The sequence below is a fragment of the Micromonospora sp. H33 genome (assembly GCF_052068455.1).
Classification (GTDB): domain Bacteria; phylum Actinomycetota; class Actinomycetes; order Mycobacteriales; family Micromonosporaceae; genus Micromonospora.
Map to the genome: position 1 here is coordinate 1 of NZ_JBQHDE010000015.1, position 56,687 is coordinate 56,687.

General features: G+C 73.7%; 49 protein-coding genes, 1 tRNA gene and 1 pseudogene (1 of these 51 running past the window's edge). 23 read left to right on the plus strand and 28 right to left on the minus strand.

The features are described from left to right. The first annotated feature begins 276 nt into the window (after positions 1 to 276). Both ACTMS0_RS24960 and ACTMS0_RS24965 read left to right on the plus strand, forming a co-directional pair. A complete protein-coding gene (locus ACTMS0_RS24960; RefSeq protein ID WP_441157819.1) occupies positions 277 to 969 on the plus strand; it encodes a winged helix-turn-helix domain-containing protein in 693 nt (230 codons plus the stop codon). Positions 970 to 1,254: 285 nt separating this feature from the next. Then, positions 1,255 to 1,329: transfer RNA gene (locus ACTMS0_RS24965), tRNA-Arg, on the plus strand. Between the two features lie 83 nt (positions 1,330 to 1,412). On the opposite strand, the gene ACTMS0_RS24970 is transcribed toward ACTMS0_RS24965, so the two are convergent. Next, the gene (locus ACTMS0_RS24970) at positions 1,413 to 2,372 is read right to left on the minus strand and encodes a DNA polymerase domain-containing protein (protein WP_441157694.1); all 960 of its coding nucleotides are present in this window, start codon (positions 2,370 to 2,372) and stop codon (positions 1,413 to 1,415) included. A 195-nt stretch (positions 2,373 to 2,567) separates the two neighbouring features. Next, positions 2,568 to 4,031 carry an MFS transporter gene (locus ACTMS0_RS24975; protein ID WP_441157695.1) on the minus strand — a complete coding sequence of 488 codons (1,464 nt, stop codon included), beginning with the start codon at positions 4,029 to 4,031 and terminating at the stop codon, positions 2,568 to 2,570. 81 nt (positions 4,032 to 4,112) lie between these two features. Here ACTMS0_RS24975 and ACTMS0_RS24980 point away from each other — a divergent pair, with 81 nt between their 5' ends. Genes ACTMS0_RS24980 through ACTMS0_RS24990 form a run of 3 tightly spaced genes read left to right on the plus strand, consistent with a single transcriptional unit; the run spans position 4,113 to position 7,401 of the window. Further along, positions 4,113 to 4,553 carry a winged helix-turn-helix transcriptional regulator gene (locus ACTMS0_RS24980; RefSeq protein ID WP_441157696.1) on the plus strand — a complete coding sequence of 147 codons (441 nt, stop codon included), beginning with the start codon at positions 4,113 to 4,115 and terminating at the stop codon, positions 4,551 to 4,553. Between the two features lie 59 nt (positions 4,554 to 4,612). Continuing rightward, positions 4,613 to 5,161 carry a TetR/AcrR family transcriptional regulator gene (locus ACTMS0_RS24985; protein ID WP_441157697.1) on the plus strand — a complete coding sequence of 183 codons (549 nt, stop codon included), beginning with the start codon at positions 4,613 to 4,615 and terminating at the stop codon, positions 5,159 to 5,161. Between the two features lie 32 nt (positions 5,162 to 5,193). Next, a complete protein-coding gene (locus ACTMS0_RS24990) occupies positions 5,194 to 7,401 on the plus strand; it encodes an MMPL family transporter (RefSeq protein WP_441157698.1) in 2,208 nt (735 codons plus the stop codon). A 47-nt stretch (positions 7,402 to 7,448) separates the two neighbouring features. On the opposite strand, the gene ACTMS0_RS24995 is transcribed toward ACTMS0_RS24990, so the two are convergent. Beyond that, positions 7,449 to 8,705 (minus strand): erythromycin esterase family protein, encoded by a 1,257-nt coding sequence (locus ACTMS0_RS24995; protein ID WP_441157699.1) that lies wholly within the window; start codon positions 8,703 to 8,705, stop codon positions 7,449 to 7,451. A gap of 70 nt (positions 8,706 to 8,775) precedes the next feature. Between ACTMS0_RS24995 and ACTMS0_RS25000 the strand changes: the two genes are divergently transcribed. After that, on the plus strand, positions 8,776 to 8,967 hold the full coding sequence (locus tag ACTMS0_RS25000) for a DUF2795 domain-containing protein (protein WP_441157700.1): 192 nt from the start codon (positions 8,776 to 8,778) through the stop codon (positions 8,965 to 8,967). A gap of 9 nt (positions 8,968 to 8,976) precedes the next feature. On the opposite strand, the pseudogene ACTMS0_RS25005 reads toward ACTMS0_RS25000, so the two are convergent. Both ACTMS0_RS25005 and ACTMS0_RS25010 read right to left on the minus strand, forming a co-directional pair. Continuing rightward, a pseudogene (locus ACTMS0_RS25005) lies at positions 8,977 to 9,396 on the minus strand (rRNA adenine N-6-methyltransferase family protein); the annotation flags it as partial. A 97-nt stretch (positions 9,397 to 9,493) separates the two neighbouring features. Then, a complete protein-coding gene (locus tag ACTMS0_RS25010) occupies positions 9,494 to 10,399 on the minus strand; it encodes a Gfo/Idh/MocA family protein (RefSeq protein ID WP_441157701.1) in 906 nt (301 codons plus the stop codon). A 147-nt stretch (positions 10,400 to 10,546) separates the two neighbouring features. Between ACTMS0_RS25010 and ACTMS0_RS25015 the strand changes: the two genes are divergently transcribed. Both ACTMS0_RS25015 and ACTMS0_RS25020 read left to right on the plus strand, forming a co-directional pair. Next, positions 10,547 to 10,942 (plus strand): hypothetical protein, encoded by a 396-nt coding sequence (locus ACTMS0_RS25015; RefSeq protein ID WP_441157702.1) that lies wholly within the window; start codon positions 10,547 to 10,549, stop codon positions 10,940 to 10,942. Continuing rightward, positions 10,935 to 11,354, plus strand: a complete 420-nt coding sequence (locus ACTMS0_RS25020; protein ID WP_441157703.1) for a hypothetical protein — start codon at positions 10,935 to 10,937, stop codon at positions 11,352 to 11,354. Before ACTMS0_RS25015 ends, ACTMS0_RS25020 begins: the two co-directional genes overlap by 8 nt. A gap of 128 nt (positions 11,355 to 11,482) precedes the next feature. Here the strand turns inward: ACTMS0_RS25020 and fabG are convergent, their stop codons facing one another. Further along, positions 11,483 to 12,241, minus strand: a complete 759-nt coding sequence (gene fabG / locus ACTMS0_RS25025; RefSeq protein WP_441157704.1) for a 3-oxoacyl-ACP reductase FabG — start codon at positions 12,239 to 12,241, stop codon at positions 11,483 to 11,485. A gap of 82 nt (positions 12,242 to 12,323) precedes the next feature. Then, a complete protein-coding gene (locus tag ACTMS0_RS25030; protein ID WP_441157705.1) occupies positions 12,324 to 13,976 on the minus strand; it encodes an alpha-amylase family protein in 1,653 nt (550 codons plus the stop codon). A 62-nt stretch (positions 13,977 to 14,038) separates the two neighbouring features. Between ACTMS0_RS25030 and ACTMS0_RS25035 the strand changes: the two genes are divergently transcribed. Next, complete coding sequence (locus ACTMS0_RS25035; protein ID WP_441157706.1) at positions 14,039 to 14,626, plus strand: DUF1349 domain-containing protein; 588 nt, start codon at positions 14,039 to 14,041, stop codon at positions 14,624 to 14,626. Positions 14,627 to 14,708: 82 nt separating this feature from the next. Next, entirely contained in the window at positions 14,709 to 15,380 is a 672-nt protein-coding gene (locus tag ACTMS0_RS25040) for a DedA family protein (protein WP_441157707.1), read from the plus strand. A gap of 47 nt (positions 15,381 to 15,427) precedes the next feature. Here the strand turns inward: ACTMS0_RS25040 and ACTMS0_RS25045 are convergent, their stop codons facing one another. From ACTMS0_RS25045 to ACTMS0_RS25060, 4 genes are all read right to left on the minus strand, one after another. Next, positions 15,428 to 16,831 carry a chitinase gene (locus tag ACTMS0_RS25045; RefSeq protein ID WP_441157708.1) on the minus strand — a complete coding sequence of 468 codons (1,404 nt, stop codon included), beginning with the start codon at positions 16,829 to 16,831 and terminating at the stop codon, positions 15,428 to 15,430. A 150-nt stretch (positions 16,832 to 16,981) separates the two neighbouring features. Next, entirely contained in the window at positions 16,982 to 18,409 is a 1,428-nt protein-coding gene (locus ACTMS0_RS25050; RefSeq protein ID WP_441157709.1) for a carbohydrate-binding protein, read from the minus strand. 82 nt (positions 18,410 to 18,491) lie between these two features. Next, positions 18,492 to 19,205, minus strand: a complete 714-nt coding sequence (gene yidC, locus ACTMS0_RS25055) for a membrane protein insertase YidC (protein ID WP_441157710.1) — start codon at positions 19,203 to 19,205, stop codon at positions 18,492 to 18,494. A gap of 85 nt (positions 19,206 to 19,290) precedes the next feature. After that, positions 19,291 to 19,557 carry a DUF6412 domain-containing protein gene (locus ACTMS0_RS25060; RefSeq protein WP_441157820.1) on the minus strand — a complete coding sequence of 89 codons (267 nt, stop codon included), beginning with the start codon at positions 19,555 to 19,557 and terminating at the stop codon, positions 19,291 to 19,293. Between the two features lie 155 nt (positions 19,558 to 19,712). Here ACTMS0_RS25060 and ACTMS0_RS25065 point away from each other — a divergent pair, with 155 nt between their 5' ends. Beyond that, positions 19,713 to 20,849, plus strand: a complete 1,137-nt coding sequence (locus tag ACTMS0_RS25065; protein ID WP_441157711.1) for a carboxylate-amine ligase — start codon at positions 19,713 to 19,715, stop codon at positions 20,847 to 20,849. 26 nt (positions 20,850 to 20,875) lie between these two features. Next, entirely contained in the window at positions 20,876 to 22,255 is a 1,380-nt protein-coding gene (locus tag ACTMS0_RS25070) for an FAD-dependent oxidoreductase (protein ID WP_441157712.1), read from the plus strand. A 139-nt stretch (positions 22,256 to 22,394) separates the two neighbouring features. Here the strand turns inward: ACTMS0_RS25070 and ACTMS0_RS25075 are convergent, their stop codons facing one another. Together ACTMS0_RS25075 and ACTMS0_RS25080 are read right to left on the minus strand one after the other, a co-directional pair. Next, a complete protein-coding gene (locus tag ACTMS0_RS25075; RefSeq protein ID WP_441157713.1) occupies positions 22,395 to 24,095 on the minus strand; it encodes a SigE family RNA polymerase sigma factor in 1,701 nt (566 codons plus the stop codon). A 144-nt stretch (positions 24,096 to 24,239) separates the two neighbouring features. Further along, a complete protein-coding gene (locus tag ACTMS0_RS25080) occupies positions 24,240 to 25,103 on the minus strand; it encodes an Fpg/Nei family DNA glycosylase (RefSeq protein WP_441157714.1) in 864 nt (287 codons plus the stop codon). A 139-nt stretch (positions 25,104 to 25,242) separates the two neighbouring features. Here ACTMS0_RS25080 and ACTMS0_RS25085 point away from each other — a divergent pair, with 139 nt between their 5' ends. The 3 genes from ACTMS0_RS25085 to rocD all read left to right on the plus strand — a co-directional run bounded on the left by ACTMS0_RS25085 (position 25,243) and on the right by rocD (position 28,291). Then, on the plus strand, positions 25,243 to 25,944 hold the full coding sequence (locus tag ACTMS0_RS25085) for a thrombospondin (protein ID WP_441157715.1): 702 nt from the start codon (positions 25,243 to 25,245) through the stop codon (positions 25,942 to 25,944). A gap of 320 nt (positions 25,945 to 26,264) precedes the next feature. Then, positions 26,265 to 27,080, plus strand: a complete 816-nt coding sequence (gene ddaH, locus ACTMS0_RS25090) for a dimethylargininase (RefSeq protein WP_441157821.1) — start codon at positions 26,265 to 26,267, stop codon at positions 27,078 to 27,080. Beyond that, positions 27,077 to 28,291: an ornithine--oxo-acid transaminase gene (gene rocD / locus ACTMS0_RS25095; RefSeq protein WP_441157716.1), complete on the plus strand. Its 1,215-nt coding sequence runs from the start codon at positions 27,077 to 27,079 to the stop codon at positions 28,289 to 28,291. The genes ddaH and rocD overlap by 4 nt, the downstream gene beginning before the upstream one ends. Positions 28,292 to 28,351: 60 nt before the next feature. On the opposite strand, the gene ACTMS0_RS25100 is transcribed toward rocD, so the two are convergent. The 7 genes from ACTMS0_RS25100 to ACTMS0_RS25130 form a co-directional block, all read right to left on the minus strand. Continuing rightward, entirely contained in the window at positions 28,352 to 29,503 is a 1,152-nt protein-coding gene (locus ACTMS0_RS25100; protein WP_441157717.1) for an FHA domain-containing protein, read from the minus strand. Next, complete coding sequence (locus ACTMS0_RS25105; RefSeq protein ID WP_441157718.1) at positions 29,500 to 29,793, minus strand: 4a-hydroxytetrahydrobiopterin dehydratase; 294 nt, start codon at positions 29,791 to 29,793, stop codon at positions 29,500 to 29,502. The genes ACTMS0_RS25100 and ACTMS0_RS25105 overlap by 4 nt, the downstream gene beginning before the upstream one ends. 168 nt (positions 29,794 to 29,961) lie before the next feature. After that, positions 29,962 to 31,011, minus strand: coding sequence for a fatty acid desaturase family protein (locus tag ACTMS0_RS25110; protein ID WP_441157719.1), 1,050 nt, complete (start codon positions 31,009 to 31,011; stop codon positions 29,962 to 29,964). Between the two features lie 133 nt (positions 31,012 to 31,144). Next, complete coding sequence (locus ACTMS0_RS25115; protein ID WP_441157720.1) at positions 31,145 to 34,738, minus strand: SCO7613 C-terminal domain-containing membrane protein; 3,594 nt, start codon at positions 34,736 to 34,738, stop codon at positions 31,145 to 31,147. 47 nt (positions 34,739 to 34,785) lie between these two features. Then, positions 34,786 to 35,115, minus strand: coding sequence for a divalent-cation tolerance protein CutA (gene cutA, locus ACTMS0_RS25120; RefSeq protein WP_441157721.1), 330 nt, complete (start codon positions 35,113 to 35,115; stop codon positions 34,786 to 34,788). A gap of 9 nt (positions 35,116 to 35,124) precedes the next feature. After that, the gene (locus tag ACTMS0_RS25125) at positions 35,125 to 36,141 is read right to left on the minus strand and encodes a 1-acyl-sn-glycerol-3-phosphate acyltransferase (protein WP_441157722.1); all 1,017 of its coding nucleotides are present in this window, start codon (positions 36,139 to 36,141) and stop codon (positions 35,125 to 35,127) included. Further along, positions 36,141 to 36,974, minus strand: coding sequence for a patatin-like phospholipase family protein (locus ACTMS0_RS25130; protein ID WP_441157723.1), 834 nt, complete (start codon positions 36,972 to 36,974; stop codon positions 36,141 to 36,143). Before ACTMS0_RS25130 ends, ACTMS0_RS25125 begins: the two co-directional genes overlap by 1 nt. A gap of 119 nt (positions 36,975 to 37,093) precedes the next feature. Between ACTMS0_RS25130 and ACTMS0_RS25135 the strand changes: the two genes are divergently transcribed. Next, positions 37,094 to 38,473, plus strand: a complete 1,380-nt coding sequence (locus ACTMS0_RS25135; RefSeq protein WP_441157724.1) for a serine/threonine-protein kinase — start codon at positions 37,094 to 37,096, stop codon at positions 38,471 to 38,473. A 62-nt stretch (positions 38,474 to 38,535) separates the two neighbouring features. Here the strand turns inward: ACTMS0_RS25135 and ACTMS0_RS25140 are convergent, their stop codons facing one another. The 7 genes from ACTMS0_RS25140 to ACTMS0_RS25170 form a co-directional block, all read right to left on the minus strand. Further along, the gene (locus ACTMS0_RS25140) at positions 38,536 to 39,594 is read right to left on the minus strand and encodes a glycosyltransferase family 4 protein (RefSeq protein ID WP_441157822.1); all 1,059 of its coding nucleotides are present in this window, start codon (positions 39,592 to 39,594) and stop codon (positions 38,536 to 38,538) included. A gap of 171 nt (positions 39,595 to 39,765) precedes the next feature. Further along, positions 39,766 to 40,434 carry a BON domain-containing protein gene (locus ACTMS0_RS25145; protein ID WP_441157725.1) on the minus strand — a complete coding sequence of 223 codons (669 nt, stop codon included), beginning with the start codon at positions 40,432 to 40,434 and terminating at the stop codon, positions 39,766 to 39,768. A gap of 171 nt (positions 40,435 to 40,605) precedes the next feature. Continuing rightward, positions 40,606 to 42,201 carry a trypsin-like peptidase domain-containing protein gene (locus ACTMS0_RS25150; protein WP_441157726.1) on the minus strand — a complete coding sequence of 532 codons (1,596 nt, stop codon included), beginning with the start codon at positions 42,199 to 42,201 and terminating at the stop codon, positions 40,606 to 40,608. Positions 42,202 to 42,263: 62 nt separating this feature from the next. Next, positions 42,264 to 43,820, minus strand: a complete 1,557-nt coding sequence (locus ACTMS0_RS25155; RefSeq protein ID WP_441157727.1) for an ATP-binding protein — start codon at positions 43,818 to 43,820, stop codon at positions 42,264 to 42,266. After that, the gene (locus tag ACTMS0_RS25160) at positions 43,817 to 44,518 is read right to left on the minus strand and encodes a response regulator transcription factor (protein ID WP_441157728.1); all 702 of its coding nucleotides are present in this window, start codon (positions 44,516 to 44,518) and stop codon (positions 43,817 to 43,819) included. The genes ACTMS0_RS25155 and ACTMS0_RS25160 overlap by 4 nt, the downstream gene beginning before the upstream one ends. Before the next feature lie 65 nt (positions 44,519 to 44,583). Further along, positions 44,584 to 45,492, minus strand: coding sequence for a lysophospholipid acyltransferase family protein (locus ACTMS0_RS25165; protein WP_441157729.1), 909 nt, complete (start codon positions 45,490 to 45,492; stop codon positions 44,584 to 44,586). Beyond that, entirely contained in the window at positions 45,489 to 46,262 is a 774-nt protein-coding gene (locus tag ACTMS0_RS25170; RefSeq protein WP_441157730.1) for a GNAT family N-acetyltransferase, read from the minus strand. Before ACTMS0_RS25170 ends, ACTMS0_RS25165 begins: the two co-directional genes overlap by 4 nt. 174 nt (positions 46,263 to 46,436) lie before the next feature. Between ACTMS0_RS25170 and ACTMS0_RS25175 the strand changes: the two genes are divergently transcribed. From ACTMS0_RS25175 to ACTMS0_RS25205, 7 genes are all read left to right on the plus strand, one after another. After that, on the plus strand, positions 46,437 to 47,132 hold the full coding sequence (locus tag ACTMS0_RS25175; RefSeq protein ID WP_441157731.1) for a hypothetical protein: 696 nt from the start codon (positions 46,437 to 46,439) through the stop codon (positions 47,130 to 47,132). A gap of 198 nt (positions 47,133 to 47,330) precedes the next feature. After that, on the plus strand, positions 47,331 to 48,266 hold the full coding sequence (locus ACTMS0_RS25180) for an ABC transporter ATP-binding protein (protein WP_441157732.1): 936 nt from the start codon (positions 47,331 to 47,333) through the stop codon (positions 48,264 to 48,266). Beyond that, the gene (locus tag ACTMS0_RS25185) at positions 48,263 to 49,084 is read left to right on the plus strand and encodes an ABC transporter permease subunit (RefSeq protein WP_441157733.1); all 822 of its coding nucleotides are present in this window, start codon (positions 48,263 to 48,265) and stop codon (positions 49,082 to 49,084) included. Before ACTMS0_RS25180 ends, ACTMS0_RS25185 begins: the two co-directional genes overlap by 4 nt. A gap of 283 nt (positions 49,085 to 49,367) precedes the next feature. Next, the gene (locus ACTMS0_RS25190) at positions 49,368 to 53,087 is read left to right on the plus strand and encodes a multifunctional oxoglutarate decarboxylase/oxoglutarate dehydrogenase thiamine pyrophosphate-binding subunit/dihydrolipoyllysine-residue succinyltransferase subunit (RefSeq protein ID WP_441157734.1); all 3,720 of its coding nucleotides are present in this window, start codon (positions 49,368 to 49,370) and stop codon (positions 53,085 to 53,087) included. Between the two features lie 80 nt (positions 53,088 to 53,167). Then, complete coding sequence (locus tag ACTMS0_RS25195) at positions 53,168 to 53,347, plus strand: DUF6104 family protein (RefSeq protein WP_441157735.1); 180 nt, start codon at positions 53,168 to 53,170, stop codon at positions 53,345 to 53,347. 51 nt (positions 53,348 to 53,398) lie between these two features. Further along, positions 53,399 to 55,471, plus strand: coding sequence for a phosphate acetyltransferase (gene pta, locus ACTMS0_RS25200; protein ID WP_441157736.1), 2,073 nt, complete (start codon positions 53,399 to 53,401; stop codon positions 55,469 to 55,471). Beyond that, positions 55,468 to 56,619 (plus strand): acetate/propionate family kinase, encoded by a 1,152-nt coding sequence (locus ACTMS0_RS25205; protein ID WP_441157737.1) that lies wholly within the window; start codon positions 55,468 to 55,470, stop codon positions 56,617 to 56,619. The genes pta and ACTMS0_RS25205 overlap by 4 nt, the downstream gene beginning before the upstream one ends. Positions 56,620 to 56,632: 13 nt before the next feature. Here ACTMS0_RS25205 and ACTMS0_RS25210 read toward each other — a convergent pair whose 3' ends face one another. Continuing rightward, positions 56,633 to 56,687 carry the end of a hypothetical protein gene (locus ACTMS0_RS25210; protein ID WP_441157738.1) on the minus strand. Its footprint extends 116 nt past the window's final position, so 55 of the gene's 171 nt are visible here — the last part of the coding sequence; its start codon lies off the right edge, out of view; its stop codon occupies positions 56,633 to 56,635.

Genomic DNA, 56,687 nt, shown 5'->3' on the forward strand with positions numbered 1-56,687 from the left:
TGACCGGCGCAGGGATCAAGCCTGACCGCCCGGAGCCGGGCACGGCGGGCCACACCCCCAACCGCAACCACACGACAAGCCGCCACCACGCCAACCCGCCGCACCGCCGCTCCCCAAGCTCCAGCGAAGCGTGAGCCGCCCCCAGCCGCCCGGCCTGCGCTTTCCGAGCAACTTGTCCGCTTCGGGTGCTGTGCGCAGTCCGACCGAATCCGTCACTAAGAGAAGTTTCTCCACACATATCGTGACCAGTTGCGATTCGGGCTCGTTGCGCAGGACGTGGGGGTTGCACTGAGAGACGCGCGGCGTTCCGTCACCAGTTGGTGCCGGCGCCACACCATCGGCGGTGACGGGGCGGTGGCGGCCGTCCGTCGCGGACAGCGGCAGGGCGAGCCGGGAACGCTCAGCCGCGAACAGGAACTCGAACTGATCGACACGCTGCGGGGCAGCTACCCCGACGCGTTCGGCCTGGACGAGGAGCTCTGGACGCGACAGAGCCTGCACACCCTCATCCAGCGCCGGTTCGAGCTGCCGCTGGACGCGGGGGCGGTCGGGGCGTACCTGCGGGCCTGGGGGTTGGGTCCGCGGGAGCCTCGCGAGCGTGCCTGCGGGCTCTGCGTGGGCGCGGTCGAGCGGTGGGTACGCACCGAGTACCCGGCCATCACCCGCGCCGCCCAGGAGCACCTCGCCGAGGTGTACTGGATCGGGCGGATCCGGCTGCGCGGCACCATGCCGGCCGCGGACGTGATCTCCGCCGTCTCGTCCCGTGGCCGCGTCCGCTTCATGATCACCACGCCGTCGGTGGACCCGCCGCTGCCCCGGGACTTCGTGCTCCGGCTGAGCGGCGAGGAGCAGCGCACCGTGCACCTGATCGTGGACGGGTCCTGGCCCCGCAACGAGTGGCCCCGCCGCCTGCCCCGCCGGATCGTGCTGCACCCGCTGCCGAGCTGCGGCCGGGCCGTCGCCGCCTGAGCCCACCCCGCGAGTGCGCGGCGGTCGTCCTTGCTCTGCTTCAACCGGCGCACCGATATCCGCCTGGCACCGTTGCGTGGATTGCAGCAGAGCAAAGCGGACGTGTGATGTGACCGCCCGCACTCCCGAGACGGTTGATCAAGAGGTTCTGGCACCGGAAAGCGCTTCCCCCGGACCGGAACCTCTTGATCAACGCGAGGGGAGGGAGGGACGCGACGACACGGAGTCCCCGGATACCGATTCGGCGATCGTGGGAGGTGTTTGCTAGTCTTCTCCAGTCGCTGAGCCCCCGTAGCTCAGGGGATAGAGCACCGCCCTCCGGAGGCGGGGGCGCAGGTTCGAATCCTGCCGGGGGCACCAGAGAGACCGAGAAGCCCGGGCCACCGCCCGGGTTTTTCCATGTCCGGGGACCGTGGGGTGACCGGGGAGGCTGTCCGCGTACCTCAGCCGGCGGCGCGGCGGGCACGGGCCCGGCGCTTCCCCTCGTGCATGGCCTGGACGCGGGCGACGGGGATCGTGTGGCCCTCGGCGACCAGGTCGTCCGGGAGCTTCTGCGGCGCGGGCATCGCGTCCGCCCACGGGTCACGGGCGGCGAGCAGCGCGGGCGCGGTCCGGATGGTGAAGTCGGCCGGCGTGACCGACGGCAGGTCGTCCCAGGAGACCGGGAACGAGACCGGCACCCCGGGTCGCAGCCGGGGGCTGTACGCGGCGACGACCGTCGCGCCGCCTGCCCGGGTGGAGTCGATGAAGACCTTCCCGCCCCGGTCCTCCCGGATGAAGGCGGTCGTCGCGAGGTCCGGGTCGAGGCGGGCGGCGCGGGCGGCGAGCGCCCGGGTGGCGGCGGCCATGTCCTCCGCCGTGGCGTCGCCGGCGACCGGAACGAACACGTGCACTCCCTTCGCCCCGCTGGTCTTCACGGCGCCCGCGAGACCCGTGTCGGCGAGCGCCCGACGAACCAGCAGGGCGGCGGCCACCGCCACGTCGAACGGCGCGCCCTCCGGCGGGTCGAGGTCGAGCACGAGGTGGGTCGGGCGGTGCAGGTCGGCGATCGTGGCGAGGGTCGGGTGGTACTCGACGGCTCGCTGGTTGGCGAACCAGAGCAGGGTGCGCCGATCGTCGCAGAGGGCGTACGAGACCTCCCGGTGCGAGGCCTCGGCCCACACGCCGGTGCGACGGACCCAGTCCGGTGTGTACTTCGGCAGGTTCTTCTGCATGAACGGCGGTTGGCCGGGGCGCACCCGGACCACCGACAGCGGCCGGTCCCGCAGGTGGGGCACGATCCGCTCGCTCACCGCGTCGAGGTAGTCGACCAGGTCCCGCTTGGTCGCTCCGGCGCCGTCGAACAGCGGCTGGCCCAGGTTGGTCAGCGTGACCCCGTCCCGCGTCTCCTCGGCCCCGCCCATCCGATCACCCTGCCCGCCGCCGCGCCGGTGGTCAACCGGACACGGCGAAGGGGTCCCGCCGGCCCGGACGGCGGCGAGCAGCTCGGTGGTGCAGCGCCCGGAGCGCGACCCGCGCGGTGGGCGGGGGTGGAGGTCATCCGCCAGAGCGCCAATCCCTCGTTCGTGGTCCCCGCCGCCGGTCGGCCTCCGCGCCCGTCACGCCGCCGGGCAGCCGGCGGGCTCCGCGGAGGTACCGACGACGGCCGGGACGGGCACCGGCCGCCGCCGGCCCAGCGCGACCACGGCGACCAGCAGAGCGGCGGTGACCAGGGCGGCGGCCACGGCGAAGGCGGCCCGGTAGCCGGCGGCGAGGGCGTCGGTGGCGGCCAAGCCGGCCTCGCGGACGGCATCGGTGCGGCTCGCGGCCAGGGTGGCGAGCACGGCCAGCCCGAGCGCGCCGCCGACCTGCTGGGTCGTGTTGACCAGTCCGGACGCCAGACCCGCGTCGGCCGGGTCGGCGCCCGCCATCGCCAGCGTGGTGACGGCCGGCAGGACCAGGCCACCGGCGACCCCGAACACCAGCACCGCCGGCAGCACGTCGACCGGGTAGCTGCCGTCGGCCGGGAGCCGGGCGAGGAGCAGGAAACCGACCACGGCGACGCCGAGCCCGGCGAGCAGCACCGGCCGGGCACCGTACCGGGCGGCCAGCCGGCCGGCGAGGCCGAGGGAGACCACCGCGATCGCCAGCGGGGTGGGCAGGAAGGCCAGCCCGGCGGCGGTCGCGTCGAGGCCGAGCACCAGTTGGAGCGCCAGCGCGAGGAGGAACTGGAACCCGAAGAAGGCGGCGACCGCGAGGAACTGCACGATGTTGGCGGCCACCAGGTCCGGGGTGCGCAGCACCCGGAGCGGCAGCAGCGGGGTCGCGGCGACCCGCTGCCGCCGGACGAACGCGGCGAGCAGCGCGGCGGCGAGCAGGGCGGTGCCGACCGTGCGTACGGAGGCCCAGCCGTGGTCGCCGACGCCGACGATGGCCAGCACGGCGACCATCAGCCCGGACGTCGCCAGCGCCGCACCCGGGACGTCCAGGCCGGCGCGCAGGCCGGCGCCCCGGTCGGGGACGACCACGCGGACGGCGGCGAGCAGCACCGCCAGCCCGATGGGCACGTTGACCAGGAAGATGGCCGGCCAGCCGGCGATGCCGGTGAGCACCCCGCCGGCCAGCATCCCGAGCGACGCCCCGGCCGCCCCGGTGAAGCTGAAGACGGCGATGGCCCGGGCCCGGCCGGCGGGCTCGGGGTAGAGCCGGACGATCATGCCGAGGCTGACCGCCGTGGCCGACGCCCCACCAGCGCCCTGGAGGAAGCGGGCGGAGACCAGGACGGCCGGCGAGGTCGCCACGGCGCACAGCAGCGACGCGACGGTGAACAGGGCGACGCCGGCCAGGAACACCCGCCGGCGGCCGAGCAGGTCACCGAGGCGCCCGGCGAGCAGGAGCAGGCCGCCGAAGGCGACGAGGTACGCGTTGACCACCCAGGCCAGCCCGGCGGCGGAGAAGCCGAGGTCCCGCTGGATCGCCGGGAGTGCCACGGCGACGACGCTGCCGTCGAGAATGACCATGAGGCTGGCGGCGCACAACACCAGCAGCGCCAGCCGGCGGGACGGTGCGGTACGGGTCGGCATGGGAGAGCCCCTCCTAAGTGCATGATTTGTTACCGAGAACATCCTCTGTGACCATGAGGCGGAGCGTAAGGAGGCACTTTCATGTCCCAGGGGAACAGCGATGTGCCCATGACCGGCTGCGACGGCACGGTCGGCCCCTTCGCGCCCGGTCAGGCGAAGGCGTGCACCGTCCGGGAGGTGCTCGACCGCGTGGGCGGCAAGTGGAGCATCGGCATCCTGGTGGCCGCCTCCCGGGGCCCGGTCCGGTTCACCGAGCTGGAACGGTGCATCGAGGGCATCAGCCGCCGCATGCTCACGCTGACCCTGCGCAACCTGGAACGGGACGGCCTGCTGCGGCGGACGGTGTATCCCACCGTCCCACCGAAGGTCGAGTACGCCGCCACCCCGATCGCCCTGGAGCTCTACGAGTCGCTGGTCGCCCTGACCGAGTGGGCCGACCGGCACCGGGGCGCGATCGCCTCCGCGCGGGCCGTGTACGACCGACAGCATGGCCGTGTGGCGAACGCCACCGAATCCGTCTGACCGATCGGTCAGCACCTGACCGATCGGTCAGGCATGCTGGTCGAGGAGGTGGGACCGGCATGGCACGGGTGGTACCGGAGACGCGGGACGAGATCCTCGCGGCAGCGGCGCGGCGCTTCGCGGCGACCGGCTACCGGGGCACGTCGTTGCAGGACATCGCGCGCGACGTGGGCTGCTCCAAGGCGGCGGTGCTCTATCACTTCGCCAACAAGGAGGCCATTCTCACCGCGCTGATGGCTCCGGCGATCGCGGTCCTCCAGGCGCTGGACGACCGCATCGTCGCCGCCGGCGGGCCGGCCGACGCGCAGCGGGTCGCGGCGGAGGGCTTCGTCGACCTGGCGGTCCGGTTCCGGCGGGAGATCGCGCTGCTGCGCGGCGAGTTCCCGGAACTGCTCCAGCAACCCGCCTTCGCGCACATCCAGGCCATCTCCGAACGGCTCATCGACGCGTTCGCCGGGCGCCCCGACCGCCCGTCCGCCCGGATCGCCGCGCTGGTGGTGCTCGCCGGCATCGCCGAGACATGCGGGGAGTTCGTCGACGTACCCGACGAGGAGCTTCGGCCGGCGCTGCTGGCGCTGGTCCGGCGGGCGCTCGAGCCCGTCGACTGACCCATCCATCCACGACGGAGGACACCGAACCCATGGCGACCCTGCTCTACCGGCTCGGCCGGGGCTCGATGCGCCGGCGGCGACTCGTCGCCGCGATCTGGCTCGTCGTACTCGTCGGACTCGGCCTCGCCGCCGCGACCCTGCGCGGCCCGACGTCGAGCAACTTCACGATGCCCGGCACCGAGTCGCAGCGTGCCCAGGACCTGCTCGCCGAGCAGTTCCCGGCGGCCAGCGGCGCGACCGGCACCATCGCCGTCAAGGCGCCGGCGCCCGGCCAGCTCGGCACACCGGAGGGCCAGGCGGTCGTCAAGGAGCTCACCCACCAGGCCGCGACGCTGCCCGGCGTGGTCGGCGCCGTGGATCCCTTCACGGTCCAGTCCCTCTCCCCCGACGGCCGGTACGCGCTGGTCCAGGTCCAGTTCGCCGAGGGCGCCGACAAGGTGACCGACGCGCAGCGGGAGGCGTACGAGAAGGTCGGCGCGGCGGCCGAGGCCCAGGGCTGGCAGGTGGCCCCCGGCGGCGAGGTGCTCAACACCGAGCCGGAGATCGGCTCGACCGAGGCCATCGGCGTGGCAATCGCGGCGATCGTCCTGGTGATCACGTTCGGGTCGCTGGTGGCGGCGGGGATGACGATGCTGAACGCGCTGATCGGCGTGGGCGTCGGCATGGCCGGCCTGTACGCGCTCAGCGACGTCGTGGAGCTCACCAGCACCGCGCCGATCCTCGCTCTGATGCTCGGCCTGGCGGTCGGCATCGACTACTCGCTCTTCATCACCTCCCGCTACCGGCAGAACCTGCTCGACGGGCTGCCGCGGGACGAGGCGGTCGGCCGGGCGGTCGGCACCGCCGGCTCGGCCGTGCTCTTCGCCGGCGCCACCGTGGTGATCGCGCTCGCCGGCCTGGCGGTGGTGAACATCCCGTTCCTGACGGTCATGGGTCTGGCCGCCGCCGGCACGGTCACCGTCGCCGTGCTCGTCGCTCTCACGCTCCAGCCGGCGCTGCTCGGCTTCGCCGGCCGGCGGGTGCTCCCCCGCAAGCTCCGCACCGCCACCGAGGAGGCCGACGCGGACACCACTACCGAGGAAGCCGACGCGGACACCACCACCGAAGACCGCTCCGCCTTCGGGTTCCGGTGGGCGCGCCTGGTGACCCGGTTCCGGCTGCCGGTGATCCTGGTCGGCCTGGTCGGGCTCGGCGCGCTCGCGCTGCCCACCCCCGACATGCGGCTGGCCCTCCCGGACCCCGGCACCGCGCCGGCCGGGTCGCCGGCCCGGGTCTCCAACGACCTGATCAGCGAGGGCTTCGGGCCGGGCTTCACCGGCCGGCTGGCGGTCGTGGTCGCCGGCGACGACCAGCAGGCCACGGCGGCGGCCGTACCGCAGGTCACCGCGCTGGTCCAGCGCACCGAGAACGTGCTCGCGGTGACACCGCCGCAGTTCAGCCCGGACGGCCGGACCGCGCTGCTCGGTGTGGTCCCGAAGACCGGGCCCACCGACCCGGCCACCGAGACCCTGGTGGACGACATCCGGGGCGCGGTCGGCGGCATCCAGGACGCCGACGTGCTGCTGACCGGTGTGACGGCGATCGGCATCGACGTCTCCGAGAAGCTCTCCGACGCGCTGCCGGTCTACCTGCTGCTCGTGGTCGGGCTGTCGGTGCTGCTGCTGATGCTGGTGTTCCGCTCGCTGCTGGTGCCGGTCAAGGCCGCGCTGGGCTTCCTGCTCACCGTCGCCGCGACGTTCGGGCTCACCGTGGCCGTGTTCCAGCAGGGGCGCCTCGCCGACATGGTCGGCCTGGACACGCCCGGCCCGCTGATCAGCTTCCTGCCGATCCTGCTCATCGGCATCCTGTTCGGCCTGGCCATGGACTACGAGGTCTTCCTGGTCTCCCGGATGCGGGAGGACTTCGTCCACGGCGACACGGCCCGACAGGCCACCATCAACGGCATGGGGCACGGCGCCCGGGTGGTCACCGCCGCCGCGCTCATCATGATCTCGGTCTTCGGCGGCTTCGTCTTCATGGACGACCCGGTCATCAAGTCGATGGGCTTCGCGCTCGCGGTCGGTGTCGCCATCGACGCGTTCGTGGTCCGGATGACGATCGTGCCGGCGGTCATGTCGCTGCTCGGCGACAAGGCCTGGTGGCTCCCGCGCTGGCTCGACCGGGCCCTACCCAACGTCGACGTCGAGGGCGAGGGCCTGCGTACGCACCTGCGGGAGAAGGAGAGCGCCCACGCCTGAGCAAAAGGAAGGGTCCCCGGCGTCATACCGGGGACCCTTCCCGACACTCAGACGCCCGCCGGGTAGGTCTCCATCTCGCCGGGGGTGGTCAGCGCGGGGAGCGGGTGCAGGGCGGTCGTCTCGTCGCACCAGATGAACGCGTCGTAGCGCTCCCCCAGCCGGGTCGGCACGTAGTTGCCCCACGACTCGAACGACGGGTCGTACACCACCCCGATCGCCCGGTGGTCGAGGGCGTCCGTGACCCAGCCCGGCTGGTCGTCCCCACCGAACACCAGCACCGCCCGCTCGGGCATCAGCTCGTGCAGCCGCCGCTCGACCGAACCCTCCCGGGCCGGCGGCACGATCATCGCCTCCGCCGGCGAGCCCCAGCGCGGCGCGGCGATCACCGTACCCCGGTCGCAGCCGAACCCGACCAGCACGACCGCGTCGCGGCCGTGCCGCTCGCGGCCCAACTGGCCGATGTTGAGCATGCCGTCGGCGGCCATGTCGGTCGCCCGCGCGTCGCCGACGTGGGTGTTGTGCGCCCAGACGATCCCCCGCGACCCGGGACCGTAGTGGTCCAGCAGCCGGTCGAGGGTGTCCGCCATGTGGATGTCCCGGACGTTCCACGACTCCGGCCCGCCCGCGACCATCGCCCGGTAGTACCGCTCCGCGCCCGCCACGACCTCCGCGTTCTGCCAGGTTGAGAAGGCGTCCGAGCCGTCCGCCGCGGCGTGTTCCCGGGTACGCGCCAGCAGCCGCACCACCTCGTCCTCACACCGTGCCGAGACGAACCGGCTGGCCATGCCGTACTCCTCGACCCGCTTGCCGTACGGCTCGAAGCAGCGGTACGCGTCCTGCGCGGCCTCCAGCGACGCCGGGTCCTCCTCACCGAGGTAGTCGAAGATCGCCTGCATCGACTCCCACAGGCTGTAGACGTCCAGGCCGTGGAAGCCGGCCCGGGCCGACTCCGGCCGCTCCACGTTCCACGCGCGCAGCCAGCGGCAGAAGCGCGCCACCTCGGCGTTCGCCCACATCCACGTAGGCCACCGCTCGAACTCCTCGAGGGCGACCTGCGGCTCGGTGGCGCCGCCCGGGGCGGCGCTGACCGACCGGTTCACGCGGTCGCAGTCCGGCCAGTCCCCCTCGACCGCCACGAACGAGAAGCCGCACTCGGCGATCAGGCGTCGGGTGAGCTGCTCCCGGAGCCGGTAGTAGTCGTACGTGCCGTGCGTCGCCTCCCCGATCATCACGATCCGGGCGTCCCGGACACGTTCCAGCAACGGGTCGAAGTCGCTCGGCGCACCGAGCCGCTGAACCAGCATGGCGGGCGGCTACCCGGCGCGTCGGCGGGCAAACCGGTGTGTCGACGCGCGGAGCGGGTAGGCGCCGGCCATGACCGTCACCGGAGTGCAGTTGCAGGAGTACCTGGCCGGGCTCGACTACCCGATTTCCCGCGCCGACCTGGTCCGGTGGGGCCAGGAGAACGGGGTGAGCACGGAGATGCTCCAGATGTTGCGGGCGCTGCCGGCGGAGGAGTTCGGCTCTCCGGCCGAGCTGGCGGAGTCGTTGAACACGCTCGCGTAGTCCTCGGCCTCAGCAGGGCAGCAGCCGGAACGGCACCAGCCACTGTTCCGGCCAGACGTGTCCGGCCGGTGTGGCCGCATCGAGCCGGGTCGCCCGCAGCGCCGCGGCCAGCCGGGCCCGCGGGTACCGCCGGGCCAGCGAGGCCACGAGCGACCCGCCGGCGCCGTCGAAGCCCAGCTCCACCATCCGCCGGTACGCCGGCAGCTCCGCCCGGGGCAGCAGTGCCTCCGGCCGCCGCTCGACGCGCAGGATCCCGGCGTCGACGCGGGGCACCGGGCGGAACGCCGTCCGGGGCACCCGACCGGCGAGCCGCCAGCCGAACTCCGGCCACGTCGACACGGTGAGCCGGGTCCACCGCCCGTAGTCACCGCTGCGCCGCCGGGCGTACTCCAGCTGGGTGAACAGGGTCGCGGCGCGCAGACCCGGTGATCAAGAGGTTTTGGGTACGACACGCCGATGGGACCGCCACAAACCTCTTGATCAACCCTTGTCGGGCGGGTCGGCGGGGGGGCTCGGTGGGGGCTGGTCAGGCGGGGACGTCGATTGTGCGGGAGTCGCGGCGGGCGATCTCGGCCGCCTCGAGGACGGCGACCACGTCCCGCCCGAAGCGCACGTCGCAGCGGTGGTCGCGGGTGCCCGAGTCGACCTCCTCCAGCAGTTGGTCGATCGCCGTCCCGTACGCGTCGGCCACGGTGCCCTTGCCGAGCGGCGCGGTCTCGATGCCGCTGACACCGTAGAAGCGGAGGTCGCGCGTGACCGCCCCGCCCGGCGCGTCCAAAGTGAGCGAGACGCTGCTGGTGGCACCGCCATCGTGGGTGAGCAGCAGGTGCACGAGACCGCTCGGGCCGTCCATCGCGGCCACCCGGGTCACCCGGCCCAGCACCGGCAGGATGATCGACAACGCGTGCGGGCCGACGTCCCAGAGGGCGCCATGCTGCCGCCGCCAGGCGGAGCCCTCGTACGGGTTGCCGGGCTGGTAGATCGAGGCGAAGAAGGTGGCGTTGCAGTGCTGCCAGCCCTCGTCGGCGGCGGTGGCGGCGAGGAAGGCGGTGACGTTCGGGTGGTACCGCTGGGTGAAGAAGATCAGGGAGGCGACGCCGGAGGACTGCGCCGCGGTGACCACTCGGTCGGCGTCGGCCAGGCTCAGCGCGAGCGGTTTGTCCAGCAGCAGGTGCCGACCGGCGGTGGCCGCGCGGACGGCGATGTCCGCCTGCACGTCGGGCGGGAGGGCGACCGCGACGGCGTCGCACGCCTCGATCAGCGCGTCGACGTCGTCGAACGCGGGCACGCCGTACCGCTGCGCGACTGTGGCGGCCTTCGCCGGGTCCCGCCCCCAGACGCCGGCGAGGGTGGTCCGGGGATGTGCCCGCAGCCCCGCGCCGTGCGTCTCCGCCGCCCAGTGTCCGGTGCCGAACAAGCCGAACCGCACCACAGGAACCCCCGCCCGTCGTCACGCCACGGCTGCCCCGCGGCCCCTCGATCACGCTAGTCGCCGATCCGGCCCCGCGCCCGTACGACACCGCTACTACGCGGATTAGTAGAGTGTGGCGGTGACCGAACCGCGCCCCCGGTGGGCCCGATGACCAGCGCCGCACCGGCCGGATCGCCGGTGGACGGGCTGCTCGCCGTCGCCGCCATCGTGCTGTCCCTGCTCGTCGCGGTGTGGGCCCTGGTGGCCACGCTGCGGCACCGTGCTCCCGACCGGGTGCAGTTCGCCGGCCTGGCCGCGCTGGAGGCAGTCCTGCTGGTGATGGCCGTGGTCGCGCTGGTCGCCCTCGCCGGGGGCGAGCGGCCGGGCGAGCCGGGTGCCTTCGCGGGCTACCTGGTGACGCTGGTCTGCCTGCCACCGCTGGCCTGGGTGCTGGCCCGGATGGAGCCGACCCGGTGGGGTTCGGCGATCGTCTGCGCGGTCTGCCTCGTCACGCCGGTGGTGGTGGTCCGGCTCCAGCAGACCTGGGCGATGCTCGGTGGCTGAGGCGCCGGCCGCGGAGCGGACCCGGACCAACGCCGGCCCGGGCCGGCTGCTGATCGCCGTCTACCTGTTGTTCGCGATCGCCGCGACCAGCCGCGCCGGCCTCCAGATCGCCACGAAGTTCGACGAGGCACCGGTCGCGTACCTGCTCTCCGCGCTCGCCGCGGTCATCTACATCGTGGCGGCGGTGGGCCTGGCCCGCGCGGGCACCGCCGGCCGGCGGATCGCGCTGGCCTGCTGCACCGTCGAACTGGCCGGTGTGGTCGGTGTCGGCGCGTTCAGCCTGGCCCGGCCGGAGCTGTTCCCCGACGAGACCGTCTGGTCCGGCTTCGGCAGCGGGTACGGCTACATCCCGCTGGTCCTGCCGGTGCTCGGCCTGCTCTGGCTCTGGCACACCCGCCGCACCCCGTCCTGACCCGCCCCCGCCGCGCCCCGCCCTGACCCGCCCCGCACTTTCACCGAAAGAGTGGCCTTGGCGGCCGGAATGGCCACTCTTTCGGTGAAAGAGGGGCCATTCCGGGGGGCGGGCGTCGGCGCGGCCGGTCAGTCCTTCGGGCCGCCCGCGACGTAGATGACCTGACCGGACACGAAGGACGCGCCCTCGCTGGCCAGGAACGAGATGGTGTGCGCCACGTCCTCCGGACGGCCCACCCGGCGGACCGGGATCTCCGCCTCGGCGTGCTTCTGCAGCGCCTCGAAGTCGACCTTCATGCGGGCGGCGGTGGCCGCGGTCATGTCGGTGACGATGAAGCCGGGGGCGACCGCGTTGACCGTCACCCCGAACGGGCCCAGCTCGATGGCGAGGGTCTTGGTGAAGCCCTGGAGGCCGGCCTTGGCGGCCGAGTAGTTCGCCTGGCCGCGGTTGCCGAGCGCCGAGGTGCTGGAGAGGTTGACGATCCGGCCCCACTTCCGCTCGACCATGTGCTTCTGGACGGCCTGGCTGAACAGGAACGCGCCCCGCAGGTGCACGCCCATCACCGTGTCCCAGTCGGCGTCGGTCATCTTGAACAGCAGGTTGTCCCGGAGCACGCCGGCGTTGTTGACCAGCACGGTGGGCGCGCCCAGCTCGGCGGCGACCCGCTCGACGGCCGCCTCCACCTGCGCGCGGTCGGCCACGTCCGCGCCGACACCGAGCGCCCGGCCACCGGCGGCGGCGATCGCGTCGACGGTCTCCTTGGTCGCCGACTCCTCGATGTCCACCACGGCCACCGCCAGCCCGTCGGCGGCCAGGCGCTTGGCGGTGGCCGCCCCGATGCCCCGCGCCGCGCCGGTCACGATGGCGACCCGCTGCTCCTCCGACATGCCTACCTCCCGGTAACTTCGCTGGAATGAGCGCCACCCTAACCCACGCCGGGGCCGGCCGAACCCGGCCGAGGCGGGGGTGTCAGAACGCGCGGCCCCGGCACAGGCGGATCCAGCGGTAGCCGTAGCCGGCCAGCTTGAGCCGGTCGAGCTTGCCGACCGGCTCGTAGCTGCGGTCGCCGAGCACGTCGATCGGCAGGTCGGCCTCCGCCTCCAGGTGGCTCAGGTCGACCTCCGCGTCCTCGGTGCCGAGGTTGTGCAGGAAGACCATGGTGCCGGTCGGCCCGTCGGCCCGGTGTGCCAGTACCCCGGGCGGGGTCGGCACGTCGATGTGGGTGGTCGAGCCGGAGCCGATCTCGGGCGCCTCGCGGAGCGTACGGATCATGCGCTCGAACCACGCCAGCAGCGAGGTGCGGTCGGCACGCTGGGCGGTGACGTTGACCTTCTCGTAGGAGAACTCACCCTTGTCGATCACGGGCCGGACGAGCTTCTCCGGGTCCGCGGTGGAGAAGCCGGCGTTCGGCTGGTACGACCACTGCATCGGCGTACGGATGGCGTGCCGGCCGGGCAGGGACAGGTCCTCACCCATGCCGATCTCCTCGCCGTACCGCAGCACGGGCGTGCCGCGCAGCGAGAACTGGAGCGAGTACGCCAGTTCGAGGCGGCGCCGGTCGTTGCCGAGCATCGGGGCGAGCCGGCGACGGATGCCCCGGTCGTAGATCCGCATGTCCTCGTCGGGGCCGAACTGCGCGTACACCTCGTCGCGCTGCTCGGCGGTGAGCCGGGACAGGTCGATCTCGTCGTGGTTGCGCAGGAAGGTCGCCCACTGCCCGCCCTCCGGCAGCGCCGGGGTGTCGCGCAGCGCCTCGATCACCGACTCCGGGTCCTGCCGGGCCAGGGCGAGCATGAGGCGCCCGTTCAGCATGAAGTCGAAGAGCATGTGCAGCCGGTTCGCCGACCCGCCGCTGTCGCCGAAGAACGTGGGCAACTGGTCCGGCTCGACGTTCGCCTCGGCGAGCAGGACGGCGTCGCCCCGGCGCCACTGCACGTGCTGGCGCAGTTCGGTCAGGAACTCGAAGTCCTTCGGTGAGTTCGCGTTGCCCGGCTCGGTCAGCTCGATGATGAACGGCACCGCGTCCATCCGGAAACCGGAGACGCCGAGCTGGAGCCAGAAGGACATGATCTTCTTGACCTCGGCCCGCACGGCCGGGTTGGCCATGTTCAGGTCCGGCTGGAACCTGTAGAACCGGTGGTAGTACCAGGCCTTCGCGGTCCGGTCGTAGGTCCACGTCTCGTGCTGTTCCCCGGGGAACACCATCCCCTGGTGGCGATCGTCCGGCTCGTGGTCGGACCACACGTACCAGTCCCGGTACGGCGAGTCCGGCGAGGAGCGGGCGGACACGAACCACGGGTGCTGGTCGGAGGTGTGGTTGACGACCAGGTCGATGATGACCCGGATGCCCCGGTTCTGCGCCTGGTGCAGCAGCTCGGCGAAGTCGCCGAGGGTGCCGAAGCGCGGGTCCACGTTGTAGAAGTCGGTGGCGTCGTACCCGTCGTCCTTGTTGGGCGAGGGGTGGATCGGGTGCAGCCACAGGCAGGTCACACCCAGCCGGGCCAGGTAGTCGAGCCGGCCGATCAGTCCCCGGATGTCGCCGACGCCGTCGCCGTCGGAATCCGCGTACGTGTCGATGTCGAGGCAGTAGACGACGGCCTCGGAGTACCAGCGGTCACCCATGCCTCTGGTATGTCTCCGACGGCGCGGCCCGGCAAACGCGAGACGGCGGTACCGTGCCCGGAATGAGCATCCAGCACGTCGACTGGTCCAGCGGCACGTGGCTGCACCCGCCCGTGTCGGTGGTGCCCGGCCCCGGGGGCGACCTGGTGGTGGAGCCCGCCGAGGGCAGCGACCTGTGGCGGCACACGTCGTACGGCTTCGTGCACGACGACGCCCCGGCCCTGCTCGCGCCGTTCCCCGTTGGCAGCGCCGCCGAGGTGGCCTTCCACCTCGACTACGGTGAGCAGTTCGACCAGGCCGGGGTGCTGGTCCGTGTGGACGAGCGCACCTGGGTCAAGGCGGGCGTCGAGGTCAGCGACGGCCAGCCTCAGCTCGGTGCGGTGGTCACGCGGGGGGTCTCCGACTGGTCGGTGGCGCCGGTGCCGGAGTGGACCGGCCGGGAGGTCACCGTCCGGGTCAGCCGGGCCGGGGACGCGCTGACCGTCCGGGCCCGCGCCGGAGCGGAGCCGTGGCGGCTGGTCCGGCTCGCGCCGCTGCCGCCGGAGGCGGTGGCAACCGCCGGGCCGTACTGCTGCTCCCCCACCCGCGGCGGATTGCGGGTGCGGTTCACCGACTGGCGGCGGGGGCCGGCCGACGCGGCGCTGCACTGAGGCGCGCGACACGCCCGGGTGTAAGCGGCGGCACCCCGGGTACCTCCTTCCGATCCCCCGGCCCGGCAGCGGAAGGATCGCGATGGCACTCGCCCAGGACGTCCACCCGGAGCAGTTCGGCGGGTTGACCGGCTGGGTGGCCGAGGTCATCGACGCGCTGGGCGCGGTCGGGGTGGCGCTGCTGGTCGCCCTGGAGAGCATCATCCCGCCCATCCCCAGCGAGATCGTCCTCGCGATGGCCGGATACCTGGCCGGCGAGGGGCGTTTCAACGTCGTCCTGATCGTCCTCGCGGCGACCGCCGGGTCGCTGGTCGGGGCCCTCGCGCTCTACTGGCTCGGCGCCGGTCTCGGCGAGGACCGGCTGAAGCGGTGGCTGGACCGGCTGCCCCTGGTGGACCGTGACGAACTGGAGCGGGCCGACCGCTGGTTCGAGCGGCACGGCCGCTGGGCGGTGCTGTTCGGCCGCCTGGTGCCGGTGGTCCGCAGCCTGGTCTCCATCCCGGCGGGGGCGAACCGGATGCCGCTGGGCGAGTTCGTCGCGTTCACCACGCTGGGCAGCGGTGTCTGGAACGGGCTGATCGTCGGTCTGGGGTACACGCTCGGCACGCGCTGGGAGGACGTCGACCGGTACAGCAGCTGGTTCAACTACGCGATCTTCGCGGTCTTCGCCGTCATGATCGTGACCTGGGCGGTGAAGAAGGTCCGCCGGCGGCGGGCCCGGCGCGACCGGGAGTCGGTCGGCGCCGGGCGCTGACCGGGCCGCGCACCCGATCGGGGTACGCGGCCCGGAGCCGTCCAGGGTCAGGGCAGCGTGTCGAGGTGCGGGCCGACGGTACGGGCGAAGTTGTTGCCGTTGGACACGTCCCAGTTCACCGACCAGGTCATCGCGCCCCGCAGACCGGGGTAGGTGCGCGGCGGGCGGAAGCTGCCGCAGTTGCTGCCCCGGGTCAGGCAGTCCAGGGCCGCGTTGACCACGCTGGGCGCGACGATCCCGCCGCCGGCCGCCCCGGGACCGGCCGGCAGGCCGAGCCCGACCTGGTCGGGCCGCAGCCCCGCCTCCAGCTGGATGCAGGCCAGCGCGACGATGAAGTTCACCGTGCCCTGGCTGTACGCGGCGTTGTTGTCGCACCCCAGCATCGAGCCGGAGTTGTAGAACTGGGTGTTCACGACGGTGAGGATGTCCTTGATGTCCAGCGCCAGCTTGAAGTAGCTGGTGGTCGGGTTCTGCATGTCGATGGTCTGCGGCGCCATCGCGATGATCAGCCCGGAGCCGACCTTGGTGCGCAGCGACCGCAGGGCCTGCGCCATGTACGTCGGGTTGAGGCCGTTCTCCAGGTCGATGTCCACGCCGTCGAAGCCGTACCGCTGGATCAGCGCGTGCACCGAGTCGCTGAAGGCGACCGCGGAGGCCGCGTCGTTGACGGCGACCCGCCCGGTCTCACCGCCGACCGAGATGATGACCTTCTTGCCCCGGCTCTTCAGGGTCCGGACGTCGGCCGAGAAGTCCGCGTCGGTGTAGCCGCCCAGCGCGGCGGAGAGGCCGGGGTCGACCGCGAAGGTCACCGCGCCGGGGGTGGCCGCCGCCTCGGCGAAGGCGACCGCGACGACGTCGTACTCGGCGGGGACGTCCCGCAGTCGCAGCTCGACCGCCGGGTTGTCGAAGTTGTGCCAGTAGCCGGTGAGGATGTGCTTCGGCAGGCCGGTGACCGGCGGCGGGCTGGTCGGCGGCGGCGTGGTCGGGGGTGGGGTCGTGGGGGGCGCGGTGGTGGGTGGCGCAGTCGTGGGCGGAGGCGTGGTCGGGGTCGTGCCGCCACCGCACGCCGCGCCGTTCAGTTGGCAGTTGGTCGGCGAGCCGGGCCCGCTGCCGAGGAATCCGAAGGAGACCAAGGCGCCCGGCGCGATCGTGCCGTTCCACGACCGGTTGGTGAACGTGTACCGCTGGCCGGACGAGGTGAGCAGCGCGTCCCAGTAGGTGCCGACCGACGTGCCGGCGGGCAGGTCGAAGGTGAGGCTCCAGCCGTTGATCGTGGAGGTGCCCCCGTTGGTGATCGTGTACTTCCCCTCCCACCCGGTGCCCCAGTCGGACGTCTTCACGAAGGTGGCGGTCGGGCCGGCGGCGTACGCCGGCATCGCCACCCAGGCGGCGCCGAGCGCGGCGGTCAGCACGGTGACCAGGGACAGGACAAGGGATCTGGAACGCTTCATGCGACCCTCCACACCCGGACAGGGATCCACGGACGTCTACGTTGGCGCTTATTATTAAGACTGTTAACTGTTCTGTCCAGGGTGCGGCGGGGTGTTAAGAGGGGCCCCTTCCACAACGCGAGGCGTTAAGAAGGGGCCCCTCCTTTCGGATCAGCGGCGGAAGGTGAACCAGTTGACGTTGACGAAGTCGTTGGGCTGGCCGCTGGTGAAGGTCAGATAGACCGTCCGGCGGCCGGTGGGGCCGGCGACGTTGCCGGGCACCGAACGCCAGCTCTGCCAGCCGCCGGTGTTGGCGATGGCGAAGCTGCCGATCGGCGGGCTGGTCGGGCTGTCCAGGCGCACCTCGACCAGCCCGCTCACGCCGCCGCCCGCACCGGAGGCGACCCGGGCGACGAAGTCCCGCGGCGGCGTCGCGCCGAACTCCACGTTGTCGAAGCGCACCCAGTCGCCGTTGCGCAGCGCGCCGATGTTCTGGCCGCCCTCCGAGCAGGCCTCCACGAGCACGCCGTTCTGGGCGTTGAACGACTCGGCCTGGATGGTCGCGTACGCGTCGCGGACCCCGCCCGGGGGCGGAGTCGTCGGGGGCGGAGTGGTGGGCGGCGGGGTGGTGCCGCCGCCCCGGTTGTAGACGGCGACGTAGTCGACGACCATCGGCCGGCCCGGCACGGTCGCGGCGGTCGGGGTGGCACCCCCGGCGACGCCGTTCGGGAACGCCCCGCCCATCGCGACGTTGAGCAGCAGGAAGTAACCGGCGTGGCTGGTCATCTGCGACCAGTACGGCTCGCCGACCCGGGTCTGGCTCACCGTGTGGTAGAGCTGGCCGTCGACGTACCAGCGCAGTTGCTGCGGGCTGGCCGACGCGTCCCACTCGAAGCGGTAGGTGTGGAACGTCGACTGGCAGGTGGCGCCCGGGCAGGCCCGGGAGGCGCCGATGCCGTTGAACTCGTCGCACGGGCCGCCGGGCGCGACGCCGCAGTGCAGCACGCCCCAGACGGAGTTGATCCCGTTGACGTTCTCCATCACGTCGAACTCGCCGATGCTCGGCCAGTTCTGGTAGTTGCCCCGGTAGGGCGACCCGAGCGCCCAGAACGCCGGCCAGTAGCCGGCCGCCTCGGCACCGGTCACGTTGGGCATCTGGATCCGGCCCTCGATCGCCAGCACCCCGCCGGACGGCGGCTTGAAGTTGCTGCGGACGGTCTCGATCCGGGCCGACGTCCACTGGCCGGACGCGTTGCGCAACGGCGTGATCCGAAGGTTTCCGGCACCGTCGTGGCTGACGTTGGCGGTGCTGGCGGTGTACGTCTGGATCTCTCCGGTGCCCCAGTTGGGCGGGCCGCCGGGGTAGCTGGTGCCGGTGTCGATGATCCAGTTGGCCGAGGACGGGAGGGTACCGGCAGCGCCCGTGAAGTCGTCGCTCCAGACCAGACTCCAGCCCGGCGCGGGCGGCGGGACGGCGGCGTTCGCGGTGACGGTCAGGCCGGCCAGCGCGGTGGTGGTGACGGCGGTGAGCAGCGCCAACGCCAGTGGTTTCCGGCGTCGCGCGGGCAGGGCGGCAGGCGCCCCGGATGGCGTGTGCATGGCTGTGCCTCTCTGCGGGACGGGTCGAGAGAGCGCTCTCTCAGGAGTTGTACGTGCCGTTCACAAAGTTGTCAACATCGATCTAGGTCGAGGCGGCCGGGCGACGCAGGACCGCCTGCTCGAGCCCGGACCACGCGGTCGTGGTCGCCAGGTAGATCACCGCGGCGAGCGGCAGCACCAGCGCCACCAGGACGGTCGTGTACGGCAGCAGTGGCAGCAGGCGGGCCAGTGCGTCCGCACCCGGCGTACCGGCCGGAGCCGGCGTCGCGGTGCGCCGCATCCGGCGCGACGTCAACCAGGCCAGCACGAGCAGCGCGACCAGCAGGACGACGAACAGCGGCACCACCGCCCCGGTGAGGCCGTCGCCGAGCTGGTGCCCGAGCGGCACGCCGGCGAGGCGTTCGTCCAGCAGCCCCGTGCCGCCCTCGTCGGTGGTGAACAGGCGGTACGCCACCAGCAGGAACGGCGCCTGGAGCAGCAGCGGCAGGCAGCCGGCGAGCGGACCGGCGCCGGCCGAGCGGTAGAGGGCGAGGAGCTCGGCCTGGAGCCGGGCCGGGTCGTCCGCGTACCGCCGCTGGAGTTCGCGGACGCGGGGGGCGAGCGCCGCGCGGCGCCGCTCCCCGCGGACCTGCGCGACGGTCAACGGTGAGATCAGCAGGCGGACGGCGACGGTGAAGACGACGATGGCGGCGGCGGTGGCCGCGCCGCCGGTGAGCGGTTCGAGCAGGGCGGCGAGCCCGGCCAGGACGGCGCCGGCGGCGCCGACCACGTCCGACAGCGGTGCGAAGGCGTACATGGTGGAGGACCCCTCGGGTGCGATTCCGGGTACGCGCCCGACGGGCGCGAAAGGGACGTCGGAACCGGCCGCGGCGGCCTGGTGGCTACGCGGCCGAGGGGCGGAGGCCGGGTGCCCGTGGGCGGGGTCGGCCGGAAGCGTCCGGGTCCACCTGACGTGGCACCCGGCGGGATCGGGCCCGCGCCCGGAGTGCGCACACCGCGCGGGTCACGCCGGCCGCCGGCACCACGGCGAGGTGCACCGCGAGCAGGGTGGCGAGCAGCACGACCGCCGCGCCGGCGAGCAGCCCCGACGGGTGGTCGGCGAGCACGGTCAGCCCGGTGAGCGTGGCGGCCCACCACCCGAGCAGCATCCCGAGCACGCAGCCAGGCTACGACGGCGTGTCACGTCACCCGCTGTGATGACGACACGCCGGTACCGCGTTTCCCGGCCCCGCCACCGTGGGTAACGACGGGACCGACCCGGCGCGGACGGACCGCGGCCGGCCGAGACGGACGGTGATTCCCGATGACCGGCCAGGTGGTGGCGGCACCGAGCACGGCGGCCGACGGGAGCGACCTGCTCACCGTTGGTGTCGAAGAGGAGTTCCTGCTCGTCGACCCGCACACCGGGGTCGCCGTGCCGGCCGTCGACCTCGTCATGGAGCAGGTCCCGCCCGAGCTGCGCGGCCAGGTCGAGCGGGAGTTCCAGACCAGCCAGATCGAGATCGGGAGCCCGCCCGGCCTGGAGCTGCGCTCGATCCGGCACTCCCTGGGCATGCTGCGCGGCGCACTCGCCGACGCCGCCGAGCGGGCCGGCGTACGCCTGCTGGCCATCGGGACCGGCCCGGCCGACGGTCCGGTGCCACCGGTGGTCGACAAGCCCCGCTTCGACCGGATGATCGAGCGGTTCCGGCTGCTGGTGCCCGGTCCCGGCAACAACGGCATGCACGTGCACGTCGGGGTGCCGGACGCCGAGACCGGCGTGCAGGTGCTCAACCACCTCCGGCCGTGGCTGCCGGTGCTGCACGCGGCGACCGCCAACTCCCCGTTCGCCAAGGGCGAGGACACCGGCTACGCGAGCTGGCGGTCGGTGGAGTGGGAGCGCTGGCCGTCCGTGGCGCCGACGCCGTTCCTCGAGTCGCACGAGCACTACGAACGGCTGATCCGGCAGCTCATCGCGAGCGGCCTGATGCTCGACGAGGGGATGCTCTACTGGTACGCCCGCCTGTCGGCGAAGTACCCGACCGTGGAGATCCGCATCGGGGACGTCTGCCCCTCCGTGGACGACGCGGTGCTGGTCGCCGCCCTGGTACGGGCGATGGTCGCGACCGCGATGGCCGATATCGCGGATGGCCGGCCGGCCGTCCGCACCGACCACCACCTGCTCGTCGCCGCGCACTGGCGGGCCGCCCACGACGGGCTGGAGGGCGAGGGCGTCGACCTCACCGACGGTGAGCTGCGGCCCGCCTGGGAACTGCTCGACCAGCTCGTCGACCGGCTGCGACCGGCGCTCGAGCGGCACGGCGACCTTGCCGAGGTGACCGACCTGCTCGGCGGGTTGCGCCGGCACGGCAGCGGCGCCGCGCGGCAGCGGGCGGTCTTCGCCCGTACCGGGAAGTTGACGGACGTGGTGGAGGACGTCGCCCGGCAGACCCGTGGGTGAGCGCTTTCCGTGACAGGATGATGCGTGTGGCGCAGCGGTTGATCGTCATCGGCGGTGACGCCGCCGGGATGTCGGCGGCGTCCCAGGCGCGCCGTCGCCAGGGCCCGGACGACCTGGAGATCGTCGCCTTCGAGCGAGGCCACTTCACGTCGTACTCGTCGTGCGGCATCCCGTACTGGATCAGCGGCCTCGTGTCCGAGCGGGACCAGCTCATCACCCGCGACCCGGAGACATTCCGGACACAGTTCCACATCGACGTCCGGATGCGGCACGAGGTCACCGCCATCGACCTCGGCCGGCGCGAGGTCGTCGCGCGGGACCTGGAGGGCGGCGGCGAGGTCCGCGAGCGGTTCGACACCCTGATGTACGCCACCGGCGCGCTGCCCATCCAGCCGGACTGGGCCCGCACCGACGCGGGCGGGGTGTTCGGCGTGCAGACCCTCGACGACGGCGCCGCGCTGCGCGCGTGGCTGGACGCGGACCCGAAGCCCCGCCGCGCGGTGGTCGTCGGCGGCGGCTACATCGGGGTCGAGATGGCCGAGGCCATGATCCAGCGCGGGTTGTCGGTCACCCTCGTGGAGAGGGCCGAGCAGCCGATGTCCACGGTGGACCCGGACATGGCCGAACTGGTGACGGACGCCATGCACGGCCTGGGCATACAGATCCGCACGGGCCTCTCGGTCATCGGGCTGGAGGAGCGCAACGGGCGGGTGTCCGCCGTGGTCACCACCGAGGGGCCGATCCCCGCCGACGTGGTCGTCCTCGGCCTCGGCGTCCGCCCCAACGTCGGGCTGGCCGAGGCGGCCGGGCTGCCGATCGGGCCCAGCGGGGCGATCCGGGTGGACCGGCGCATGCGGGTGCCCGGTGTCGAGGACGTCTGGGCCGCCGGGGACTGCGTGGAGTCCCTGCACCGGGTCAGCGGGCTGCCCGTGCACGTCCCGCTCGGTACGCACGCCAACAAGCAGGGCCGGGTCGCCGGCATCAACATCGGCGGTGGCTACGCAACCTTCGCCGGGGTGATCGGCACCGCCGTCACCAAGGTCTGCGATCTGGAGGTCGGTCGCACCGGGCTGCGCGAGCGGGACGCGGTGGCGTCCGGTTTCGAGTTCATCTCGGTGATCGCCCAGTCCACGAACCGGGCCGGCTACTACCCCGGTTCCCGCCCGATGACCGTCAAGCTGATCGCCGAGAAGCCCGGCGGGCGGCTCCTCGGCGCCCAGATCGTCGGCTGGTCGGAGGCGGCGAAGCGGATCGACCCCCTGGCCGTGGCGCTGTGGAACGAGATGACGGTGGACGACATGACCGCCCTCGACCTCGGTTACGCCCCACCGTTCGCGCCGGCCTGGGACCCGGTGCTGATCGCCGCCCGCAAGGCCGTCGACGCCCTCGCCGCCGCCGACCGGTAGGACGGGAGACCCCCTTCTGTCGGGGGGCGCGGCTAGCGTGTGCGTGCTGTCGCAGTGCCGGCTGGCAGGAGCGGGACGGGGCGGCTTCTACCGGCGTACGGCGACACCCACCGCCTCCGCTGACGCGCCGCCCGGCCGGTCAACGGCAGCGCCACCGGACCGGTAGTTCGACGCGATCCTCCGTGTGCCGCTGGCTGAGGGTACCGGCGATCGTCCGCCCGTCGTCGCTGATCACCGCGACCCGCGGGTTTAGTCGCTCCGGAACGTCGGCCGGCTCGGGTAGTTCCAGCACCCCGGCCTCGCTGATGAGACCCATCCGCACTGCCCCGACCCGGTTGTCGAGCATGCCGACTGTCCACCGCCCGTTGCTGAGGCCGGCGTAGGTCTGCGCCGGCGCAGGCAGTGACACGAACTCCCCGGTCCGGAGGTCGAGCCGCATGATCGCGATCTCCATGCTTCCCGGTACGGCGCGGCGCATGGTGCCGACCACCAACCCGTTGCGGACCGAGACCGGCCAGAAAGCGTCCGCCGGCCCCTCCGGCGTCACCGGCACCGGCAGGAACTCCCCGGTCCCGTCCGGTCGCCACCGGTAGCCGCGGTACGTGCTCGGAGCGAACCCGTCGCTGACCGTCCCGACCATGGTGCCGTCCTCGTCCAGCCCGGTGACCTCTCCCGACCAGCCCGGTCCGGGCAGCGGCAGGTACTCGGGCTGGCTGGTCAGGGAGCGCCAGCGCACCGGCACGGTCACCGACTCGTTGCCACGGGACGCGTACCCCTCGCCCACCACCACGCCGGCGTCGTTGACGAGCTGCGGCATCACGCTCTTTCCGGGTAGGCGCTCCAGCCGGCCGTCCCGGTAGACGTAGAGCCCGTCCTCCTCGACGAAACCGACCACCGTGCCCGAGGAGTTGACATCGGTGCCCTCGAACGGGGCGGGCAGTTCGGTGACCCGGTCGCCGTCCCAGACCACCTCGACCTGACGGTGTGACGGCCCCGTCGCGGTACCGACCAGGTATCGGCCGGTCGAATCCCCGCCGGTGACCCTCGCTCCGTCCGCCCCCGCCGGCAGCGGCAGCGTGGACACCTCGCACGTCGTCGGCGGTGTCACCGCCGGCGGTGGCGCCTCCCGCCGGGAATCGAGCAGCACCGGCAGCACGCCGGCCGCCGCCAGTGTGGCCAGTGCCGCCGTTCCGGCCACCGCCCCCCGCCGGTTGCGGCGGCGCCGCCGCCCGTCCCGCACCGCGCGGCCCAGGTCCACGCGAGCGCCCCGCGGCGGGTCCACTTCTGCCTCGCGCAGCAGCACGGCGATCCGGTCCTCGTCCAGCGTCATCGCGTCACTCCCGTCGTCTCGGTGGGCTCCGGCTCGGCGAGGAGCCGGCATCGCGGCGAGCCCGTGGGCGGTCTGGCTCTTCACCGTTCCGGTGGAGCAGCCCAACGTCCGGGCTACCTCCTCGACCGGCAGGTCGTGCAGGAAACGCAGCACCAGGACGGCGCGCTGCCGCGGTGGCACCTGGCGCAACGCGGCCAGGAGCACCGTCCGCTCGTCCGCGGTCCGGTCCTCGGCGGACCTCGTGTCCGGCGGGGCGGCGAAGAGGGCCACCCGCCACCAGCCCTTGCGGCGGCCGTCAAGGAAGAGCCGCACCACGACGGCGCGGACGTACGCGTCGACGTTGTCCGCCCGCACCACCCGCGACCAGCGCTGGAAGAGCCGGGTCACCGCCTCCTGCACGAGGTCGTCGGCCTGGTCGACGTCACCGCACAACGCGTACGCCAGCCGGTGCAGCGCCGGAAGGCGCGCGCCGATGTACTCCAGGTACTCGTGTTCCGCTGCGTCCGGCATCCGGGTCCCTCCGTCGTTCCCCCCTTCCAGACGGGAGCCGCGCGCGTCCGGTTGTACGGAACCTCGTTGATCATGAGGTTGGCGGCAGTGGAGGAGATCCACATCGCCGCCAACCTCATGATCAACGGCGTCGGGCGGCAGCGGTCAGGCGGGTTGGCAGGTGGGGCACCAGTAGAGGTTGCGGCCGGTGAGGGCGCCGGCGCTGACCGGGGTGGCGCAGACGTGGCAGGGGGCGCCGGGGCGGCGGTAGACGTACACCTCGCCGCCGTGCCGGTCGACCCGCGCGGCGCGGCCCATCGCCTCGGGCAGGTGCGCGTCGCGGACGGTGTCGATCCGGCCGCGCTCCACGGCCTGCCGCATCAGTGTCACCAGGTCCGCCCAGAGCCGGTCCCAGCCGGCGCGGGTGAGCTGCCGGCCCGCCATCGTCGGCGGCAGGCCCTCCCGGAACAGCGCCTCGGTGACGAAGATCAGCCCGGTGCCGGCCACCACCGACTGGTCGAGCAGCAACGCCGCGAGCGGGGTCGGGCTGCGGGAGATCCGGGCGTACGCCTGCTCCGGGTCGGCGTCGGCGCGCAACGGATCCGGGCCGAGCCGCCCGCGCAGCGCGGCCACCTCCGGTGGCGTGAGCAGCTCGCAGGCGGTGGGGCCGCGCAGGTCCAACCAGTGGCGGTCGACCGACGACTCCAGCTCGGCGCGTCTACCGCCGCGCCGCGACCTGGAGCCGTCGGTGCTCAGTCGCAGCCGGACCTGGCCGACCGGCTCCGGCGGCTCGCCGGCCCCGTCAGTGACCTTGCCGTACAGGCCGAGGTGGACGTGCAGGGTCAGCTCGCCGGCGTAGTGGTGCAGCAGGTGCTTGCCGTACGCCTCGGTGCTCTCCAGCACGGACCCGGTGAGCCGCGCGGCGCCCTCGGCGAACCGGCCCTGGGGGCTCGCCGCGTGCACCTTGTCCCCGGCGAAGAGTTCGGCGTGCCGGGCCGCCAGGCGGTGGATGGTGTGTCCCTCTGGCACGACGGCAACGGTAGCGCCGCCGGCCGGCACGCCCGATGGGGTGGGTGTCGCGATCGTCACCTCTGGGTACCTCTTCACCGTTACCGCGCGGGCGCCACCCGCTCCACCGGCCGCCAGCGCTCTCACCAGGAGGTGTGTTGTGGTCAGAATTCCTTCCCTCTCGCGCCGGACGGAACCGGCGCCCGACGACACCGGCCGCGCCAGCGAGGCGGCCGCCAACCGCGACGACGCCGGCGCCCACGCCGACGACGCGACCCGGGCCGGCGAGCGGACGACGTACCGCAGCGCCGCACCGGCCGACGGCCGTGACACCGACACCGCGCGCCGAGCCGCCGGGGCGCATGCGGCGACGGCCCGGTCCGACGAGGAGACCAGCCGTACCCCGCTGGCGGATCCGACCCGGGAACGGGCGCTCGACGCCCGCGCGGTCGACCCGGACCGCGACGCGGCGGCGGCGCGCGACCGGGACGGCGACGGTGTGCCGGACCGGGCGGAGCGGCCGGTGGTCGCCGGCCCGAAGCCGCGGTCCAGCCTGCTCGCCACGCTCGGCCTGATCGCCGGGGTGGCCGGCGTGCTGTTCGTCCTCACCGGCACCCTGGCCGGGTACGGGATCGGCCTGGGCGCCGTCGGCGCGGTCCTCGCCGTCCTCGGCCTGATCGCGACCCGACGGCGGCACGTCGCCGGGACGACCGACGCGCTGCTGGGCGTCGCCGCCGGCGTCGGCGCGGTCGTGCTGGGCGTGCTGGCGATGACCGGCCAGTTCGATTGGCCGACCACCGACGGCGACTGGGTGGCGCGGTTCCGGGAGTGGCTCGACTCACAGTTTGTGGATCGCTTCTAGGGGGCACTGTCCGGCTCGCCGGCGGTGCGCCGGCGACGCCGGTGGTGCACCGGCACAGCCCGACCAGCCTGGTGGTTCACCAGCCGGGCACACCCTGATTCGGGGGCGGCGGTTCGCCGCCCCCGAAGTGTTTCCGGGGTCGTCACCCGGCGGCGCAACGAAACGCTGCCGGTCCGCGAGTACACGCAACGATCCGACGGCCTGTGCAACTTCCTGCGGTGGTTCCCGTCGGCCGGCGCCGCATACCGTTGAGCAACGGCGCCAGCCCGCGGGCCGAAGGTGGCCGGGCGCGCCCGACCCCTGGGAGCAGGACAATGACGATGGACGCCACCAGCCAGCGCTTTCTGATGTGCCGGCCGACGTACTTCGCCGTCGACTACGCGATCAACCCCTGGATGGATCCGACCGCGCCGGTGGACGCCGACCTGGCGATCCGGCAGTGGGAGCAGCTGCGCCAGATCTACCGGGACCTGGGCCACACCGTCGAGGAGATCACTCCGGTGCCGGGCCTGCCCGACATGGTCTTCGCCGCCAACGGCGGCACGGTGATCGACGGCAAGGCGATGGCCGTGCAGTTCCGGGACCCGCAGCGCGCCGACGAGGCGCCCGCGTACCGGGCCTGGTTCGAGACCGCCGGCTTCGAGATGTACGACCCGAAGCACGTCAACGAGGGTGAGGGCGACGTCCTGCTGGTCGGCGACCACCTGCTCGCCGGCACCGGGTTCCGCACCGCGCACGCCTCGCACGCCCAGCTCCAGGAGGTCTTCGGCTACCCGGTGATCACCATGCAGCTGGTCGACCCACGCTTCTACCACCTGGACACCGCGCTGACCGTGCTCGACGAGCGGACGGTCGCGTACCTGCCGGAGGCCTTCTCCCCCGGCAGCCAGGCCGTGCTCCGCCGGCTCTTCCCGGACGCGGTCCACGCCACCATGGCCGATGCCGAGGTGCTGGGCCTCAACGCGGTGAGCGACGGCCGGCACGTCGTGCTGCCGGCGCAGGCCACCGGCCTGGCGGCCAAGCTGCGCGACCGGGGCTACGAGACCATCGGTGTCGACCTGTCCGAGCTGCGCAAGGCCGGCGGCGGACCGAAGTGCTGCACGTTGCGACTCCGTCAGGGAAAGGCGAGCAAGTGATCGAGGACAAGCTGCGGACGCCGGGGGCCGTCCGGGACGCGGAGCGGTGGACCGCGCACAACTACCACCCGCTGCCGGTGGTGATCTCCTCCGCCGAGGGCGCCTGGCTGACCGACGTGGACGGCCGCCGCTACCTCGACTGCCTGGCCGGGTACTCGGCGCTCAACTTCGGCCACCGGCACCCGGAGCTGATCCGTGCCGCCCACGAGCAGCTGGACAGGCTGACCCTGACCAGCCGGGCGTTCATCCACGACCAGTTCGCCGACTTCTGCCGGGAGCTGGCGCAGCTCTGCGGCAAGGACCTGGTGCTGCCGATGAACACCGGCGCCGAGGCCGTGGAGACCGGCATCAAGGTGGCCCGCAAGTGGGGCTACCAGGTCAAGGGCGTCGCCCCGGGCCAGGCGAACATCGTGGTGGCCGAGGGCAACTTCCACGGCCGCACCACCACGATCGTCTCCTTCTCCACCGACGAGGACGCGCGGGCCGACTTCGGGCCGTACACGCCGGGCTTCACCGTCGTCCCCTACGGCGACCTCGACGCGCTGACCGCCGCCATCGACGAGAACACCGTCGCCGTGCTGCTCGAACCGATCCAGGGCGAGCAGGGCGTGGTCGTGCCGCCGGAGGGCTACCTGCCGGGCGTACGCCGGGTCTGCACCGAGCGGAACGTGCTGTTCATCGCCGACGAGATCCAGTCCGGCCTGGGCCGGACCGGCGCGACCTTCGCGTGCGAGCACGAGGGTGTCGTGCCGGACATGTACCTGCTGGGCAAGGCGCTCGGCGGCGGCATCGTCCCGGTGTCGGCCGTCGCGGCGGACGCCGCGGTCCTCGGGGTGCTCAAGCCGGGCCAGCACGGCTCCACCTTCGGCGGCAACCCGCTGGCCTGCGCCGTGGCCACCGAGGTGGTCCGGCTGCTCGCCACCGGCGAGTTCCAGCGCCGCTCCGCCGAGCTGGGCGCCCGGCTGCACGCCGGCCTCCAGGCGCTCGTCGGCAAGGGCCTGCTCGCCGTCCGGGGCCGGGGCCTGTGGGCCGGCCTGGACATCGACCCGGCGCTGATGAGCGGCCGGGAGGCGTGCGAGCGGCTCATGGAGCGTGGCGTCCTGGCCAAGGACACCCACGGCTCGACCATCCGCCTCGCCCCGCCGCTGGTCATCACCGAGGAGGAGATCGACCACGCCGTGGCGCAGCTGGCCGCCGTCCTGGCCGGCTGAGGTCGTACGTACACCGAAGGGCGCCGGGAGTCGATCCCGGCGCCCTTCGTCGTGCGCGCGTCAGCGGGGCAGGCGCATCGCCATGGTCGGCGCCTCCGCCATCACCGACGCCGGGGTGTACGGCGCACCGGCCGGCAGCTCGTCGGGGCGGCCCACCTGGACGCCCGGGTAGAGCTCGACCATGTCGCCCTCGGCCAGCACCCGCGACTGCTGCGGCTTGAGCGGGATCCGCTCCGCCTCCGCCATCGACCCGCGCGGCCGGATGCCGGAGCCGTTCGTGCTGACGTCGGTCACGATGATCTCGCCGACGCGCAGCTCCAGCTTCAGGTGGCTGCGGCTGATCCAGCGCCGGGCCTCGTCGTTGAGCCACTGGCCGAGCACGATCCCGTCGGCGGCGTCCGGCGCACGGCCGACCAGCACCGGCTCCTGGTCGGTGAGCACGAAGCGGCGGCGGATCAGGCCGCCGATGCGGACCGCGAGCACCTCCGACCGGGGCCGCGGGCCGGCGTCGCTCAACCTGGCGCCGTGCCGGGGACAGGTCGGTACGCCGCCCCGCAGGCTCGGCGGCGGCTGCGTCACCGGGCTGCGTTCGGTGACCGCGGCCAGGTCGGCGAAGGCGCCCCCACCGCCGCCCTGACCGAAGAGCGCGCACCCGGACTCCGGGCACCGCCAGCGCCGCGCCAGCAGCTTGACCCCGGCGGGCGACCGGTCCCCGGCGACCGGGGTGTCCCCGCCACCGACGTGGGCGACGAAGGCGGGCCCGCCCGCGCCCGGCACCGGAGCGACCACCCGGCCCGGCTGGTCGGTCACCCACGGGTAGCGCCCGCGCAGCCCGTCGAAGCGACCCCGGCTGAGCACCGGCAGGCCGAGCAGGTCGGCCACCTCCAGCATCCGGTCACCCGGGTTGTCGAGCACCTCGACCAGCCCGTCGTCGGCCCACCGGCGCACCACCATGCGCTCGTTCGACGTGAGGTCGGCGTCGGAGAGCAGGGCCCGGTGCACCACGGCGTAGACCGGGACGCTGTCCTCCTCCAGCTCGCGGGAGAGCGCGTCGATCACCATGCCGAGCCGGAGCAGGCTGGCCGGCCGACCACCGTCGATGTCCTGGTACCGGATCACCTCGGCCAGGTCGAGCACCGCCCGGACCAGGGAGGGGTCGGTGCATACCCGCCCCTCGATGGCGTCCAGCACCTTGCTGATCTCGAATCTCATCGGACCTCCCCCACGATTCCGTCGATCCGCCGCGCGAGGTCCAGGTCACGGCGTGTGACGCAGCCGACCGAATGGGTCACGCAGCGGAAAGTCACCGTCCGCCAGCGGATGTCGATGTCGGGGTGGTGGTCGAGTTCCTCGGCCACCACGGCCACCCGGTCCACCAGCGTGATGGCGTCCGGGAAACTGGCCAGTTCCACGGTGCGGGTGATCCCGGCCTGGTCCCCGGACCAGGCGGGCAGCCCGCTCAGCTCGTCTCGCACCGCCTCCGCGGTGAGCACGTCTGCCATGGGGAGACCCTACCGGGGCGACCTGCGACGACGCCGAGCAGCGGCGGTGGGGTGTCGCGCCGGTCAACCGGCCGTGGGCGGGCCCGGTCTTCCAGCGCGGGACGACTCGGTCGACGGGGGCGAAAGTTCGCGGCCCCGACGCTGGGCTGGCCGGTGGCCCGGCCAGGGTCAGTCGTCACGCAACGGCCGGCCCACCTCGTGCAGGTGCGCGAGCGCCTGCCGGTAGGACTCGACCAGGCCCACCTCGGCGTACGGGACGCCGCGCTCGGCGCAGTACGCCCGCACGATCGGCCGGGCCCGCCGCAGGTTCCCCCGAGGCATGTTCGGGAACAGGTGGTGCTCGATCTGGTGGTTGAGCCCGCCCAGCGCGGCGTCGACGACCCGCCCGCCCCCCACGTTGCGCGACGTGAGCACCTGCTTGCGCAGGAAGTCCAGGTCGTCGGCGGCGGTCGGCATCGGCATGCCCTTGTGGTTGGGCGCGAACGAGCAGCCCATGTACAGCCCCCACAGCCCCTGGTGGACGGCCACGAAGACCAGCGCCTTCACCGGCGACATCACCAGCAGGAGGCCGCCGGCGTAGAGCACGGTGTGCGCCGCCAGCAGCAGCGCCTCGACGCCGCGGTGGCGCATCGGGGTGCGGAAGCCGCCGCCGGGTTCCCGGCCCACGACCGCGCGCACGCTCGCCACGTGCAGGCTCAGCCCCTCCAGCAGCAGCATCGGGAAGAACAGCCAGGCCTGCCGGCGGGCCAGCCAGCGGGCCACACCCCGGGTCGCCCGGGCCTGCTCGTCGCTCCAGACCAGCGCGCCCGCCCCGACGTCCGGATCCTCGTCCGCGTGGTTGGGGTTGGCGTGGTGCCGGTTGTGCTTGTCCACCCACCAGCCGTAGCTGAGCCCCACCGCGAGGTTGCCGGCCAGCAGGCCCACCAGTTCGCTGGGCCCACGCCGCCGGAACATCTGCCGGTGACCGGCGTCGTGCCCGAGGAAGGCCACCTGCGTGCTGGCGACCGCCAGCAGCGCGGCGACCGCCACCTGGGCCCAGGAGTCGCCGACCAGCACGACCGCGGCCCAGGCGACGGCGAAGAACCCGGCGGTCAGCGCGATCCGGACGGCGTACCGGCCCGGACGCCGCTCCAGCAGGCCCGCGGAGCGGATCCGCCGGGACAGCTCCGCGTAGTCACTCCCTCGCCGTACCGGCGGATCCGCCACAAGTTCCCGCATGCTGCCGCCCCCTGCTCGGTCGTGGTCGCGCCGGTCGGCTCGACCCCTCACCGAGTTTCGCGAGGATGGTTGCGCTGAGTAATCCTGCGCACCCCCGGATCGGCGGTAGGGCCAACCCTACCTGCGCGGACGGTCAGCTCATCCGGCCCACCGCGGCACGCAGCCGCTCCAGGTCCCGCCGCCGCCGCTCGTAGGTGGCGGCCAGGCCGATCAGCGCGAGCCCGCCCGTGGCGAGGAAGATCCACCGAGGCAGGAGATCCCAGGTACGGGCCAGCTCGTGCAGCGCGAGCGGAGTGAGGGTCAGCGCGCCGAGGACGACCGGCGCCTGCCAGCGGCGGGTGGCTCCGAGCAGGACCGCCCCGAGCGCGGCGAGCCCGAGCAGGAGCCGCCGCCCCGGCTGCGGGTCCGGCGCGACCAGTACCGACGCCAGGCTCGGCAGCAACCCGGCAGCGAGGCCGGGCCCGAGCGCCTGCCAACTGGTCAACCCGGGCCGGGTCCGCAGCGCCACCGCGCCCGCCGCCAGGGCCAGCGCCGCAGCCGGCAGCGTGTACGCCTCGAGCACCGCCACGTCACCGACGGCCAGAAGGAGCCAGGTGCCGACCAGCTCGCTGCCCCCGGCGACGGCGGCGAACGCCCAGCGCCGCGCGTACGGCTCGCCCCGGCGCAGCAGGCGCAGCCCGACGGCGACGCCCCAGAGCACGCAGACGGCGGCGGCGTGCCGCAGCGAGCCCGTGGCGAGCAGGAACGCCACCAGCGCCACGCCCTGCGCGGCGGCGTCCAGCACCCGCCCGGCGGCGCCCGGCACGGCGGCGACGGCGAGGGTGAGCACCGCGACGGCGAGCACCGTGAACGCCGCCGTCCGCAGCGGCAGCCCGCCGGCCAGCGGCGCGGTGACCGCGAAGGCGGTCGCGGCCCCGACCGCCGCGAGCCGGGCGACCAGCCGTGCTCCGGCCTGCCGGCCCGTCACGCCGACCACGGTGGCGGCCACCACCAGCGCCCCGAGGCCGGTGAGCGTCCCGGCCCGGGTGGCCAGCAGCCCCAGCAGACCCGAGCTGGTGAACACCAGCCCGAGCGGCAGCGCCACCGGGGCGAGCAGCGGACGGGGTGCGGCCAGGGCCGCGACCAGGAGGGCGGCGATCCCGAGCAGCATGGTGCCGCCCGGCAGCACCGGCCACGGCGCGCCGGCCGCCAGAAGCAGCACCGGGACCGCCGACGCGAGGAACGGCACCGCCCCGAGGGCGGCCGGCCACCGTGCGCCCGCGCCGCGGGTCGGGTCGGTCGGGCCCGGCTCGGTTCGGGATTCGGCAGGTCGTGCCACCCCCGCCTCCGGTCGCCCCGGGTCGCCGCGATCCGAGTCGATCCGTCGATCCGCGACGGCCGGGAGCCGGCCGGCCACCAGGGCGGCGCCGGCCGCCAGCACCAGCAGCGCCAGGCCCGCCGGCACGGCGCCGGGAGCCGGCTCGACCTCCGGCACACCCGACCAGACCGCCACGGTGCCGTACGGGGCGAACAGCGCGGTCAGCACCACCGGCAGGAGGACCGCCACGGCCACCGCCGAGAGGCCGCCGCCGGCGACGCCCAGGGCGGTGCCGCCACCGGCCGCGACGAGCCCGAGCACGGCGAACAGGGCCGCCAGGGCGGCGTACAGGGCCACCGGTTCATCGCCCGCCACCGCCAGCGGCGCCAGGCCGACCGGCAGCAGCGCCACAGCGAGCGCGGTCGAGGCGTACCGCTCGAGGTCCGGCCAGTGTCGACGGACCGCCAGCAGGGCCGCCGGCAGTGACGCGGCGGCGGCGAGCGCCGCCCGGGCCTGCCACCAGGCCGGCGCGCCGCCGGCGAACACGGCGAGGGTGGCGCCCGCCGGCACGGCGAGCAGGGCGGCGCCGAGGCCGGCACCGCCCACCGCGCGCTGCGCGGCCCCGCCGCGCCGGCCGAGGGCGGCGGCCGTGAGCCCGACGACTGCGGTCACCGCGAGTGCCGCCCCGGCTCCGCCCGGCGCGGCCAGCCCGACGAGCAGGGCGTGGCCGAGCAGGGCGGCCCCGGCCACGGCGGAGGTGAGCACCGGCCCCGGGCGCACCCCGCGGCGGCCGACGGCGGCCGCGAGCAGGCCCACCGCCGCCGCGAGGTCCAACGCCACCACGGCCGGCCAGGGGGCGGCCCACGCGGCCGGCGCGGCGAGCACCGTCGCCGCCGTGCCGGCCGCCGCCAACGGGAGCCGGGCGGGCCGGGGCAGCAGCAGGCCGACCGCGACCACGGTCACCGCCGTCGCGACCGGCAGTTGCCAGCCCCACGCGAGGTCCGGACCCGACCCGGCACCCCGCCACGGCGGGAGCGACCGGGCCACCGCGCCGCCGGCCAGCACCGCCACCGCCACCGCGGCGACCTGTGCCAGCCCGCCGGCCACCACCAGCGCCCCGACCTGGGGCCCGGCACGCCACCCGGCCGGCAGTAGCCGGACGCCCCCGGCGAGGGCCACCACGACCAGCGCCGACAGCACCAGCAGCAGGCTCTCCCGCAGCTCGGCGGCGGGCCGCAGGAGCGCGGCCGCCAGCACCGGCACCAGCAGGGCCGTCGCGACCAGCCGGAACACCCGCCCGCCGGCGAGCACCGACGCCGCCACCAGGGTCACCGCCACCAGCAGCAGCGGGAACCCGGCCAGCAGCGGCGTCCCGGCGAACCGCCCGACCGCCAGCGGCACCAGCGCGCAGCCGGCGGCGAAGACCAGGGCGGCGGCGTACCCCAGCCACGCCAGGATCCGTCCGGCCAGGACGGCCGGCCCCCCGCCGGCCGTCGCCGACCCCGCAGCGGCCGGCGCCGCCGTGGCTGACCCGGCCGGTCCCGCCGTGACCGGACCGGCCGGTTCCGCCGTGGAGCCCGCAGCACCAGCCCTCCGGAGCCAAGCACCGGTCAGCGCGGTCACCACCAGCAGGTCCACGACGGCCACGCCGACCAGCACCACCGCCCAGCCGCCCGCCGACGGCCGGTGCTCGGCCGCGAACAGCGGCAGCACCGGCTGCACGGTCAGCAGGGCCGCGAACCACGGCACGGTCAACCGGCTGAGCCGGGCGTATCCCGCGGCGACCGCCGCGCCGGCCCCCCCGACCAGCGCGGCGTACCGGGTTCCCGGCCAGCCGGCCACCCCACCCAGGTCCACCGTCCAGGCGGCGTACCCGTCGAGGAGCACCAGCAGCAACCCGACCGCGGCGATCGTCTCCGCGGTCCCCCGAAGCCCGCGCCGCACCGCCACCAGCGGCACGGCGAGGGCCAGCGCGGTGAACGCCGCCAGGATCAGCGCCCGACCCGCGACGCCGACCGTCGCCCAGGCCACGGCGGTGAAGACGACCGCCGCGGTGCCCAGCAGCAGTCCACCCAGGACGAAGAGCAGGCCCTGCACCGTCCGGGTGGACGCCTCCGCGCCGCCGGGCCGCGGCGCCGCGCCGACGGACGGCGGTGCCGGCGCCACCGGACGCGCCGCCGGCACCGGGAACTCCGCCCGGATGGCGGCGGCCAGCTCCGTCCGGCGCCGCCGGGCCGCACCGAGCCGGTCCGTGACCTCCTCGTACGCCCGGCGCGCCCGCTCGACCTCCGCGCCGAGCGCCGCGATCTCCCGGTCGAGCCGGATCACCTCTGCGGCGGGCGGGTACGGCGGGCGGCCGCACGCGGAACAGCCGGCGTCGAGGTCGGCCGGTGCGCCGCAGGCGGGACAGGGGTAGGCGGAGTTATCCACGCGGCCATCCTCGACGGCCGGCGGTCACCCCACCAGAGTGCGCGTACCTAGGAGCCCTGGGGGCGGGTGTGTTCGTACAGCCAGGCGGCATAGTCGGGGTTGCCGCTCTCCACCCGGGTCACCAGGATCTCCGGCACCTCGTACGGGTGGCTGGCCCGGATCTGCTCCACCAGCGCGGCGGCCCGGTCGGGGGTGGTCTTGAACTGCACGGACCACTCGGTGCTGGTCTCCACGCCCTGCCGCCACCAGTAGGTGCTGTCCACCTGGCCGCCCACCTGGGCGCAGGCCGCCAGCCGGCCGGCCACCGCCGCAGCCGCGAGAACGTCCGCCACGGAGCGCGCGTCCACCACCGTCGTCACCACGCAGATCTGGTCCACGACCGCACCCTACGTGGGACCGTCCCGGTTGGCGGTGATCCACGTGTCGATCCGGGCCCACCAGTCGAAGAGCCAGTCGATGCGCTCCTGCCGGCCGGTCGGCACCTCCTCCGGGGGCACGGACCAGAACCGCATCACGATCCGCTTGTCCATCGGCAGCTCACGCCACACGTCGGTGACGGTGAGCATCCGGTCCAGCCCGGTGTGCGCCACGAAGATGACGCCGGCGTCGGGGGCGGCGTCCAGCGCGGCCAGCATCCCGCCGGGCTGCGGGGCGAGCACGTGCCGCAGCCGCTCCGCCCGCCGCGCCATCAGCTCGTGGCCGAGCTCCCGCAGCCGGGCGATGGCCCGCAGCCGCCGCTTCGGGGTGAAGTTGCCGCCCTCGGGGAAGATCACGAACGCGTCGTCGTCGTCCAGGCCGGTCGCCAGGTGTCCGATCTGCTCCGCCGCCGAGCCACGGCCGTCGGGGCCGGGCGCGAGGAAACGGTTCGGCAGTCGGTTGAGCAGCACGTCGATCGCCGGGTCCCACTGGAGGCTGTCCTTCAGGACGATCCGGGGCTCCCGCCGGAACCAGTTGACCAGGGCGTGGATCAGGATGAACGAGTCGCCCGGGCCGGCGTGCCGGCACAGCACCAGCTCCGGTCGACCGGGCAACGCCGTGTCCGGGTCGGTGCCGACCACGTCGATCGACAGCCGCAGGGTCCACCGGGCCTGCCAGAACAGCACCCGCAGGAACCAGCCGGCGAGCCGGTAGTGCGCCCGCTGGAAGGCCGGGGAGCGGGCCCGCCACCCGAATCCGGACGCCACCCAGAGCAGGAAGAGCGCGAGCAGCGCGACCGCGTCCCAGACCAGGTAGACGGCGCCGATCCAGAGCAGGCGCAGCGGCCGCAGCCGGCCCGGGACGAACGGCGAGGCCGCCAGGGCGAGCAGGGCCCAGGCCGGCACGGTGGTCACCATCGCGACGGCGAGCAGCACGACGCCGGGGGCGAGGAGCAGCCGGCGAAGCCACCGGGGCGGCAGCGGCATCAGCGGTCCAGTTGGGCCAGGTAGTGCCGGGTCGCGGTGTACGCCCGACTGATCCGCCGCCCCACCGCCGCAATGTCCCGGTACGCCCAGGGCGAGTCGTCGCGGGGCCGGAGCCCCCCGCCGGTCGGCAGCACGTGCACCTCCACCCCGTCGGGTACGGCCGCCATCTCCCGCGCGAACCGGTGCCGGCGAGCGATCTCGAACGCGACCTGGGCGATCTCCCAGGGCCGCCGGGGCGGGGTCAGCTCGCGTTCGATCCGGCCCACCTGGAGGACGAAGATTCGGCCGGCCCCGGCCGCCACCGCCTCGCCGATCGGGATCGAGTTGACGATGCCGCCGTCGACGTAGTGCTGGTCGGCGATGCGGGCCGGCGGCAGCAGCCCCGGCACCGAGGCGCTGGCGAGCACGGCGGGGACCACCGGCCCGCTGTCGAACCAGTGCTCGGCGGCCCGCTCAATGTTCGCCGCGCAGCAGCGGAACGGCACGCGCAGGTCGGCGAACGTGGTTTCCGCGCCGAGTTCGTTCTCGAGCAGCTTGCGCAGCGGGCGCGGCGAGTGCAGGTGGGTACGCGCGGCGAACCGGCGCAGCTGCCGGGCCACCGAGTCGCCGTACACCTCGCTCGCCTCCGGCGACGCCCAGAGCCGGACCAGACGGTCGGTGACGGCCTCGGACGGGTCGGCGGCGACCAGCGCACCGTTAACGGCGCCGATGGACGTGCCCAGCACCAGGTCGGGCCGGATCCCGGCCCGGAACAGGGCCCGCAGCATGCCCACCTCGACCGCACCGAGGACGCCGCCGCCCCCGAGCACGAATGCCACCGGTCCCCGCGCCATGCCGTTCATCCTGGCACGGCCGCGCCGCACGCCCGCCGCAGGTGGCACGGGGGTCCGTTGACAGGGTGGAAACATTCGCGCAACCTGATACCGCTCCCACCCCGAGGCAGGTGTGATCCGTGAAGCCGGCGCTCCATCCCAGCCGGTTGCTGTCCCGCCGGTACCGGCTCATCGACCAGATCGGCGCCGGCGGCATGTCGGTCATCTGGCGGGCCCGGGACGAGATGCTCGACCGGCTCGTCGCGGTGAAGGTCCTGGTGCCGTCGCTCGCCGCCGACGCCCGCTTCCGGGACATGGTCCGGGAGGAGGCCCGCGCCGCCGCCCAGCTGGTCCACCCGCACGTCACCTCGGTCCACGACTACGGCGAGACGGTCGCACCGGACGGCTCGATCACCTCGTTCGTCGTGATGGAGCTGCTGACCGGCGAGGCGCTGGAGCTGCGACTGACCGAGGGCCCGCTGCCGTGGGCGGAGGCCGTCGAGATCGGTGCGCAGGTGGCCGACGCGCTCGCGGCCGCGCGCCGGCTGGGCATCGTCCACCGGGACATCACCCCGGCCAACGTGATGATGACCCGCACCGGCGCCAAGGTGCTCGACTTCGGCATCGCCACGCGCATCGGGGCGCCGGACGAGGACGAGGACGGCGGCACCTTCGGCACCCCCGCGTACGTCGCACCGGAGCGACTCGACGGCGCGCCCGCCCAGCCGGCCACCGACGTGTACTCCCTCGGCGTGCTGCTGCACGAGGCGCTCACCGGCCGGGTGCCGTACCCCGCGGACACCTGGGAGCAGCTCAGCGCGGCGCTGACCGAGGGCGTCCCACCCACGCTGACCGACGTGCCGGGCCTGCCGCCGGAGGTGGCGCGCATCTGTCTGCGCTGTCTGGCCCGGGACCCGGCCGCGCGGCCGACCGCCCGGCAGGTCGCCACGGTCCTGCGGGACCAACTGCTCCCCGCCGATCCGCAGGCCGCCACGATGCTCGCGCCCGACCGGAGCGGCGGACGCCGTCGACGGTTGCGGCCGGTGCTGGTGGTGCCGGTCGTGCTGGTCGTCGCTGTGGCGCTGGTGTCGCCGGCGCTCCGGCAGGAGGAGCCGAGGCCGCCCCGGTCCCTGCCGACGACCGGCCCGGTCGACCCGTCCCGCTCGACGGTGCACGGCGGCACCCCGCCACCGACCGGTCCCCCGGCCTCGCCGTCGGTCACGGCCGAGCCGGCCCCGACCCCCGCCGGGGGAAGCCTGGTCGAGGCCGCCAACCGCCTGGACGGCGTGGTCGGCGCCGGGCTCGACGACGGCGGCATCCGCTCCGACGTCGGCGTGGACTTCCGCAACGAGCTGCGCAACCTCACCGACGCCGCCCGGGCCGGCCAGAACGACCTCACCGAGCGGGTGGCGCGGCTCCGCGACAAGGTCGCGGTCCGCCTCCGCGAAGGCGCGATCACCGAGGCGTACGCCGAAAAGCTCGACCTGGCCATCGGAGCACTGACCGCTGTGCAAACGTGAACCGCGGAGATCCTGGAAAGAACGGCCCCTGGAAGATCTGTGCGACTGCTACGGCTCCCGCGTCAGCGCAGGCCTACGCGGGCCGGCTCGCGGACGCCGCCCGGGACGGCCGCGGCGATGAAGCGCCGGTAGACCTCCTCGTAGCCGGCCGCCATCCGGGCGGTGGAGAACCTCTCCGCGACGTGGGCGACGCAGGCCGCCGGGTCGAGGTCGATCGCGGCGGCCAGCGCCCCGGGCAGTTCGTCAGCCCGTTCGCAGATCAGGCCGGTCACGCCGGGGCGGACCAGTTCCGGCACGGCGCCCCGGTCGAGCGCCACCACCGGCGTACCGGTGGCCATCGCCTCCAGCATCACCATGCCGAAGGGCTCCTCCCACTGGATCGGCATGACCAGGCACCGGGCGTCGATGAGCAGGCGCAGCGCCGCCCTACGGTCGGCGTCGAGCACCACCGTCACGTCGTCGTCCAGCATCGGCCGGACCACCTCGTCGAAATAGCGGCGCTCGGCGGGCTCGTTGCACTTGCCGGCGAGCACCAGCGGGAGGCCGGCGGCGCGGCACGCGCGGATCGCCGTGTCCGGCCCCTTGTCCGGGCTGAACCGGGCCAGCCAGAGCACCGGCCCCGGGGCGGGGATCCGCTTGTGCGGGATGCCGGGGGTGTCCAGCGCGTTGTGCACGGTGCCGACCCAGGGCAGCCGCGGGTTGAGCCGCCGCTGGGCGTGCGAGATGGCGACCAGGCCAACGCCCTGGTCGGTGTCGCTGAGCACCGTCCCGTACTCGCCGACCGGGTTGCCGTGCACGGTGGCGACCGTCGGCACGGCCCGTCGCCCCGCCAGCAGCGGGCCGATGGTGGTGTGGTCGTGGATGACGTCGAAGTCGGACGGGCCGATCAGGTGGTTCACCCGGGCGAGGTGGGCCAGTTCGGGCAGCGACTCGCCGAGCCGGTCGTACTGCAGGTCGGGGATCGTGGAGACGAAGCTCGCGTCCGTGCCGTGGTGCTCTCCCGCCCCGAACACGGTCACCGCGTGCCCACCGGCGACGAGCGCGTCCACCAGGCCGGCGACCGTTTGTTCGAGCCCGCCGTAGCCCGGTGGGGGCACCGACAGCCACGGCGGGACCACCATCGCGATCCGCAGCGGCCGCTCGGCCGAGCCGTCGTCCCGGTGGTTCACGGCCACGAGTCCTCCCCGTCAGTCCCTAGCGGGCGGCACCCGTCGCCGGGTCCGCTGCCGCCCCGTGGCGATCGATGGCGATTTCCCGAGGGCGACTCGCCTAAACCGGGATAAGCCGGGCGCTCATCCGCCCACCAGCAGCCGGTCGCGTACGGCACGGACACCGTCGGCGGACCAGGCCACACGCTCAGCCTGGTCCCGTTCCCACCACGAGCGCACCACGCCGCCGAGGATCACCGTGTCCCCGTCCACCTCGACGGTCACCCGTTCGGTGCCGATGCCACGCAGCAGCGCCCGCTGGACGTCCCGCCGGATCCGGTCCCCGTCCGGCCGGGCGGCGGGCCGCACCTCGATCAGGTTCGTCACCCCGCGAACGCCGCGCAGGCGCCGTACCTCGGACTCGGCGGTACGCCGTTGCCAGCCGAACTCCACCTCGCCGCGGAGCATCACCCACCCGTTGGAGACGGTGACGTCCAGCCGCTCGGCCGGCACGAAGCTGTCCCACTCCAGCGCCCGGCTGACGGCGATCGCCATCTCCCCGTCGGTGTACAACTCCTCACCCAGGAGGCGGACCTCCAGCTCGTCGGCGATCGCCCGGACACCCCGGACACGCTGCGCGCAGCGCTGCGCCGCCCACTTCCGTGCGTAGTCGTCCACCCAGCCGGTCAGCGTCACGACGCCGTCGTGGACGCTGACTCCGATCTCCTGCGGCTGGACGCGGGGGTCCCAGGCGAGTTCCTCCAGCACGTCCCGCTGGATCTGCGCGTCGGTCCGGACGGCGGTGGTGGTCATCGCTTCCTCCGTACGCCTCACGGGTCCTCGTGCTCCGACGGTGCCCGCCGTACGGGTGACGGCGGTTCACCCGGACCGGGTGAACCGCCGTCGAGGAGCGCGGCGGGCGACGGAGCCAACCCCCTTGGCTCCGCCACCCGCCGCAGGAGGGAGGAGGAAAGTTCGTATCCGTTAGGACGCTTCGGCGAGCGTCACGGTTGCCTTCGATTCGGCGCCGTTGCGCTTGTAGGTCACCTCGACCCGGTCCCCGACCTTGCCGGCCTGGACGGCACCGACCAGGTCGTCGGAGTCGTTGACCACCCTGTCGCCGAACCGCGTGATCACGTCGCCGCGCTGGAGGCCGGCCTTCTCGGCGGCGCTGCCCGGGGTGACGGCGGACACCAGGGCGCCGCCGCCCTCGGCCCTGTTCACGCTGACGCCGAGCGTGGGGTGGCTGACCTTCTCGCCCCGCTGGAGCTTGCCGGCGACGTCCTTCGCCTTGTTGCTCGGGATGGCGAACCCGACACCGATGTTGCCGGTGTTGCCCTGCCCGGAGGTGGCGATCGCGGTGTTGATGCCGATCACCTCACCGCGGGTGTTCACCAGCGCGCCGCCGGAGTTGCCGGGGTTGATCGGTGCGTCGGTCTGGAGCAGCCCGGAGATCGAGGTGACCCCCTGGCGCGGGTCCGGCTGCTGGGAACTGCCGGCCTGGATGGTGCGGTCCCGGGCACTGAGAATGCCGGCGGTCACCGAGCCCTGCAGGCCCAGCGGGCTGCCCAGGGCGAGGACCTGGTCGCCGACCTGCATCCCGTCGCTGTCGCCGAAGGTCGCCGGCTTCAGGCCGCTCACCCCGGACGCCTTCAGCACGGCCAGGTCGGTCTTCGGGTCGGTGCCGACGATCCGGGCCTGGGCCGTCTCGCCGTCGGCGAAGATCACCCGGACGGTGTCACCGCTCGCCGACGCGATCACGTGGTTGTTGGTCAGCACGAAGCCGTCGTCGGTGAGGATCACACCCGAGCCCTCGCCGTTGCCGGTGGCGATCGACACCACGCTGGGCTGCACCTCGGCGGCGATGCGCGGCAGGTCCGCACTGTTGATGACCGGCGCGGCCGAGTAGGTGCGGGTGATGCCGGAGTCGCCGTCCAGGGCGAGCGCGAGGGCGCCACCGGCGACGCCGGAGCCGAACATCAGGGCGAGCACTGCGACGCCCGCTCCGGCGAACTTCGCGATGCGGCCCGGGTTGGGACGCGGGCCGGTCTGCGGCGCCGCCCACGGCGGCAGGGGCTGCCCGGCCAGGTGGGGCTGCGGACCGGCGGGGTGCGCCGGATGCTGCGGCTGCGGACCGTACCCCGGCGCTCCCGGCTGGCCCCCACTCCAGCCGGACTGGTGGCCGGGATACCAGGGAGCACCCGGGTAGCGGCCCTGCTGGTAGCCGCCGTACGGGTGGCCGCCGGACGGCGCGGCACCGGGCTGGCCGGACACCGGGTAGGGCGGCCCGGATGGGGTGGCGGCCGGGGCGCCGAGGCCGGCCGGGGAGCCGGCAGCGGGGGTCTCCGGGGCACGTGGGGCCTCCGGCGCGGTCGCCGGACTGGGCTCGGTGGCGCCGGCCGCGACGGGGTCGGAGGTGCCCGAGGCCACCGGGTCGGCGGTGCTCGCGGGGCTGCCCGAGGTGGCGGCGTCGGAGTCGGACTGCGCACGCTCGACGCGGGGCAGCTCGGCGGTGGGGTGCGACGGCTCGGCGTCGGTGGGGGCCGGCCGGCGCTGCGGGTCGGACTCGTACTCGGTCATGGATCCACCTTCTCCCCTGCCACTGCGACCAGCCTGGAACCCACCTGAAGGTTGGCTGAAAGTCACACGTCGTCGCCATCCGTGTCCGGCACCAGCGGCAGCCGCACCCGGAACGTCGCGCCCCCGCCCGGGGTGTCGGCCACCTCGACCGTGCCGTGGTGGGCGGCCACCAGCGCGGCGACGATCGCCAGTCCGAGGCCGGTCCCGGTGTTGCCGCCGGCGCGGCGGGTCCGCGCCGCGTCCGCCCGGTAGAAGCGTTCGAAGACGCGCTCCGCCTGCTCCGGGGAGAGGCCGGGACCGGTGTCGGCGACCTCCGCCACCGCGAGGTTCCCCGGCTCCGCCCGCAGCCGCAGGGTCACCGACGCGTCCGGCGGGGTGTGCGTCAGGGCGTTCGTCATCAGGTTGCCGATCACCTGGCGCAGCCGCGCGTCGTCGCCGTACACGACCAGGGGTCCGGAGCCCGGGACGATGTCCAGCTCGATCCGCCGGTCCGGGGCCACCGCCCGGGCGGCCTCGACCGCGTCGGTGGCCAGCACCGGCAGCTCGACCGGAGCCAGCGAGAGCGGGCGCTCCCGGTCCAACCGGGCGAGCAGCAGGAGGTCCTCGACCAGCAGCCCCATGCGGGCCGCCTCGTCCTCGATCCGGCGCAGCAGGTCGGCGGTCTGCTCCGGGGCGCGCGCGGCGCCCTGCCGGTACAGCTCGGCGAAGCCCCGGATCGTCGTCAGCGGGGTGCGCAGCTCGTGGGAGGCGTCGGCGACGAACTGCCGCATCCGCTCCTCCGAGCGCCGGGCCCGGGCCTCGGACGCGCGGGCGTTCGCCGCGGCGTCCCGGGCGGTGGACTCGGCGGCCCGGGCGGCGGCCTCCGAGGCGGCGCGAGCGGTGAAGGCCGCCTCGATCTGGGTGAGCATCGCGTTGAGCGCCCGGGACAGCCGCCCCAGCTCGGAGGTGGGGCACTCCTGCCCCGCCTCCGGGTCGGGCACCCGCCGGGTCAGGTCGCCGCTGGCGATGGCGGCGGCGGTCCGCTCGATCTCCACGAGCGGTTTGAGGCTGGTCCGGACGATCGCCGCGCCAATCGACGCCAGCAGGATCAACACCGCCCCACCGACCAGCAGATCGATCCAGACCAGCCGCTTCACCGCGAGATCCACGTCGGTGAGATGCTGCCCGATCGCCATCCACTGACCACTGGGCAACTCCGTGTAGAGCATCCGCCAGCGCACCTCACTGCCCTCGGCACGGACGGTGTGCGGCTTGCCGGCGAGCTGCTGGAACCCGGCCTTGTCGGCCGGCACCGGCGGCAGGTCCCGTTCCTGGAAGCGGCGCACGTCGTACTTTTCCGGGTACGCCTCCCCGTTCGTGCGGTTCGTCACGACCACCAGATAGTCGGTCGGGAAACCGATCGGTCCCTCCTGCCCGGCCAGCAGCGCGAGTTCCAGGTTGCGCGCCGAGCCGCGCAGCTCCGCGTCGACCTGATCCACGAGGTAGCTGCGCAGAAAGAAGGTGGTGAGCGCACTGATCACCAGCAATGCTGCGGCGACCAGGGCGAGGACCGCGGCGACGAGCTTGACCCGGAGCGGGACCCCCCGCAGCGCGACCTTCGCCTGTTGGACCGCGTTCACGCCGCCGGCTTGCGCAGGACGTACCCGACCCCACGGAGGGTGTGGATCAGTCGGGGCTGGGTGCTGTCGACCTTGCGCCGCAGGTACGAGATGTACGACTCGACGATGTTGTCGTCGCCCCGGAAGTCGTAGTTCCACACGTGGTCGAGAATCTGCGCCTTGGACAGCACCCGGTTGGCGTTGAGCATGAGGTACCGGAGCAGCTTGAACTCGGTCGGCGACAGCTGCACCCGCTGGCCCGCCCGGTACACCTCGTGGGTCTCCTCGTCCAACTCCAGGTCGGCGAAGGTGAGCCGGGACGGCGCCTGCTCGCCGGTGCTCGTACGCCGCAGCACGGCCCGGATCCGCGCGGTCAGCTCCTCCAGGCTGAACGGCTTGGTGACGTAGTCGTCGCCGCCCAGGGTGAGCCCGCGGATCTTGTCGTCGGTGGCGTCCCGCGCGGTGAGGAAGACGACCGGCGTCCGGGTACCGCCCTCGCGCATCATCCGGATGACCTCGAACCCGTCCAGATCGGGCAGCATGACGTCCAGCACGACCAGGTCGGGGCGGTGGTCCTTGGCGGCGTTCAGCGCCGCGCTGCCGCTGGTGGCGGTCGCCACGTCGAAGCCCGCGAACCGCAGGCTCGCGGAGAGCAGTTCGAGGATGTTGGGATCGTCCTCGACGACGAGCAGTCGCGCCTCGGTCTGGGTAGCGGCCATGAGGCCCATCATCCGCGCTCAGGCTGCGCCATGCCTGGGCGGTTGCTGAAAAGAGTCTGTGAGCGTCACGCGGCCACGTCGAGCTCCCGCTCCGCGATCACCGGCCGGGTCGGCAGCGGGTGCGGCGCCGCGACACCGGGCACCCGGGCCGGCACCAGATGCACCGCCGACTCGGCGGCCCGGGCCAGCAGCCGCCGGTCGGCGTCCGCCGCGGGGTGCAGGGCCGCCGTGACGGTCACCGTCACCACCAGGTCGCGGGCGGCCAGCACCCGCCGCAGCGACCGCAACAGGGTCTCGTCGCCGAGGAAGGCCGCCGCGGTGGTGGCGGTGTCGGTGGCCGCACACCGGTAGCCGATCCGCAGCGGCACCACCGGGGCACCCGCGTCGATCGCGGCCTGGAACATCGCCGGCCGGAACCCGCCGCCCGGCCGGCAGTCCCCCGCGTCACCGCACCAGGTGGTGCCCTCCGGGAAGACGGCGGCCGGCCGCCCCGAGCGCAGCAGGGCGGCCAGCCGCGCCACCGTGTCCGGCAGGTCCCGGGGCCGGGCGCGGTCCACGAAGACGGTCCCGGCGACGCCGGCGAACTGACCGATCAGCGGCCATGCCCGTACCTCGCTCTTGGCCATCATGCGGGCGGGCGACACCGCCAGCACCGCCAGGATGTCCAGCCACGACACGTGGTTGGCGACCAGCAGCGCACGGCGCCGGGGCAGCCGGCCCCGGACCACCAGGCGCACGCCCAGGGCCCGGGCGGTGGCCCGCGCCCAGCCGCGGATCGCGGCCTCCCGCTCGGGCGGCGGCAGCAGCGGGAGCAGCACCGCCAGGCCGGCCCCGGCGAGCAGCATTCCCAGCCCGGCGGCGAGCCGGGCCAGCCGCCGCACGGCGGAGACCTCGGGAACCTCACCGGGCACCGGCAGGCAGCCCGGGCCGCAGCCGGAGGTCGGTCGCCAGAGGTCGTACGCGACGGTGGTCACCGCTCCGCCCCGCCCAGGAAGTGCCGCAGGTAGCGCGGATTCATCCGGTCCAGGGAGAAGAGCACGTAGAAGTCGGCGACCCCGAAGTCCGGGTCGTACGCCGGCTCGCCGCAGATCCACGCGCCGAGGCGCAGGTAGCCGCGGAGCAGCGGAGGGACAAGTGCCCGCGCCTCGGCGCCCCCGACGGCGGCGGTGGGCACGCCCGGCTCGGCGAACCAGGGACGCAGCGGGCGGACCCGCAACGGCGGCGGAGCCAGGTGCTTCGCCTGCGCCAGGGCCCACACCTCGGCAACCGCCCGCCCGCCGTCGGCAACGGGCACCGACGCGCAGCCGCCGAGCCAGCGGACCCCGCGCAGGTGCAGGTAGCGGGCGATGCCGGCCCACATCAGGTTGATCACCGCGCCGGAGCGGTGGTCCGGGTGTACGCAGGACCGGCCGGCCTCCACCAGGTCGTCGCGGAGCGGGTCCAGCCGGGCCAGGTCGAACTCGTCCTCGGCGTACCGCCGGTCGATACGACCCGGCGGCAGCAGCCGGTACGTCCCGACGACCTCACCCGTTCTCTCCTGCCGCACGATGAGGTGGTCGCAGTACGGGTCGAAGTCGTCGACGTCGAGGCCACCGACGCCGGGGCGCAGGGTGGCGCCCAACTCGGTGGCGAAGACCTCGTGTCGCAGGCGTTGCGCGGCCGCGACCTGGTTGGGGTCGTCGGCGATCAGCAGCGTGTACCCGCTGGTCGTGAGGGGTGCGCCAGCGGTGGGCAGAACGGCCATGCGTTCTGTGTAGGGGGCTCGGGTTGCCGGTCCCGGTGGTGAGGAGTGTCAATCGGGTGAACGGCGGTGGGCGGCCGGCTGCCGTCACCGCCCGGTGGCACCGACGGGCGGACGTGGGAGGCTGCCCACGGCGGGCCGGCGACGGGGCCGGTGCCGCCGACCGGAGGTGCAGACATGATCATCGGCGCGCGCTACAACGGCCCGCCGGGCTCGGGCAACGGCGGGTGGAGCGCGGGGACGTTCGCGGCCGGTGGCGTACGGCGACTCCAGCTCGGCGCGCCGGACGCCGGGCCGCGACCTGGAGCCGCCGCGGATCCGGTGGAGGTGACCCTGCGGCGGCCGCCGCCGCTGGAGACCCCGCTGGCCCGGCACGGGACCGAGGTCCGCGACCCGGACGGCCAGCTGGTCGCCGAGGTTCGTCCGGTCCCGGAGTTCCGCACGGTCGTGGATCCGGTCGACCTGCCGACGGCACGGGCGGCCGCGGCCGCGTACCCCGGGCTGGTGGACCACCCCTTCCCCGGCTGCTTCGTCTGCGGCCCCGAGCGGGCCGACGGCCTGCGGATCTTCCCCGGTCCGCTGCCGGACGGCCGGACCGCCGCGCCGTTCCGGGTGCCGGACGACGTCGACGCGGTGACCGTCTGGGCGGCGCTGGACTGCCCGGGCGGCTGGTCGGTGATCGCGCCTGGGCGGCCGTACGTGCTGGGTCGGATCGCCGCCGTGGTCGCGGCGCTGCCGGAGCCGGGCGACGAGTGCGTGGTGACCGGGGCGATGGCGCGCGCCGAGGGCCGGAAGGCCGAGGTGCACAGCAGCCTGTACGCCCCGGACGGCGGCCTCCTCGCCTGGGCCCGCGCCACCTGGATCGCGGTGTAGCGGTGGGAAGGACGGGCCCGGACAAACCGATTCCGAGGTGCCGGGCCCCCATTAGCATCCGGCGGATGGTCCTTCAGGAGGAGCGCCTCCTTCGTGAGACGGAGGCGCGGGTACGGATCGCGCCTGATTGACCTGGTTGCGCCGGGCGGTCACGCTGTGCAGCGGCGTACCCCGACGCCACCACACGATGGGAGAAGAATGTCTGACGGGCAGCGAAGCCCCACCAGCGACGGCCAGATCGTGGTGTCCGGCCTGACGAAGGTCTACCGCAACGTCCGCGCGGTCGACGACCTGTCCTTCACGGTCGAGCCGGGCCGGGTCACCGGCTTCCTGGGCCCGAACGGCGCCGGCAAGACGACCACGCTCCGCATGCTGCTGAACCTGGTCACCCCGACCGGCGGCCAGGCGACCATCGGTGGGCGCCGGTACGCCGACCTGACCGACCCGCTGCGGCACGTGGGGGCGGTGCTGGAGGCGTCCAGCGCGCACAAGGGCCGCACCGGGATCAACCACCTGCGGGTGATCTGCGCCGCCGCCGGCCTGCCGAAGTCCCGGGCCGACGAGGCGCTGGCGCTGGTCGGGCTGACGCCGGCCGCCAAGCGCAAGTTCAAGGGCTACTCGCTCGGCATGAAGCAGCGGCTGGGCATCGCCGCCGCGATGCTCGGCGATCCGCGGGTGCTGATCCTCGACGAGCCGGCGAACGGCCTCGACCCGGAGGGCATCCGGTGGATGCGCGGGTTCCTCAAGAACCTGGCCACCGAGGGGCGGACCGTCCTGGTCTCCAGCCACCTGCTCTCCGAGATGCAGCTCCTCGCCGACGACGTGGTGATCATCGCCGCCGGCCGGCTGGTCCGGCAGGGCCCGGTGGACCAGGTGATCGGCTCGATGACGCAGGGCGTCCGGGTCCGGGTCCGCACCCCGCAGGCCGACGAGTTGACCGCCGCGCTGAAGGACGGCCCGGCCACGGTGGACGTCGACGAGCACGGCACGCTGCTGGTCGGTGGGGTGGACGCCCCGACGGTGGGCCGGACGGCCCTCACGGCCGGTGTCGAGCTGCACGAACTCACCACGGAACGCCCCGACCTGGAGGGCGTCTTCCTGGAGCTGACGGCCGGAAAGGCGGGCATCCGATGAACCTCGTCCGAGCCGAGCTGCTCAAGATCCGCACCACCAGCACGTGGTGGCTGCTGGCGCTGATCTACCTGCCGCTCTGGGGCCTCGCGCTGTTCTTCAACTACCTCCAGGCCGACGCGCTGGCCAGCGGCAACGTCGGCGAGGTGCCGGAGAACCAGGCCGACGCCGTGGCGGCGGCCTCCCTCCCCGACAACCTGGCCGCGAACCTCTACACGAACGGGCAGTTCTTCGGCCTGCTGATGGTGCTGCTGCTCGGCGTCCTCGTCGTGACGAACGAGTTCTTCCACCAGACGGTCACCACGACGTTCCTGACCACTCCGCACCGCAGCGCCGTCATGGTGGCCAAGCTGGTCGCCACGGCCATCCTCGGGCTGATTTTCTGGCTGGTCACCACCGGCGCGAACCTCCTGGTCGGCTCGGCGGTGCTGGAGGCGGTCGGTGTCGGCGCCCGGTTCGGCGGCCCCGTCTGGGAGGCCATCGCGCTCAACGCCCTGGCGTATGTGCTCTGGGCGATCCTCGGCGTGGGGCTCGGCGTGCTGATCCGTAGCCAGATCGGCGCCACCGTCACCGGCATCCTGCTGTACCTGGGCGGCGCGATCGGGGCGGTCATCGTCATCAGCACGCTGGCCGCGCGCTTCGGGGACTGGATCAACAACATCCAGCTCCTGGTGCCCTCCCTCGCATCGAGCCTGATGGTCACCGGGGCGGACATCCCGGGCAACCCGCCGCGCTGGGCGGGGGCCGCAGTGCTGATCGGCTACGCGGTGGTGGCCGGCGTGGTCGGCACGTTGACCCTGCGCCGCCGCGACATCTCCTGACGCGCGTCGTGGCGGGGGCGGCCCCGCCCCCGCCACACGTGCCAGGCCCACACATCGCGACACGCCGACCTGGACGCGCACGACACCCCGGCGCTTACCAGCAGTTGACGGAACACGCAGCGGTTGCCGAACTTCTGGCATCTTCTGTGAAACGGACCACGCGGTGGAGGCGGAAATGCCTGCCGGTTCCGTACGGCGTAGCCTGGGACCCGACTCCGCGCGCCCGGAGGAAAGGGCGCACCGCGTGACACACAAACCCGCGTGAAAGAGGCGATTACCGGCCGTGTCGACCCAGCAGACTTCGCAGGAGAACCCACTGGCGGGTTTCGGCCCGAACGAGTGGATCGTCGAGGAGATGTACCAGCGGTATCTCACCGACCCCACCAGCGTCGACCCGGCCTGGCACGACTTCTTCGCGGACTACCGGCCCGCACCGGGCGCCGCGGCGCCGCGTGCCGAGCAGCCCGCTCCGAAGCCCGCCGCCGCGCCGGAGCCGGCCGGCCAGCAGGAGGCCGCCGCGACCGTCGGGCAGCCCGCGCGGAAGCCGGCGGAGGCGAAGCCGGCCCCGGCCAAGCCCGCCCCGGAGAAGGCCGCCGCCAAGCCCGCCCCGGCCAAGCCGGCCGCGAAGGCGGCCGCCCCGACCGCCGCCGGCCCGCAGACCACGCCGCTGCGCGGCGTCGCCGCCAAGATCGTCCAGAACATGGACGCGTCGCTGAGCGTGCCGACCGCGACCAGCGTGCGCGCCGTCCCGGCCAAGCTCCTGGTCGACAACCGCATCGTGATCAACAACCACCTCGCCCGCGGGCGCGGTGGCAAGGTCAGCTTCACCCACCTGATCGGGTACGCGCTGGTCCGCGCGCTGGTCGCGCACCCGGAGATGAACAACTCGTACGCCGAGGTCGACGGCAAGCCGGTGCTGGTCCGCCCGGAGCACGTCAACCTGGGCATCGCGATCGACCTGACCAAGCCGGACGGCAGCCGCAACCTGGTGGTGCCCTCCATCAAGGCCTGCGAGCAGATGGACTTCCGGCAGTTCTGGCAGGCGTACGAGGACGTGGTCCGGCGGGCTCGGAAGAACGAGCTGACCATGGAGGACTACTCCGGCACCACCATCTCGCTGACCAACCCGGGCGGCATCGGCACCGTGCACTCGATGCCGCGGCTCATGACCGGGCAGAGCGCGATCATCGGCGTCGGCGCGATGGAGTACCCGGCGCCGTACCAGGGCATGAGCGAGGCCACCCTGGCCGAGCTGGCGGTCAGCAAGGTCATCACGCTGACCAGCACGTACGACCACCGCATCATCCAGGGCGCGCAGTCCGGCGAGTTCCTGAAGGTGATGCACGAGCTGCTGCTCGGCGAGCACGGCTTCTACGACCAGATCTTCACCTCGCTGCGCATCCCCTACGAGCCGGTGCGCTGGATGCGCGACGTCGCGGTCGACAGCGAGGGCCAGATCAACAAGACCGCGCGGGTGCACGAGCTGATCCACGCGTACCGGGTGCGCGGCCACCTGATGGCCGACACCGACCCGCTCGAGTTCAAGATCCGAAAGCACCCGGACCTGGACGTCCTCCAGCACGGGCTGACCCTGTGGGACCTGGACCGGGTCTTCCCGGTGAACGGCTTCGCCGGCCGGCAGCGGATGAAGCTGCGCGAGATCCTCGGCGTGCTGCGCGACTCGTACTGCCGCCGGGTCGGCATCGAGTACATGCACATCCAGGACCCGGAGGAGCGGCGCTGGATCCAGGAGCGGGTCGAGCGCAGGTACGAGAAGCCGTCGCCGGAGGAGCAGAAGCACGTGCTCAACCGGCTGAACGCCGCGGAGGCGTTCGAGACCTTCCTCCAGACCAAGTACGTGGGCCAGAAGCGCTTCTCGCTGGAGGGCGGCGAGTCGCTGATCCCGCTGCTCGGTGAGGTGCTGGAGTGCTCCGCCGAGGGCGGGCTGGACGAGGTGGTCATCGGCATGGCCCACCGGGGCCGGCTCAACGTGCTGGCCAACATCGTCGGCAAGCCGTACGAGAAGATCTTCTCGGAGTTCGAGGGGCACCTCGACCCGCGCTCCACCCAGGGTTCCGGCGACGTCAAGTACCACCTGGGTCAGAACGGCAAGTTCACCACGCCGGGCGGCGACCACTCGGTCAAGGTCTCGCTGGTGGCGAACCCGTCGCACCTGGAGGCGGTCGACCCGGTGCTGGAGGGCATCGTCCGGGCCAAGCAGGACCGGATCGACCTCAAGCTGGAGGGTTACACCGTGCTGCCGCTGGCGGTGCACGGTGACGCCGCGTTCGCCGGCCAGGGCGTGGTCGCCGAGACGCTCAACCTGTCCCAGCTTCGCGGCTACCGCACCGGCGGCACCGTGCACGTCGTGGTCAACAACCAGGTCGGCTTCACCACCGCCCCGGAGTACAGCCGCTCCAGCCTCTACAGCACCGACGTGGCCCGGATGATCCAGGCGCCGATCTTCCACGTCAACGGTGACGACCCGGAGGCCGTGGTCCGGGTCGCCCGGCTCGCCTTCGAGTACCGGCAGGCGTTCAACAAGGACGTCGTGATCGACCTGGTCTGCTACCGGCGGCGCGGGCACAACGAGGGCGACGACCCGTCGATGTCCAACCCCCAGATGTACAAGATCATCGACTCGAAGCGCTCGGTGCGGAAGCTCTACACCGAGGAGCTGATCGGGCGGGGTGACATCACCGTGGAGGACGCGGAGGAGCTGCTGCGCGACTACCAGGCGCAGCTGGAGCGGGTCTTCAAGGCCACCCGCGACGCCGCCACCACGCCGCGCCAGCTCTCCCGGCCGAAGCGGGATGAGGAGCCGGAGCCGCTGGTCGAGACCGCCACCGACGCCGCGGTCGTCAAGGCCGTCGGCGAGGCGCACGTCAACCTGCCGGACGGCTTCACCCCGCACAAGCGGATCCAGCAGCTGCTCGACCGGCGGGCCAAGATGTCCGTCGAAGGCAACATCGACTGGGGCTTCGGCGAGATCATCGCCTTCGGCTCGCTGCTGCACGACGGGATCACCGTCCGGCTCGCCGGCCAGGACTCACGCCGCGGCACCTTCGTGCAGCGGCACGCCTCGATCGTCGACGCGGCGACCGGCGAGGACTACCTGCCGTTGAAGTCGCTCACCGGCGACGGCGAGCGGTCGCGGTTCTTCGTGCACGACTCGCTGCTCAGCGAGTACGCGGCGATGGGCTTCGAGTACGGCTACTCGGTGGAGAACGTCAACGCGCTGGTCTGCTGGGAGGCCCAGTTCGGCGACTTCGTCAACGGCGCCCAGTCGGTGATCGACGAGTTCATCTCCTCCGGCGAGGTGAAGTGGGGCCAGCGCTCCGCGGTCACCCTGCTGCTCCCGCACGGCCACGAGGGCCAGGGCCCGGACCACACCTCCGGCCGCCCGGAGCGGTTCCTCCAGCTCTGCGCCGAGGACAACATGCGGGTGGCGATCCCGACCACGCCGGCGAACTACTTCCACCTGCTGCGCCGCCAGGCCCTGTCGCCGAAGCGGAAGCCGCTGGTGGTGTTCACGCCGAAGTCGCTGCTGCGGCACAAGCTCTGCGTCTCCTCGGTCGAGGACTTCACCACCGGCACCTTCCAGCCGGTGCTGCGCGACTCGGCCGCCCCGGCGCCGGAGCAGGTGAAGCGGGTGCTGCTCTGCTCGGGCAAGGTCTACTACGACCTGCTCCAGGCCCGGGCCGAGCGCGGCGTCACCGACACCGCGATCGTCCGAGTCGAGCAGCTGTACCCGATCCCGGTCGACGAGATCCGGGCCGCCCTCGCGGCGTACCCGAACGCGGAGGACTTCGCCTGGGTCCAGGAGGAGCCGGCCAACCAGGGCGCCTGGTCGTTCGTCGCGCTGAACATGCTGGAGCACCTCGACGGTGTCCGGCTGCGCCGCATCTCCCGCCCGGCGGCGGCCGCCCCGGCGGTCGGTTCGGCCAAGATGCACGACGTCGAGCAGCAGGCGCTGATCGAGGCGGCTCTCCCCCGCCCGTAACGCAGCACGCACGGCCGGCGGGGCAGGGACGATCGTCCCTGCCCCGCCGGCGTCGCGCCACCGACAGACGAGGAACGCACATGTACTTCACCGACCGTGGGATCGAGGAACTGGTCGAGCGACGCGGCGACGAGCAGATCGGCATGGAGTGGCTCGCCGAGCGCCTGCGCGACTTCGTCGACCTGAACCCGGAGTTCGAGACCCCGATCGAGCGCTTCGCCACCTACCTGGCGCGGCTGGACGACGAGGACGAGGAGTGACCGACGGCCCGGGGCGGAGGACCCCGGCGCGGGGCACCCTGATCTCCTAGGGTGGATCTCGTGGCCCGGAGTGTGTACGTCACCAGCGTGGGGTCCGGCGGGGGCAAGTCGACCGTCGCCCTCGGTCTGGCCGAGCTGCTCTCCCGGCAGGTCGACCGGATCGGGGTGTTCCGCCCACTGGTCGGCGGCGCCACCCCGGACCCCATCCTGGCCCTGCTCGCCGACCGCTACCGGATCGAGCTGCCACTCGAGGACCTGGCCGGCGCGACGTACGCCGAGGCCACCGCCATGGTCGCCGACGGGCGGCGGGAACAGCTGATCTCCGGGGTGGTCGAGCGGTACCGCGAACTGGAGCGGCGCTGCCCGGCGGTGGTCGTGGTGGGCAGCGACTTCGCCGACGGCGGCGACGGTGCCGGCCCCCGGGAACTGGCCTTCAACGCGCGGCTCGCCACCGAGTTCGGCAGCGTCGTGGTCCCGGTCGTCGACGGGTACGGGCAGGAGCCGGCCGCCATCGCGGCGGCGGCGCGCGGGGCGTACCACGATCTGGAGGACCTCGGCGCGACGGTGCTGGCGGTGGTCGCCAACCGGGTGCCGGAGCCGATCGCGCTGCCCGACCTGCCGGTCCCGACGTACGCGATCCCGGAGGTGCCGAGCGTGTCGGCGCCGACGGTGGCCGAGGTGGCGGCGGCGCTCGGCGCCACGCTGCTCGCCGGGGACGACGCCGCACTCAGCCGCGACGTGCTCGACTACGTGGTCGGCGCGGCCCACGTGCCGACCCTGCTCGACCACCTCACCGAGGGGGCGCTGGTCCTCATGCCGGGCGACCGGGACGACCTCCTGGTCGCCACCAGCGCCGCGCACGTGGCCGGGCAGGTCTCGCTGTCGGGGCTGGTGCTCACGCTCGGCGTGCAGCCGGACCCGCGCGCCATGCGGCTGGTCGAGCGGCTGAAGCCGGGGCTCGCGGTGCTGTCGGTGCCCAGCGACAGCTACGACACGGTCGCCGCGTCCAGCCGGATCGAGGGCCGGCCCAGCGCCGGCAACCCGCGCAAGGTGGAGGCGGCGCTCGGCGCCTTCGAGCGCTGCGTGGACACCGACGACCTGGCCCGCCGGCTGCGGGTCAGCCGCTCGGAGCGGGTCACGCCGCTGATGTTCGAGTACGACCTAATCGACCGGGCCCGGGCGCAGCGCCGGCACGTCGTGCTGCCCGAGGGATCGGAGGAGCGGATCCTGCGGGCGACCGAGATCCTGCTGCGCCGGGGCGTGGCCGACCTGACCCTGCTCGGCCGGCCCGACGACATCGCCCGGCGCACCCGAGAGCTGGGCGTCGACATCGCCGGCGCCCGGGTGGTCGACCCGGTCAGCAGCGAGTGGCGCGACGAGTTCGCCGCCGCGTACGCGAAGCTGCGCGCCCACCGGGGCGTCACCCTGGACCTGGCTCACGACATCGTGGCCCAGCCGAACTACTTCGGCACGATGATGGTGCAGACCGGGTACGCCGACGGGATGGTCTCCGGCACCACCCACACCACCGCCGCCACCATCCGCCCCGCCTTCGAGATCATCCGGACCGTGCCGGAGGTCTCCATCGCGTCCAGCGTCTTCCTCATGCTGCTCGCCGACCGGGTCCTGGTGTACGGCGACTGCGCCGTCAACCCCGACCCGGACGCCGCCCAGCTCGCCGACATCGCGATCTCGTCGGCCGGCACCGCCGCCCGGTTCGGCATCGAGCCGCGGGTGGCCATGCTCTCGTACTCCACCGGCTCCTCCGGCGCCGGCGCGGACGTGGAGAAGGTCGCGGCGGCCACCCTGCTGGTCCGGGAACGGCGGCCGGACCTGCTGGTCGAGGGCCCGATCCAGTACGACGCGGCGATCGACCCGGCGGTGGCGGCCACGAAACTGCCCGGCAGCGCGGTGGCCGGCCGGGCGACGGTCTTCATCTTCCCGGACCTCAACACCGGCAACAACACGTACAAGGCGGTGCAGCGGTCGGCCGGCGCGGTGGCGGTCGGGCCGGTCATGCAGGGCCTGCGCCGGCCGGTGAACGACCTGTCCCGGGGCGCGACCGTCCCGGACATCGTCAACACGGTCGCGATCACCGCGATCCAGGCCGGGGAGGCCCCGTGAGCGAACCATCAGCGCAGCGGAGTGCCGGCACGAGCAGGGTGCTGGTGTTGAACTGCGGGTCGTCGTCGGTGAAGTGGCGGCTGTACGACGGCGACGAGGTCCGGGACAAGGGCACGGTCGAGCGCATCGGCGAGCCCGGCGGGGGTCCGCCCGACCACGAGACGGCGGTCCGGCAGATCCTCCACGGGCTCGACCTGACCGGGCTCGCCGCCGTCGGGCACCGCGTGGTGCACGGCGGCCGGCGCTTCGGCGAGCCGGTCCTGATCGACGACGACGTGCTCGCCGCCGTCCGGGACCTGGTGCCGCTGGCGCCGCTGCACAACCCTGCCAACCTGGCCGGCATCGAGGTCGCCCGGGCGGCACTGCCGGACGTGCCGCAGGCCGCCGTCTTCGACACCGCCTTCCACACCACGCTGCCCGAGGCCGCCGCCACGTACGCGATCGACCAGGAGACGGCCGCGCGGTACGGCGTCCGGCGGTACGGCTTCCACGGCACCTCGCACGCGTACGTCTCGCGGCGCACGGCGGAGCTGCTCGGCCGCCCGTACGAGGAGGTCAACACGATCACCCTGCACCTCGGCAACGGGGCGAGCGCCACCGCGGTGGCCGGTGGGCGCAGCGTGGCCACCTCGATGGGCATGTCCCCGCTCGAAGGTCTGGTGATGGGCACCCGCAGCGGCGACCTGGACCCGACGGTGATCTTCCACCTGCGCCGGGAGGGCGGGATGGGCGTCGACGAGATCGACGACCTGCTCAACCACCGCAGCGGCCTGCTCGGGCTGGCCGGCGCCAACGACATGCGGGAGGTGCTGACGCGCCGGGCCGACGACGACCCGGCCGCGGCCCTCGCCTTCGACGTGTACTGCCGGCGGATCACCGCCTACGTCGGGGCGTACTACGCGCTGCTCGGCCGGGTGGACGCGGTCACCTTCACCGCGGGCGTCGGGGAGCACGCCGCCCCGGTGCGCGCGGCGGCGCTGGCCGGCCTGGAGCGGCTGGGCATCGCGGTCGACCCGGCCCGCAACGCCGGCAGCGGCGACCGCGTCATCTCCCCGGACGGCACCGAGGTGACGGTCTGCGTGATCGGCACCGACGAGGAGCGGGAGATCGCCCGCGCGGCCCGCGAGGTGGCCGCGGCCTCGCGCTGACGACTCGACCGGCTCAGCCGAGGGCCAGCCAGGCGGCCAGGACGATCAGCACCACGGCGGCCACCGCG

Bases quoted from the DNA above. Each gene is read 5' to 3' on its own strand.
- ACTMS0_RS25000 (WP_441157700.1), top strand. From the start codon at position 8,776: ATGACCGTCACCGGAGTGCAGTTGCAGGAGTACCTGGCCGGGCTCGAC.
- ACTMS0_RS24980 (WP_441157696.1), top strand. From the start codon at position 4,113: ATGTCCCAGGGGAACAGCGATGTGCCCATGACCGGCTGCGACGGCACG.
- ACTMS0_RS25145 (WP_441157725.1), bottom strand. From the start codon at position 40,434: ATGACCACCACCGCCGTCCGGACCGACGCGCAGATCCAGCGGGACGTG.
- ACTMS0_RS25075 (WP_441157713.1), bottom strand. From the start codon at position 24,095: ATGCCGGACGCAGCGGAACACGAGTACCTGGAGTACATCGGCGCGCGC.
- ACTMS0_RS25150 (WP_441157726.1), bottom strand. From the start codon at position 42,201: ATGACCGAGTACGAGTCCGACCCGCAGCGCCGGCCGGCCCCCACCGAC.
- ACTMS0_RS25030 (WP_441157705.1), bottom strand. From the start codon at position 13,976: ATGGGTGACCGCTGGTACTCCGAGGCCGTCGTCTACTGCCTCGACATC.
- ACTMS0_RS25060 (WP_441157820.1), bottom strand. From the start codon at position 19,557: ATGCTGCTCGGGTGGTGGGCCGCCACGCTCACCGGGCTGACCGTGCTC.
- yidC (WP_441157710.1), bottom strand. From the start codon at position 19,205: ATGTACGCCTTCGCACCGCTGTCGGACGTGGTCGGCGCCGCCGGCGCC.
- ACTMS0_RS25160 (WP_441157728.1), bottom strand. From the start codon at position 44,518: ATGGCCGCTACCCAGACCGAGGCGCGACTGCTCGTCGTCGAGGACGAT.
- ACTMS0_RS25040 (WP_441157707.1), top strand. From the start codon at position 14,709: ATGGCACTCGCCCAGGACGTCCACCCGGAGCAGTTCGGCGGGTTGACC.
- ACTMS0_RS25195 (WP_441157735.1), top strand. From the start codon at position 53,168: ATGTACTTCACCGACCGTGGGATCGAGGAACTGGTCGAGCGACGCGGC.
- fabG (WP_441157704.1), bottom strand. From the start codon at position 12,241: ATGTCGGAGGAGCAGCGGGTCGCCATCGTGACCGGCGCGGCGCGGGGC.
- ACTMS0_RS25170 (WP_441157730.1), bottom strand. From the start codon at position 46,262: ATGGCCGTTCTGCCCACCGCTGGCGCACCCCTCACGACCAGCGGGTAC.
- ACTMS0_RS25125 (WP_441157722.1), bottom strand. From the start codon at position 36,141: ATGCCGCTGCCGCCCCGGTGGCTTCGCCGGCTGCTCCTCGCCCCCGGC.
- ACTMS0_RS25045 (WP_441157708.1), bottom strand. From the start codon at position 16,831: ATGAAGCGTTCCAGATCCCTTGTCCTGTCCCTGGTCACCGTGCTGACC.
- ACTMS0_RS25105 (WP_441157718.1), bottom strand. From the start codon at position 29,793: ATGGCAGACGTGCTCACCGCGGAGGCGGTGCGAGACGAGCTGAGCGGG.
- ACTMS0_RS25130 (WP_441157723.1), bottom strand. From the start codon at position 36,974: ATGGCGCGGGGACCGGTGGCATTCGTGCTCGGGGGCGGCGGCGTCCTC.
- ACTMS0_RS24990 (WP_441157698.1), top strand. From the start codon at position 5,194: ATGGCGACCCTGCTCTACCGGCTCGGCCGGGGCTCGATGCGCCGGCGG.
- ACTMS0_RS25140 (WP_441157822.1), bottom strand. From the start codon at position 39,594: ATGGTGGTCCCGCCGTGGCTGTCGGTGCCCCCACCGGGCTACGGCGGG.
- ACTMS0_RS24985 (WP_441157697.1), top strand. From the start codon at position 4,613: ATGGCACGGGTGGTACCGGAGACGCGGGACGAGATCCTCGCGGCAGCG.
- ACTMS0_RS25175 (WP_441157731.1), top strand. From the start codon at position 46,437: ATGATCATCGGCGCGCGCTACAACGGCCCGCCGGGCTCGGGCAACGGC.
- ACTMS0_RS25110 (WP_441157719.1), bottom strand. From the start codon at position 31,011: ATGCGGGAACTTGTGGCGGATCCGCCGGTACGGCGAGGGAGTGACTAC.
- ACTMS0_RS25100 (WP_441157717.1), bottom strand. From the start codon at position 29,503: ATGAGATTCGAGATCAGCAAGGTGCTGGACGCCATCGAGGGGCGGGTA.
- ACTMS0_RS25180 (WP_441157732.1), top strand. From the start codon at position 47,331: ATGTCTGACGGGCAGCGAAGCCCCACCAGCGACGGCCAGATCGTGGTG.
- ACTMS0_RS25015 (WP_441157702.1), top strand. From the start codon at position 10,547: ATGACCAGCGCCGCACCGGCCGGATCGCCGGTGGACGGGCTGCTCGCC.
- ACTMS0_RS24970 (WP_441157694.1), bottom strand. From the start codon at position 2,372: ATGGGCGGGGCCGAGGAGACGCGGGACGGGGTCACGCTGACCAACCTG.
- ACTMS0_RS24995 (WP_441157699.1), bottom strand. From the start codon at position 8,705: ATGCTGGTTCAGCGGCTCGGTGCGCCGAGCGACTTCGACCCGTTGCTG.
- ACTMS0_RS25050 (WP_441157709.1), bottom strand. From the start codon at position 18,409: ATGCACACGCCATCCGGGGCGCCTGCCGCCCTGCCCGCGCGACGCCGG.
- ddaH (WP_441157821.1), top strand. From the start codon at position 26,265: ATGGACGCCACCAGCCAGCGCTTTCTGATGTGCCGGCCGACGTACTTC.
- ACTMS0_RS25185 (WP_441157733.1), top strand. From the start codon at position 48,263: ATGAACCTCGTCCGAGCCGAGCTGCTCAAGATCCGCACCACCAGCACG.
- ACTMS0_RS25035 (WP_441157706.1), top strand. From the start codon at position 14,039: ATGAGCATCCAGCACGTCGACTGGTCCAGCGGCACGTGGCTGCACCCG.
- ACTMS0_RS24975 (WP_441157695.1), bottom strand. From the start codon at position 4,031: ATGCCGACCCGTACCGCACCGTCCCGCCGGCTGGCGCTGCTGGTGTTG.
- ACTMS0_RS25065 (WP_441157711.1), top strand. From the start codon at position 19,713: ATGACCGGCCAGGTGGTGGCGGCACCGAGCACGGCGGCCGACGGGAGC.